The 57,671-nt window shown below is 28.5% G+C and carries 56 protein-coding genes (2 of these 56 cut by a window edge); 50 read left to right on the top strand and 6 right to left on the bottom strand.

All coding sequences use genetic code 11. The annotated features are described in order from the left end of the window. From FYJ27_RS05140 to FYJ27_RS12725, 6 genes are all read left to right on the top strand, one after another. Positions 1-122, top strand: partial view of a DegV family protein gene (locus FYJ27_RS05140; RefSeq protein ID WP_154483783.1) — the 3' end only. It extends 712 nt beyond the left edge of the window; only the last 122 of its 834 coding nucleotides appear in the window; the start codon falls outside the window, past its left edge; its stop codon occupies positions 120-122. A 236-nt stretch (positions 123-358) separates the two neighbouring features. After that, a complete protein-coding gene (locus tag FYJ27_RS05135) occupies positions 359-2,683 on the top strand; it encodes an anaerobic ribonucleoside triphosphate reductase (RefSeq protein WP_154483782.1) in 2,325 nt (774 codons plus the stop codon). Positions 2,684-2,695: 12 nt separating this feature from the next. Next, complete coding sequence (gene nrdG / locus FYJ27_RS05130; RefSeq protein WP_154483781.1) at positions 2,696-3,202, top strand: anaerobic ribonucleoside-triphosphate reductase activating protein; 507 nt, start codon at positions 2,696-2,698, stop codon at positions 3,200-3,202. Between the two features lie 67 nt (positions 3,203-3,269). Beyond that, positions 3,270-3,827: a nitroreductase family protein gene (locus tag FYJ27_RS05125; RefSeq protein WP_154483780.1), complete on the top strand. Its 558-nt coding sequence runs from the start codon at positions 3,270-3,272 to the stop codon at positions 3,825-3,827. Between the two features lie 77 nt (positions 3,828-3,904). Continuing rightward, positions 3,905-4,405: a GAF domain-containing protein gene (locus FYJ27_RS05120; RefSeq protein WP_154483779.1), complete on the top strand. Its 501-nt coding sequence runs from the start codon at positions 3,905-3,907 to the stop codon at positions 4,403-4,405. A gap of 24 nt (positions 4,406-4,429) precedes the next feature. Further along, positions 4,430-4,774, top strand: coding sequence for a DUF3221 domain-containing protein (locus FYJ27_RS12725; RefSeq protein ID WP_326831039.1), 345 nt, complete (start codon positions 4,430-4,432; stop codon positions 4,772-4,774). A gap of 59 nt (positions 4,775-4,833) precedes the next feature. On the opposite strand, the gene FYJ27_RS05110 is transcribed toward FYJ27_RS12725, so the two are convergent. Continuing rightward, the gene (locus FYJ27_RS05110; protein ID WP_154483778.1) at positions 4,834-6,186 is read right to left on the bottom strand and encodes a transglutaminase-like domain-containing protein; all 1,353 of its coding nucleotides are present in this window, start codon (positions 6,184-6,186) and stop codon (positions 4,834-4,836) included. A 126-nt stretch (positions 6,187-6,312) separates the two neighbouring features. Between FYJ27_RS05110 and FYJ27_RS05105 the strand changes: the two genes are divergently transcribed. The 7 genes from FYJ27_RS05105 to FYJ27_RS05075 all read left to right on the top strand — a co-directional run bounded on the left by FYJ27_RS05105 (position 6,313) and on the right by FYJ27_RS05075 (position 13,497). Next, positions 6,313-7,728, top strand: coding sequence for a site-specific DNA-methyltransferase (locus FYJ27_RS05105; RefSeq protein ID WP_154483777.1), 1,416 nt, complete (start codon positions 6,313-6,315; stop codon positions 7,726-7,728). A 24-nt stretch (positions 7,729-7,752) separates the two neighbouring features. Beyond that, the gene (locus FYJ27_RS05100; RefSeq protein WP_154483776.1) at positions 7,753-9,210 is read left to right on the top strand and encodes an aminoacyl-histidine dipeptidase; all 1,458 of its coding nucleotides are present in this window, start codon (positions 7,753-7,755) and stop codon (positions 9,208-9,210) included. A gap of 83 nt (positions 9,211-9,293) precedes the next feature. Then, on the top strand, positions 9,294-9,635 hold the full coding sequence (locus tag FYJ27_RS05095) for a DUF1292 domain-containing protein (RefSeq protein ID WP_154483775.1): 342 nt from the start codon (positions 9,294-9,296) through the stop codon (positions 9,633-9,635). A gap of 81 nt (positions 9,636-9,716) precedes the next feature. Beyond that, positions 9,717-11,018 (top strand): M18 family aminopeptidase, encoded by a 1,302-nt coding sequence (locus FYJ27_RS05090; RefSeq protein ID WP_154483774.1) that lies wholly within the window; start codon positions 9,717-9,719, stop codon positions 11,016-11,018. Between the two features lie 37 nt (positions 11,019-11,055). After that, positions 11,056-11,904, top strand: a complete 849-nt coding sequence (locus FYJ27_RS05085) for a Cof-type HAD-IIB family hydrolase (protein ID WP_154483773.1) — start codon at positions 11,056-11,058, stop codon at positions 11,902-11,904. Positions 11,905-12,030: 126 nt separating this feature from the next. After that, positions 12,031-12,987: a TIGR01212 family radical SAM protein gene (locus tag FYJ27_RS05080; RefSeq protein WP_154483772.1), complete on the top strand. Its 957-nt coding sequence runs from the start codon at positions 12,031-12,033 to the stop codon at positions 12,985-12,987. Positions 12,988-13,071: 84 nt separating this feature from the next. Beyond that, complete coding sequence (locus FYJ27_RS05075) at positions 13,072-13,497, top strand: hypothetical protein (RefSeq protein WP_154483771.1); 426 nt, start codon at positions 13,072-13,074, stop codon at positions 13,495-13,497. A gap of 22 nt (positions 13,498-13,519) precedes the next feature. Here FYJ27_RS05075 and FYJ27_RS05070 read toward each other — a convergent pair whose 3' ends face one another. Further along, positions 13,520-13,696: a DUF1540 domain-containing protein gene (locus FYJ27_RS05070; RefSeq protein WP_154483770.1), complete on the bottom strand. Its 177-nt coding sequence runs from the start codon at positions 13,694-13,696 to the stop codon at positions 13,520-13,522. A gap of 143 nt (positions 13,697-13,839) precedes the next feature. On the opposite strand from FYJ27_RS05070, the gene FYJ27_RS05065 reads away from it, so the two are divergent. Both FYJ27_RS05065 and FYJ27_RS05060 read left to right on the top strand, forming a co-directional pair. Beyond that, complete coding sequence (locus FYJ27_RS05065; protein ID WP_154483769.1) at positions 13,840-14,574, top strand: pseudouridine synthase; 735 nt, start codon at positions 13,840-13,842, stop codon at positions 14,572-14,574. Positions 14,575-14,657: 83 nt separating this feature from the next. Beyond that, the gene (locus tag FYJ27_RS05060) at positions 14,658-15,209 is read left to right on the top strand and encodes a DUF6648 family protein (protein ID WP_154483768.1); all 552 of its coding nucleotides are present in this window, start codon (positions 14,658-14,660) and stop codon (positions 15,207-15,209) included. Between the two features lie 36 nt (positions 15,210-15,245). On the opposite strand, the gene FYJ27_RS05055 is transcribed toward FYJ27_RS05060, so the two are convergent. Continuing rightward, positions 15,246-15,764: an endolytic transglycosylase MltG gene (locus FYJ27_RS05055; RefSeq protein ID WP_154483767.1), complete on the bottom strand. Its 519-nt coding sequence runs from the start codon at positions 15,762-15,764 to the stop codon at positions 15,246-15,248. 123 nt (positions 15,765-15,887) lie between these two features. Between FYJ27_RS05055 and FYJ27_RS05050 the strand changes: the two genes are divergently transcribed. The 14 genes from FYJ27_RS05050 (at position 15,888) to FYJ27_RS04985 (ending at position 34,227) form a co-directional block, all read left to right on the top strand. Further along, entirely contained in the window at positions 15,888-16,856 is a 969-nt protein-coding gene (locus FYJ27_RS05050) for an RluA family pseudouridine synthase (protein WP_154483766.1), read from the top strand. Continuing rightward, a complete protein-coding gene (locus FYJ27_RS05045; RefSeq protein ID WP_154483765.1) occupies positions 16,853-17,323 on the top strand; it encodes a GNAT family N-acetyltransferase in 471 nt (156 codons plus the stop codon). Before FYJ27_RS05050 ends, FYJ27_RS05045 begins: the two co-directional genes overlap by 4 nt. A gap of 59 nt (positions 17,324-17,382) precedes the next feature. Further along, a complete protein-coding gene (locus tag FYJ27_RS05040; protein WP_154483764.1) occupies positions 17,383-17,811 on the top strand; it encodes a CBS domain-containing protein in 429 nt (142 codons plus the stop codon). 116 nt (positions 17,812-17,927) lie between these two features. Continuing rightward, positions 17,928-19,583, top strand: coding sequence for a nucleoside kinase (locus FYJ27_RS05035; RefSeq protein ID WP_154483763.1), 1,656 nt, complete (start codon positions 17,928-17,930; stop codon positions 19,581-19,583). 35 nt (positions 19,584-19,618) lie between these two features. After that, positions 19,619-20,536 carry a glutaminase A gene (gene glsA / locus FYJ27_RS05030; protein ID WP_326831038.1) on the top strand — a complete coding sequence of 306 codons (918 nt, stop codon included), beginning with the start codon at positions 19,619-19,621 and terminating at the stop codon, positions 20,534-20,536. 76 nt (positions 20,537-20,612) lie between these two features. After that, complete coding sequence (locus tag FYJ27_RS05025) at positions 20,613-21,701, top strand: dipeptide epimerase (protein WP_154483762.1); 1,089 nt, start codon at positions 20,613-20,615, stop codon at positions 21,699-21,701. Between the two features lie 12 nt (positions 21,702-21,713). Continuing rightward, positions 21,714-23,573: a sigma-54 interaction domain-containing protein gene (locus FYJ27_RS05020; RefSeq protein WP_154483761.1), complete on the top strand. Its 1,860-nt coding sequence runs from the start codon at positions 21,714-21,716 to the stop codon at positions 23,571-23,573. 47 nt (positions 23,574-23,620) lie between these two features. Further along, the gene (locus FYJ27_RS05015; protein ID WP_154483760.1) at positions 23,621-24,433 is read left to right on the top strand and encodes a C40 family peptidase; all 813 of its coding nucleotides are present in this window, start codon (positions 23,621-23,623) and stop codon (positions 24,431-24,433) included. A 117-nt stretch (positions 24,434-24,550) separates the two neighbouring features. Continuing rightward, complete coding sequence (gene nagZ, locus FYJ27_RS05010) at positions 24,551-25,732, top strand: beta-N-acetylhexosaminidase (protein WP_154483759.1); 1,182 nt, start codon at positions 24,551-24,553, stop codon at positions 25,730-25,732. A 24-nt stretch (positions 25,733-25,756) separates the two neighbouring features. Further along, entirely contained in the window at positions 25,757-26,194 is a 438-nt protein-coding gene (locus FYJ27_RS05005) for a 2-thiouracil desulfurase family protein (RefSeq protein ID WP_154483758.1), read from the top strand. A 13-nt stretch (positions 26,195-26,207) separates the two neighbouring features. Continuing rightward, complete coding sequence (locus tag FYJ27_RS05000) at positions 26,208-26,888, top strand: hypothetical protein (protein ID WP_154483757.1); 681 nt, start codon at positions 26,208-26,210, stop codon at positions 26,886-26,888. Further along, entirely contained in the window at positions 26,866-27,768 is a 903-nt protein-coding gene (locus tag FYJ27_RS04995; RefSeq protein ID WP_154483756.1) for an ROK family protein, read from the top strand. The genes FYJ27_RS05000 and FYJ27_RS04995 overlap by 23 nt, the downstream gene beginning before the upstream one ends. Positions 27,769-27,812: 44 nt before the next feature. Beyond that, positions 27,813-30,932, top strand: a complete 3,120-nt coding sequence (locus FYJ27_RS04990; RefSeq protein WP_154483755.1) for a PD-(D/E)XK nuclease family protein — start codon at positions 27,813-27,815, stop codon at positions 30,930-30,932. Further along, positions 30,919-34,227: a UvrD-helicase domain-containing protein gene (locus tag FYJ27_RS04985; RefSeq protein WP_154483754.1), complete on the top strand. Its 3,309-nt coding sequence runs from the start codon at positions 30,919-30,921 to the stop codon at positions 34,225-34,227. Before FYJ27_RS04990 ends, FYJ27_RS04985 begins: the two co-directional genes overlap by 14 nt. Before the next feature lie 86 nt (positions 34,228-34,313). Here the strand turns inward: FYJ27_RS04985 and FYJ27_RS04980 are convergent, their stop codons facing one another. Beyond that, positions 34,314-35,192, bottom strand: coding sequence for a DMT family transporter (locus FYJ27_RS04980; RefSeq protein WP_154483753.1), 879 nt, complete (start codon positions 35,190-35,192; stop codon positions 34,314-34,316). Between the two features lie 127 nt (positions 35,193-35,319). Between FYJ27_RS04980 and FYJ27_RS04975 the strand changes: the two genes are divergently transcribed. From FYJ27_RS04975 to FYJ27_RS04935, 9 genes are all read left to right on the top strand, one after another. Continuing rightward, complete coding sequence (locus FYJ27_RS04975) at positions 35,320-36,087, top strand: helix-turn-helix domain-containing protein (RefSeq protein ID WP_195839081.1); 768 nt, start codon at positions 35,320-35,322, stop codon at positions 36,085-36,087. An 18-nt stretch (positions 36,088-36,105) separates the two neighbouring features. After that, positions 36,106-36,312 carry a hypothetical protein gene (locus FYJ27_RS04970; RefSeq protein WP_154483751.1) on the top strand — a complete coding sequence of 69 codons (207 nt, stop codon included), beginning with the start codon at positions 36,106-36,108 and terminating at the stop codon, positions 36,310-36,312. Between the two features lie 11 nt (positions 36,313-36,323). Continuing rightward, entirely contained in the window at positions 36,324-38,258 is a 1,935-nt protein-coding gene (locus FYJ27_RS04965; protein ID WP_154483750.1) for a hypothetical protein, read from the top strand. Between the two features lie 148 nt (positions 38,259-38,406). After that, positions 38,407-38,850, top strand: a complete 444-nt coding sequence (locus FYJ27_RS04960; RefSeq protein WP_154483749.1) for a MarR family winged helix-turn-helix transcriptional regulator — start codon at positions 38,407-38,409, stop codon at positions 38,848-38,850. 3 nt (positions 38,851-38,853) lie between these two features. Continuing rightward, the gene (locus tag FYJ27_RS04955; protein ID WP_154483748.1) at positions 38,854-40,572 is read left to right on the top strand and encodes an ABC transporter ATP-binding protein; all 1,719 of its coding nucleotides are present in this window, start codon (positions 38,854-38,856) and stop codon (positions 40,570-40,572) included. A 79-nt stretch (positions 40,573-40,651) separates the two neighbouring features. Beyond that, on the top strand, positions 40,652-40,996 hold the full coding sequence (locus FYJ27_RS04950) for a hypothetical protein (RefSeq protein WP_154483747.1): 345 nt from the start codon (positions 40,652-40,654) through the stop codon (positions 40,994-40,996). A 149-nt stretch (positions 40,997-41,145) separates the two neighbouring features. Further along, a complete protein-coding gene (locus FYJ27_RS04945; protein ID WP_154483746.1) occupies positions 41,146-41,859 on the top strand; it encodes a response regulator transcription factor in 714 nt (237 codons plus the stop codon). Positions 41,860-41,867: 8 nt separating this feature from the next. Continuing rightward, positions 41,868-43,268: a sensor histidine kinase gene (locus FYJ27_RS04940; protein WP_154483745.1), complete on the top strand. Its 1,401-nt coding sequence runs from the start codon at positions 41,868-41,870 to the stop codon at positions 43,266-43,268. After that, positions 43,265-44,767 carry a hypothetical protein gene (locus tag FYJ27_RS04935; protein ID WP_154483744.1) on the top strand — a complete coding sequence of 501 codons (1,503 nt, stop codon included), beginning with the start codon at positions 43,265-43,267 and terminating at the stop codon, positions 44,765-44,767. Before FYJ27_RS04940 ends, FYJ27_RS04935 begins: the two co-directional genes overlap by 4 nt. A gap of 23 nt (positions 44,768-44,790) precedes the next feature. Here the strand turns inward: FYJ27_RS04935 and FYJ27_RS04930 are convergent, their stop codons facing one another. Next, complete coding sequence (locus FYJ27_RS04930; RefSeq protein ID WP_154483743.1) at positions 44,791-45,771, bottom strand: alpha/beta hydrolase family protein; 981 nt, start codon at positions 45,769-45,771, stop codon at positions 44,791-44,793. Positions 45,772-45,780: 9 nt separating this feature from the next. Further along, positions 45,781-46,806: an alpha/beta hydrolase gene (locus tag FYJ27_RS04925; protein ID WP_154483742.1), complete on the bottom strand. Its 1,026-nt coding sequence runs from the start codon at positions 46,804-46,806 to the stop codon at positions 45,781-45,783. Positions 46,807-46,964: 158 nt separating this feature from the next. Between FYJ27_RS04925 and FYJ27_RS04920 the strand changes: the two genes are divergently transcribed. The 12 genes from FYJ27_RS04920 to FYJ27_RS04865 all read left to right on the top strand — a co-directional run. Continuing rightward, positions 46,965-48,125 (top strand): MFS transporter, encoded by a 1,161-nt coding sequence (locus tag FYJ27_RS04920; protein ID WP_195839080.1) that lies wholly within the window; start codon positions 46,965-46,967, stop codon positions 48,123-48,125. A 288-nt stretch (positions 48,126-48,413) separates the two neighbouring features. Further along, positions 48,414-49,337, top strand: coding sequence for an ABC transporter ATP-binding protein (locus FYJ27_RS04915; protein ID WP_154483740.1), 924 nt, complete (start codon positions 48,414-48,416; stop codon positions 49,335-49,337). Continuing rightward, positions 49,338-50,129, top strand: a complete 792-nt coding sequence (locus FYJ27_RS04910) for a hypothetical protein (protein WP_154483739.1) — start codon at positions 49,338-49,340, stop codon at positions 50,127-50,129. It abuts the gene before it with no gap. Continuing rightward, the gene (locus FYJ27_RS13075) at positions 50,114-50,275 is read left to right on the top strand and encodes a histidine kinase (RefSeq protein ID WP_412030653.1); all 162 of its coding nucleotides are present in this window, start codon (positions 50,114-50,116) and stop codon (positions 50,273-50,275) included. Before FYJ27_RS04910 ends, FYJ27_RS13075 begins: the two co-directional genes overlap by 16 nt. Positions 50,276-50,398: 123 nt before the next feature. Beyond that, a complete protein-coding gene (locus tag FYJ27_RS04900; RefSeq protein ID WP_154483738.1) occupies positions 50,399-52,165 on the top strand; it encodes a sigma-54 interaction domain-containing protein in 1,767 nt (588 codons plus the stop codon). Positions 52,166-52,423: 258 nt separating this feature from the next. Then, positions 52,424-53,707: an L-cysteine desulfidase family protein gene (locus tag FYJ27_RS04895; RefSeq protein WP_154483737.1), complete on the top strand. Its 1,284-nt coding sequence runs from the start codon at positions 52,424-52,426 to the stop codon at positions 53,705-53,707. A gap of 199 nt (positions 53,708-53,906) precedes the next feature. Further along, on the top strand, positions 53,907-54,515 hold the full coding sequence (locus FYJ27_RS04890) for a histidine phosphatase family protein (RefSeq protein ID WP_326831037.1): 609 nt from the start codon (positions 53,907-53,909) through the stop codon (positions 54,513-54,515). 259 nt (positions 54,516-54,774) lie between these two features. Then, on the top strand, positions 54,775-54,975 hold the full coding sequence (locus tag FYJ27_RS04885) for a cold-shock protein (protein ID WP_154483735.1): 201 nt from the start codon (positions 54,775-54,777) through the stop codon (positions 54,973-54,975). Between the two features lie 98 nt (positions 54,976-55,073). After that, positions 55,074-55,421: a hypothetical protein gene (locus tag FYJ27_RS04880; RefSeq protein WP_154483734.1), complete on the top strand. Its 348-nt coding sequence runs from the start codon at positions 55,074-55,076 to the stop codon at positions 55,419-55,421. Positions 55,422-55,439: 18 nt separating this feature from the next. After that, complete coding sequence (locus FYJ27_RS04875) at positions 55,440-56,171, top strand: HAD family hydrolase (protein ID WP_154483733.1); 732 nt, start codon at positions 55,440-55,442, stop codon at positions 56,169-56,171. Positions 56,172-56,201: 30 nt separating this feature from the next. After that, positions 56,202-56,933, top strand: coding sequence for a DUF5714 domain-containing protein (locus FYJ27_RS04870; protein ID WP_154483732.1), 732 nt, complete (start codon positions 56,202-56,204; stop codon positions 56,931-56,933). Between the two features lie 119 nt (positions 56,934-57,052). Continuing rightward, positions 57,053-57,671, top strand: partial view of an MATE family efflux transporter gene (locus FYJ27_RS04865; RefSeq protein ID WP_154483731.1) — the 5' portion only. Its footprint extends 731 nt past the window's final position; the window shows 619 of its 1,350 coding nt (coding positions 1-619); it begins with the start codon at positions 57,053-57,055; its stop codon lies beyond the right edge, outside the window.

Genomic DNA, 57,671 nt, shown 5'->3' with positions numbered 1-57,671 from the left:
GAGCAAATAAACTTAAGGATGAAATAAGCAAAAGGTATAACTTTAAGGATATTATAGTTGTAGAAATGGCCGGATTAAGTTCTGTTTATGCAAACGATGGCGGAATAGTTATAGCTTTTTAATATAAAACTTAAAATTTTAAAAAGAGAACCTAGTAGGTTCTCTTTTTAAATGATATATAATCTTATGATTTTAAAATAGAAAGGCTTTTTAAAACTATTGACACAATATATAGTTGTTTGTTATCATATAGTAACAATATGTAGTAATTACTAATGGAAATTAAAATATATAACTAATATAGTTTATCACAAAAAATAAAAAATAAAAGTGCTAAATTTTTAAGGAGGCCAATTATATGATTACAAAGATTAAAAAAAGAGATGGCAGAGAGGTACCTTTTAATATAGAAAAAATTGCAAATGCTATCTTTAAAGCAGCTGAAGCTGTTGGAGGACAAGATTATAATACTGCATTAAAATTAGCTGAAGAAGTAACACTGTATTTAGAGGATAATTTTAAAGGGGAGATTCCAGAGGTTGAAGACATTCAAGATGGAGTTGAAAAAATACTTATAGAAAGTGGCCATGCTAGAACAGCGAAAGAATATATTCTTTACAGGTCGGAGAGAAACAAAGCTAGAGAAATGAATACTAGACTTATGAAGGTCTATGAAGATTTAACTTTTAAAGAAGCTAAAGATAATGATTTAAAGAGAGAAAATGCTAATATAGATGGAGATACTGCCATGGGGACTATGCTTAAATATGGTTCTGAAGGTGCAAAGCAATTTTATGATTTATTTATACTAAATCCTGATCATTCTCATGCCCATAAAAATGGGGACATACATATACATGATTTAGATTTTTTAACATTGACTACTACTTGTTGTCAAATTGATTTATTGAATTTATTTAAAGGTGGTTTTTGTACAGGTCATGGATACCTAAGGGAACCTAATGATATACAAAGCTATGCAGCATTAGCATGTATTGCAATACAATCAAACCAAAATGATCAGCATGGTGGTCAAAGTGTGCCTAATTTTGACTATTCAATGGCTCCTGGAGTAAGAAAAACTTATAAAAAAGTTTATAGACATAATTTAATTAAAGCTATAAACTTAATGGTTGGAGAAGAATTAGAAGAAAAGGTTAATAATATATTTGTAAAAACAGAAGAAGAACAGGGATTGATTCCTACTTTAGCTGAAAGTGAAGAGTATAAAAAAGCAGAGAAAGAGTATCTATTAGAGTTATTAGAAGACGAATCTTCGGTTGATAAAATACAAGATTTTGTTGAAAAGAACTCAATTAAAGAAACAAATAGGAAGACCTATCAGGCTATGGAGGCTCTTATTCATAATTTAAATACAATGCATAGTAGAGCAGGAGCTCAAATACCTTTTAGTTCTATTAACTATGGAACTGATACATCTGAAGAAGCTAGAATGGTAATAAAGAATCTTCTTCTTGCTACAGAAGCTGGACTTGGAAATGGTGAAACACCAATATTCCCTATTCAGATATTTAAAGTGAAAGAGGGAGTAAACTATAATCCGGGAGACCCAAACTATGACTTATTTAAACTATCTTGTAGAGTAAGTGCGAAAAGACTATTTCCTAATTTCTCTTTTATAGATGCCCCTTATAATTTGCAATACTATAAACCAGGCCATCCTGAAACAGAAATAGCTTATATGGGATGTAGGACTAGAGTGGCAGCAAATGTATATGATCCATCAAAGGAAATTATATATGGAAGAGGGAACCTAAGCTTTACTACTGTAAACCTTCCAAGACTTGCTTTAAAAAGTGAAAAGAATATTGATCTATTTTTTGAAGAACTAGATAGAACTGTAGACTTAGTTATAGAACAATTAGTTGAGAGATTTGAAATTCAAGCTCGCAAAAAGGTAAAGAACTATCCATTTTTAATGGGCCAAGGCGTATGGATAGATTCTGATAAATTAGATAAAGAAGATGAAGTAAGAGATGTTTTAAAACATGGTACTCTTACTGCAGGATTTATAGGACTTGCAGAGTGTTTAAAAGCATTGACTGGAAAACATCATGGAGAATCGGAAGAATCTCAAAAGTTAGGATTAGAGATAATAGGTTTTATGCGTGAAAAGATGGATAAAGCAAGTAAAAAGCATAATATGAATTTTTCTCTTATAGCAACTCCAGCAGAAGGAACTGCAGGAAGATTTGTAGGGATGGATAGGGAAATCTTTGGAGAAATCGAAGGGGTAACAGATAGGGAATACTATACAAATAGTTTCCATGTACCAGTATATTATGAAACCAATGCTTTCCACAAAATAAAAACAGAAGCTCCTTATCATGAATTAACTAATGGAGGCCATATTACTTATATAGAATTAGATGGAGATCCAACTCAAAACTTAGAAGCTTTTGAAAAAATAGTAAGGGCTATGAAGGAATCAGGAGTAGGATATGGCTCTATAAATCATCCTGTAGATAGGGATCCAGTTTGTGGATATACAGGCATTATAGGGGATACATGTCCTAAGTGTGGAAGAGAAGAAGGGGATATTAAATTCCAAAGAATTCGCCGCATAACTGGATACCTTGTAGGAACATTGGATAGATTTAATAATGCAAAAAGAGCTGAAGAAAGTGATAGAGTTAAGCATTTTTCTTGCTCTCATAAATAAGAGGTGTCTTATATGAGTCAATATATAAAGGTAGCAGGAATTGTTAAAGAGTCTATAGTAGATGGACCAGGTATAAGGCTAGTTGTCTTTGGTCAAGGATGTAAACATCATTGTCCAGGTTGTCATAATCCAGAAAGCCATTCTTTTGAAGGTGGAGAACTTATGGAGATAGACAGCATTATGGAATTAGTAAAGGAAAATCCACTATTAGATGGAGTAACATTAAGTGGTGGAGATCCTTTTGAACAGTCAGAAAGCTTTGCTATATTAGCTAAAAAGGTTAAGGAATTAGGACTGAATATAATAACCTATACAGGCTATACTTATGAGGAAATATTAGATAATATAGATTTGATACCTGGATGGAAAAAACTACTTTATAGTACAGATATATTAGTAGATGGGAAATTTGAAATAGATAAAAAGAGTTTAATGTTAAAGTTTAAGGGGTCATCTAACCAAAGAATAATAGATGTAAATAAATCTCTCAAAACTGAAAAAATAATTGTTATAGGTTAATATATGATTATTTGTTGTTATTTAAGGGAATATATTAAATGACAATATATTTTGAAAGGTTGATATTATGGGAAAGAGAGATTTTAATGTTGAAATTTTAAAAGAAATAAAAGAAAGATGGTCACCAAGAGCTTTTAGTACAGAAAAGATAGATGATAAAGATATAATGGGACTTTTAGAAGCAGCAAGGTATGCTCCATCTTGTTTTAATGAACAGCCTTGGCGATTTATTGTGGCTAAATCTGATGAAGAGTTGGATAAGATGAGAAGTATAATTGTGGATTCTAACAGAGTTTGGGCAGATAATGCGCCAGTACTTATAATGCTTTTGTCTAAAAAAAGTTTTGAACATAATGACAAAGAAAACTATTGGCATATGTTTGATGCGGGAACGGCTTGGGGCTATATGTCTATTGAAGGAGAAAGAAGAGGCCTTATTACCCATGCGATGGGAGGATTTAAAAGGAAGAAATCTAGAGAAATATATGATATACCAGAAGATTATTCAATACTAACAGTTGTTGCAGTAGGTAAATATGGTGAAAAAGATAAATTACCTGAAGAACTTAAAAAAATGGAACAACCAGGAACTAGAAAAAATATTCAAAGTTTAACATTTAAGTAAAACAAAAAGCATCTAGTAAAAATCTAGATGCTTTTTATTTTTCTTGTGATAGAATTATTATATAAGGAGGCGGATTTATGTTTAAATTAGAACCTATAAAGAATATGACTGAGGAAGAAAGATATAGATATATGCAAATTCTTTTAAAAGGACAAGTTAGCTCTGAATCAGATGAAATTGCCAATATATCTAATGCTTCTGCTATTATAATGGCCTGTGTAGATAAATTAAATTGGGCAGGATTTTATATTTTAAAAAATGGAGAATTAGTTCTTGGACCATTCCAAGGGCTTCCAGCGTGCAATAGAATAAAGGTCGGAACTGGTGTATGTGGAACAAGTGTATTGGAAAGAAAGGTTTTAAGAGTTGAAGACGTTCATAAATTTCCTGGACATATAGCTTGTGATTCTGCTTCTAGATCTGAATTGGTTATACCTATTATAAAAAATGAAAAAGTCTATGGAGTATTAGACTTAGATAGTCCCTATGAAGGAAGATTTACTGAACTAGAAGAAAGGTATATGATTAAATTTGTTGAAACATTAAATGATTATATTGACTGGGAAAAGTTAATATAGGCTTGATTTTTAGGAGGGGGTAAAGTGAAGAGAAATGTGGTAATATTATTACTATTAATAATTATTTTTTCACTTGTTGGATGTGGGAAGAAGGAAGAGAAAATTGGAATCAGGGGAGAAATAACAGAAATAAATATTATGGAAGAAGAAATAATAAGTATACTTGTTGAAGGGGATATAGAGGAAGACATTATGTATGATAAAGCGAATGTAGAGATTAAAAACAGTACCAAAATATACAAAGATGAAGAAAAAGTAAGGGTAGAAGATTTAAAAGAAGGTCAGACTGTAGAAGTTATATTTGATGGAGCAGTGGCTGAATCTCACCCAGTACAAGGTTTAGCAAAATCTATACAAATAGTGGAATAAATCAATTTTAAATTTAAGAGGAGTTATCTCAAATTGGGATAACTCCTCTAGCTTGTTTTTTATAGTTCCTTTATCTCTATTGGTTCTAATATAGTTTCATATTCATGTTCACTTAAAAATCTATCTTCGTATTCTATTTCCCCTACTTGATTGTCAAAAGGATCATATCTATAATGATTTTTCATAGGTGTAAAATCATAGTTTACTTCAGAGTTTGCAACCATTCTAAAAGGATCCAGATTTCCAAAGAAGAAATTCCATCTTTTTTTATCTCTATTTCTTAGGGCTCCTCCACCATGAGAAGGGTCTGCAAATAGCCAACCATAAGGTTCAATATAGAATTCTGCCCAATCATGACATCCTACATAATAAGGACTTGAATAAAGGCCAGATTGCCATCTAGCTGGAATATTTACAATTCTACAAAGGGTTATAAATAGCAGTGCTTGAACTCCGCAATCCCCTTTTAAATTGGAAGCACAATACTCAGGAATATTTGTTATAGTGGCATATTGAGGCATAAATGAGTATTGTATATTCTTAGTTATATAGTCATATATTTTTCTTGCTTTTATGAGAGGATTAGTTTCTTGTCCAATTATTTCTTTAGCCAATTCCTTTAAAATCGGAGTAAATCTTATATGAGGTAACCATTCTTCAGTATAGAAAGTAGGTTGGATATTTGAAACCTTTTTTGGATCAAGAACATTATATTTAATATGATTTTCATAGGAATATTCTACAGTAAAAATTTCCTCTCCTTGTACTTTTTCTTCAAAATATATGGTTCTTTGAGGATGATTTTCTGGTGAAATAAATTTTGGCTTATGGGAAGTACTATGTATTTTAATATTTTTTATTTGTTGAGCATTTCTAGGAATAGGAATATGTACTCTAACTTTTTCTCCAACCCTTGCCTGTTCTTTTTTTAACCTAATTCCAGTTTTTAAATGTATAAAGTATTTTTTCTCTCCATTTTCTATTATTTCATCTATGGTTTTTCCAACTAGTTGAGAGTCTTTATTATCATCATCACTATTGACTACTCTATTTTTTAAATCTGTATTTACTTTTATAATATTTTTAAGAAATGAATGAATAAATTTAACTTCACCATCTATATATATCCAATCTGCATATTTTTCATCTTTCATTTTTTCTAATTCATCTTTTGTAAATCCTTTAATTTTCTTTGAAGCTAATTCAAAGGCTTTATCAAAAGTATAGATATAGTCCTCTTTCAACCTTCTTATTCTATCTTTTTCATACTGTATCCTATTTTTAAGTATGTGAGGAATATTTCTATCCATATAGATATCCATAAGCTCTAATGCTTTTTCATAGTCACCAAAATACATAGCTTTTTTAATATCTTCAGGAAGTTCCACTATTAAAGAATTATATATATTCATAAATCTCTCCCCCTATCAACTATTTAACAAAATTATATCTTAATATTTTAATAATATAAAGGTAAATGAAGGTATTTCAAAAAATTTATAGAATAAAAAGTATATAAGGGTTTAAAGGAGGATAAAATGAGCAATAAATTAATAATAGATGAACTTTCTAATATAGTAATAGATGGGAAGAAAGAAGTAGAAAAGCTTCTAAATAAAGACCAGTCAATTATAACAGAAAGCATAATAGTTCCTTCTAAAGAGGAAGGTGGATTTTTTAAAGGTGTAGTTGGAGATTTTCAAAAAAAAGAGGTTATTAATAGGTTTATTTATGGAGATAATCTAAATATAATGAAAGAATTAATAAAAGGGGAAAGCTGTCCTTCTTTGAAGGGAAAAATAGATCTTATATATATCGATCCCCCATTTTTATCAAAAGCAGATTATAATACGAAGATAAGCCTACCTTTAAAAGATAAAAAGGTAACTATAGAAAAATTTGCTTATTCAGATATATGGAAAGAAGGAATTGTTTCTTATCTAAAAATGTTATATCCTAGACTTTTACTTATGAAAGAATTATTAAGTGATGAAGGGAGTATATATGTACATCTGGATTGGCATATAGTTCACTATGTGAAGATTCTTATGGATGAAATATTTGGTGAAGATATGTTTTTAAATGAGATAATTTGGAGCTATAAATCTGGAGGAGTAAGCAAAAAATATTTTTCAAGGAAACATGATACTATACTATTATATTCTAAAACTGGGAAATATATATTTAATCCACAAAAGGAGAAATCTTATAATAGAGGGCTTAAACCTTATAGATTTAAGGGAGTAGAAGAATTTGTTGATGATATAGGATGGTATACACTAGTAAATATGAAGGATGTTTGGAATATAGATATGGTAGGAAGGACTTCTAAAGAAAGGGTAGGCTATGCAACTCAAAAACCTGAAAAACTCCTTGAAAGAATCATTTTATCTTCAACTAATGAAAACTCTATAGTAGCAGATTTTTTTGCTGGAAGTGGTACTACAGCAGCAGTTGCAGAAAGACTTAATAGAAGATGGATACTATCAGATATGGGCCTTACTTCGGCCTTAACTGTTCAAAAGAGAATTATAGATATAAAAGGACATCAGTTCCTATTCCAAAGGTTAGAAGGGGAAGAACTGACTTCTAATGGGGAATTAAAGATTAAAGGAATAGATAAACAAAATTTGAAAGATAAAGAAGAGTTAATTAGTATTGAATTGGAAGGGTATGAAATAGATATAGATAATATTCCAATTGAAAAAAAGTACAAAAAGTTAGTTGAAGAAGTACTAGAAGAAGATTCTTTAAATTTAATAGATTTTATAAGTATTGACCCAGATTATAATGGGGAAGTATTTATTAGTAGATGGCAAAATTTTAGGGAAAATGATATATATAAAGTTGAAGAATTTATTGAATTAAAATTACCTAAGAAACAGAAAAGGAATATAGCTGTAAAGGTAGTAGATGTATTTGGATATGAAAATAAATACATATTTGAAGTATAATTTTAAATGAAGGGATGGTTTTTTATGACAAGAGTATTAGAAAATTTAACTCCAGAAAAAGTATTTTATTATTTTGAAGATTTAACTAGAATACCTCGTTGTTCGGGAGAAGAAAAAAAGGTAAGTGATTATCTAGTAAACTTTGCAAAAGAACGTGGTTTAGAGGTAATTCAAGATGAAGCTTTAAATATTATAATAAAGAAACCTGGTACTAAAGGATATGAAAACTCACCAACAGTAGTTTTACAAGGACATATGGACATGGTATGTGAAAAAGAAGCAGACGTAGATCATGATTTTTCAAAAGATCCTATAAAACTTCAAATTGATGGGGATTATATAAAAGGAACGGGAACTACATTAGGGGCAGATAATGGAATTGCTGTGGCTATGTGTTTAGCAATACTCGATTCTAATGATATATCTCATCCACCACTAGAAGTACTTGTAACAACATCAGAAGAAACTGGTATGAATGGAGCAATTGCATTGGATCCAAAACATATTAATGGCAAAATCTTAATAAATATAGATTCAGAAGAAGAGGGGAAACTATTAGTAAGTTGTGCTGGTGGAGAAAGGGATAAAGTAGAAATACCTATAGTATGGGAAAAAGCAAAAGAAGATAAAATACCTTATCTTCTAGAAATTGCAGGTCTTAAAGGTGGCCATTCAGGTATGGAAATAGATCGAGGTAGAGGAAATGGCAATAAATTAATGGGTAGATTGCTTTATAAACTGAAAAAAGAAATAGACTATAGTATTGGAAAAATTGAAGGTGGAGCTAAGACCAATGCTATTCCAAGAAGTGGAGAAGCGCTAGTTTTAATAGATGAAAAAGATGAATTGAATTTAAAAAAGGTAGTTAAAAAAGTAGAAGAAGAGTTTAAAAATGAACTAAAATCAACAGATGAAAATGTAAGAATAGAAGTAAATAAAAAAGAAATAAATATAGATAAGGTATTTAGCAATGAAACCACTAGAAAAGTAATTACTACTTTAATGTTAATTCCTAATGGTGTTCAAACTATGAGTAAGGAAATAGAAGGATTAGTTGAAAGTTCAAATAATCTAGGCATAGTAAAAACTTTAGAAGATGTAGTTAGTTTTGAAAGCTCTATAAGAAGTTCTGTAAGAAGCTTAAAAGAAGACATAGCAAATAAAATGGCTATTATAGCAGAAATGTTAGGTGGAAATTGGGAAAGATATGCTTCTTATCCAGAATGGCAGTATGAAAAAGATTCTTATATAAGGGGAGTATTCCAAAAGGTTTATAAAGAAAAATTTGGAGAAGAAATAGAAATATCTGCAATTCATGCAGGCCTTGAATGTGGACTTTTCACAGAAAAGTTTAAAGAAATGGACATGGTTTCTTTTGGACCAAATATGTACAATGTTCATACTCCAGGAGAAAAACTTAGCATATCCTCTACTAAAAATATGTGGGAACTATTAGTTGAAGTTCTTAAAGAAATTAAATAAAATTTTATTTTCTATATACTTATAGTATATAATAGGATATTATAAGCATATATAATAAATAAACTCAAAAAAGGAGAATGATGATGACAAATAAATATGAAGAAAATCATGAATGTTGTAACCATTCAGATGAAGATTGTGGATGTGGCTGTAGTTGTGACCATGATCATGAAGAACCTGGTATAATATATCTTACATTAGAAGATGGTAGCGAAATGGAGTGCAGTGTATTAGGAATATTTGAAGTAGAGGATAAAGCATATATTGCATTGGTTCCTATGGGAGAAGAAGAGGTACTTTTATATGAATATATAGAAGTTGAAGATGGTATAGAATTAGGCCAGATAGAAAGTGATGAAGATTTTGAATTAGTTTCAGAAGCTTTCTACACATTGTTTGTAGAAGAGGAAGATATGAAGATTTAGATGAAGAATAAAAATTTTAATAAAAAGTACTTCAACTATTAGTTGGAGTACTTTTTAAATAAAATAGGAAGGATGATTTTTTTGACTAGAAAATTAGAATTTGCTCAGGAATTAATAGATTTTATTGACAATAGTCCAAGTGCTTTTCATGTAGTAGAAAATGTTAAAAAGGAACTTATTGAAAATGGATTTGTTGAATTAGAGCCTAGTGAAAATTGGAAGATTGAAAAGAGTGGAAAATATTTTGTAACTAAAAATGGTTCTGCTCTTATTGCTTTTGTAGTAGGAAAAGGTGATATTGAAAGTGAAGGGTTTAAACTTATAGGAGCCCACACAGATTCCCCAACTTTTAAAATAAAACCTAATCCAGAAATGGTAGAAGAAAATGCCTTTTTAAGGCTTAATACAGAAGTTTATGGAGGACCTATACTTAATACTTGGCTTGATAGACCTCTATCATTGGCAGGAAGGGTTACACTAAAAGGAGAGGATATATTCAATCCTAAATCTTATCTTATAGATATGGACAAGCCACTCATGGTTATACCAAATCTAGCTATACATATGAATAGAAAGGTAAATGAAGGTATTAAGCTAAATACTCAAAATGAAACTTTGCCTCTTGTTTCTATGATCAATGAAGAGTTTGAAAAAGATGATTTTCTAATTGGAGAAATAGCAAAAGAGCTTGATGTAAATGTAGAAGATATTTTAGATTTTGATCTATTCTTATATGAATATGAAAAAGGGAAGATAGTAGGATTAAATAATGAATTTATTTCTTGTGGGAAATTAGATGATTTGGCTATGGTCCATGCAGGGATTAAAGGACTTTTAGATTCTAAAGTGAATAATAAAACCAATGTAATGGTTTTATTCGATAATGAAGAAGTAGGAAGCACTACTAAACAGGGAGCAGCAAGTCCTATGCTACGAACTGTTTTAGAAAGAATTTGTTTATCCTTAGGAAAAAATAGAGAGGATTTTTATAGAAGTCTTTCTAATTCTTTTTTAATATCTTCTGACATGGCTCATGGAGTACATCCAAACTATAAACAAAAACAAGACCCAACTAGTAGACCAGTTATAAATGGTGGACCTGCTATAAAGTTAAGTGCAAATCAAGCTTATACTACGGATAGTATATCTTCAGCCATATATGAAAGCATATGTAAATTGGCAGAAGTACCTGTTCAAAAGTTTGTAAATAGATCTGATGAAAGAGGTGGTTCAACTATTGGACCTATATCCTCTACACAATTAGATATTCCATCTGTAGATATAGGAAATCCAATACTTAGTATGCACTCAGTAAGAGAATTAGGAGGAGTAGATGACCACTACTATGTTTACAAATCTTTTGTCCAATACTATAATTATTAAAATAGTTAAATATAAAAAGGTATATAGGGTGATGTGAATGTATAAATTAATTGCTATTGATTTAGATGGAACATTGCTTAATGATGAGAAAAAAATATCACAAGAGAATCTAGAAACTTTGAAGGAACTAATGGACAAAGGTTATGAAGTAGTTATTGCTACAGGAAGAAGGTACTGGTCTGCTAAAGAAAAAGTTAAAGATATAGATAATGAATTGGTGATACTAGCTAACAATGGAAATATAGTTAGGAGAATGAAAGATGATAAAATATTGATTAAAAAATATTTAGATATAGATGATTTTCATATCCTAGTGGCGGAAGGAAAAAAGAAGGGATTACATCCTATTGTCCATGTAGATAGATATGAGGATGGCTATGATACTATTATTGAATTGGATAAAGATGATTCTAAATATCACAATTATTTAGATGACAATCCAGATAGATTTAAAAAGGTAGAAGATTTTTTAAAAATTTCAGAACCTAAAGTTTTAGCAGTAGTATATATGGGGAGCAAGGAAGAGCTAGAAGGATTTCACTTATATTTATCGGATAAATACTTTAAAAAGTATAATTCTCATGTAATGTATAATTTAGATGGTTCTCATATGAATCAAGGGGTTGGACTTTTAGAAGTTATGAATCCCTTTGGTACAAAGTGGCTAAGCTTAGAAGAGTATGGAATAAAAAAAGGGATTTCGCCTGAAGAGATTATTGCTATAGGAGATGATAATAATGATATAGCAATGATTAAAAATGCTGGACTTGGAATAGCCATGAAAAATGCTACTGAAAAGATAAAAAAAGTTTCAGATATTATAACAGACAAAAATAATAATGAAAATGGTGTTGCTCATATTCTAAAAAGGATATTAAATCTGTAAATTATGCGTGAGTAAGAATACTATTCTTACTCACGCATAATTTTTCAGTTAGTATCTTCCTTGACTCATTATATAAGCTATAATATTATTTAGGATAGTATTTCAATATTTAAAGGATGTGGTATTTTGAGTAATATAACTGTATACAATGCTTATTCTGATTATTTAAAGGATAGATTTGGAGAAAAGGTTTATAAACTTCCTATAAAATTGCCCCTAACTTGTCCCAATAGGGATGGATGTGTTGGAGTTGGTGGATGTATATTTTGCGGAGAAGAAGGAGGTTCTTTTGAAAATTTATCTAGTGAGATTTCTGTAAAAAAACAGGTTATGAAAAACAAGGAATATATAAGTAAAAGATACAAGGCTAATAAATTTATAAGTTATTTTCAAAACTTTACTAATACTTATATGCCTATAGAAGAGTTTAAAAAGGTAGTAGAGGAATCTATAGTAGAAGATATAGTAGGCATATCTATATCTACCCGTCCAGATTCAGTTAGTGAAGAATATCTACAGTATTTATCAGAAGTTAAAGAAAGATATGATTTAGATATAACAATGGAAATAGGCCTTCAAACTGTAAACTATCATACCCTTTACAAGATAAATAGAGGACATACTTTGGCTGAATTTATAGATAGTATTTTATTATGCAAGAAGTATGGAATTAGAACTTGTGCTCATTTAATATTGAATCTACCCTGGGATGATGAAAAAGATGTAATAGAATGTGCCAAGGTTATTTCTGCTCTTAGAGTAGATGAAGTAAAACTCCATGCCCTTTATATTTTAGAAGGAACTACTTTAGGAAAAATGTATAATGAGGGAGAAATATCTATAATATCGAAAGATGAATATATAGAAAGGGTTATTCTATTTTTAGAATATCTTAATGACAATATAATTGTTCAAAGAATTATAGGTAGAGCACCAGAAGAAAATTCTTTATTTGTAAACTGGAATGAAAGCTGGTGGAAGATTAGGGACAGTATTGTAGAGGAAATGGAAAGAAGGGAAAGTTATCAGGGAAAAAATTGTGACTATTTAAATGGAAAAGCTTTAAGAAAATTTAAAAAATAATAAAAAAAATGAAGGAAAAATGATTTCTTTGTAGAAAGTATAATATACAAGTTTTTTAAATATAAGGTTGGAGGAGTGGTAGAAATGATAAAATTTATTTGTGGCACTAAAGGTACTGGTAAAACTAAACGTTTAATTGAAATGGCAAATGAGGATATGAAAACTGGGAACGGAAATATTGCATTTATTGATGTAGATGACAACCATATATTTACTCTTGATTATTCAGTGAGGTTAATAAACGCCATGGAGTTCAATATTAAAAGTATTGAATCTTTCTATGGCTTTTTATGTGGGACTATAGGCATGGATTATGATTTAGAGAAGATTTATGTAGATGGAATATATAAAATTATAGATATAGATTCAGACCAATTAAAAAGATTGGCTGAAGATTTAGAAGAGATAAGTGAAAAATTCAATACAGATTTTTATATTGGATTAGATTATACTTTGGATCAAATTCCTGAAGAATTGAAAGGAAAAGCTGAAGTATTAGAGGCAAAATAAGGCAGGTATTACCTGCCTTATTTTATCCCCTAGTAGTTGGTGAAAATGTAGCACAATCTGTTTCTTCTGTAGAAGTAGCATTTCTAGGTTGAATTTCTATAGCTTCTGCAGTACAATAATCTCCTTGTTCATGATATTGACAAGTATTAACAACACATTTAACTCCATCTAATGGAGCATCAGTTTTATCTACTCTCATAATATTCTCCTTTCTTTCTATATTAGTAAAAAAGGTATATGATTATTTTATCTTTTTTCATATAAATTATTCTTAACTAATATTTAGGGATAAATAATAAAATAGTGTATAATATTAATATAGTATATATTAAGGAGGCTTATATGGTAAAAAAAGAACGATTAGATAAAATACTTTCTAATATGGGATATGGAAGTAGAAAGGAAATAAAGCAATACATAAAAGAAGGTAGAGTGGTAGTTAATGATGAAGTTATAAAAAACAATTCAATTAAAGTTGATCCATACGAAGATGAAATAAGTATAAATGGAGAAGTAGTAGAATATAAAAAATATATTTATCTAATAATGAATAAACCTAAAGGAGTGATTTCTTCTACAAGGGCTCCTTTTTCTAGTACGGTACTAGATTTATTAGATGAAGAATATTTGTCATTTGAACCTCATCCTGTAGGAAGATTGGATAAAGATACAGAAGGACTTTTGTTATTTACTAATGATGGAAAACTTACCCATAGGTTATTGTCTCCGAAGAAAGGGGTAAATAAAAAATATTATGTAGAGATAGATGGCTATGTAGATAATAGATATATTGATTCATTTAAAGAGGGGATAGTTTTAGACGATGGATATAAGACTATGCCTTCTAAACTTGAAATAATTGAGTCAAATTATATATCTAAAGTACATTTAACTATAATGGAAGGAAAGTTCCATCAAGTAAAAAGAATGTTTCAATCCATAGGTATGGAAGTTTTATATTTAAAAAGGATTTCTATGGGAACTATAAAATTAGATGAAAATCTTCTTCCAGGAGAGTATAGAGAATTAACTACAGAAGAAGTTGAAGAATTAAAAAACAATAGTAAAAAATATTAATATATAAATTAACAAAATTTTAAAATTAATGATATAATATAATTAATAATTGAGAAATATGATATTAGATAGGGTGTTTTAAATTGGCTTATTGTGAAAAAGAAAGTCTATTCAATACCTTTTTTAGCCATAGGAATTCTCTTATTATCCAATATAAGAATGGTGATATAAGTAAAAGAGAGTTTTTAGAAGGTAATTTTGATTTTGTTGAACAAATGAATGTAAAGCCCTTCTCTCGAATAGATAGTTATGAAAAAGGTATGTATAATTATCAGTATTATAATGTATTGGCTAAATATTATACTATGCTTGCTAAAGATATGAAAAGACAAGGACAGCATGACAAATATTATATATACTATTTAAATGAAGGCAATTATTATTATGGAGAAAAAGATAGAGCTACTTTACAACTATTAAAGTTTTTAAATTTCAAAAATATAGAGGCTTATTTTATAAAAGTTGAATCTAAATTTTTAAAGAATAAGCTTTATGAAATAGTTTTAAAAGATTATGAATATGCTATTTTCCATTCTAAAAGCCTATGGTTATTGAAGATTTTAAGAGAAGAAGGAGTATTTATTGAGAAAAAAAGGGTTTCATTAATAGATGAATACATAAATGAAACTTATTAAAAGAGAAAAAAATAGTAGCCCCAGGCTACTATTTTTTTATTTGCTTAATTTTTTAATAATATCTTCCATAGAACTAGGTTTGGCTATTTCATACTCTCCGTACTTTAATTCTGTTTCTAAATTCATTTCTTTGACTTTTGCCATAAATTCAGATTCGTCTTTTATAAGGCCATCTTTTTTCAAAATCTCAGCAACATTTTCAGAAACAGAACCTTTAGGAATACTAACTTTCACTATTTCTTCCTTTTTAGATTTATCGTTATTCTTATCATTTTCTTTTTTATTGTCTTTCTTTGCTGCAGCATCTGAGTTGTTATTATCTTTTTTTGTTTCAGCAGTTGACTTGTTGCTGCTTGTATTATTTCTACTAGCTATTTTCTTATCTTTAGAAGACTCTATTTCTTTACCTACAGGAGCGTCTTTTATGCTATCGTCAAATAGCACATCTAGTCGCCAACCTATGATGCCTACAACTGCTAATATAATGACTCCCATTAGTATGTAGTCAATAGCATCGTAAAAGAAATCTTTTAGCTTCTCGCTAAATTTTTCCACTTTTCTTCACCTCTTTTTTCTATAAACATAATAGATAAATAGAGTAGAGTTTTTACTAAGGTTTTGTGTATAATGTTATTATAACATAATAAAAAAAAATAGAAAGAAAAAAGGTGAAAAAATTTGAGGGAATTAATTGTAAATGAAAATGATAGTGATCAAAGAATTGATAAATTCTTAAAAAAATACCTATCTAAGGCGCCACATAGCTTTATACATAAAATGCTTAGAAAAAAAAGAATAAAGCTTAATAATAAAAAAGCAAAGCCTGAGGATACTATTTTAGAAGGAGATAAGATTCAATTTTATATTGCTGATGAAACTTTAGATAAATTTATTGAAGAGAAAGAAGCTGTTAATATATATTTGCCACTTCCTGAAATTATATATGAAGATAAAAATATTATACTAATGAATAAACCTAAAGGAGTATTGTCCCATTCGGCCAATAAAAACAATAGTAATAATATAGTTGATAGTATGATAAGTTATCTATATAGAAATGGGGAATATGATCCAGCTGAAGAGAAAACCTTTAAGCCTTCTATTTGTAATAGATTAGATAGAAATACTAGTGGTATTATAATAGGGGCTAAAAATTATGAAGCTTTAAAAGATATAAATGAAGCTATAAAAAATAGGAATATAAAGAAATATTACAAAACTATGGTAAAGGGTAAAATAAATAAAGATATTTTATTAAAAGGCTATTTAGAAAAAGATGAAGAAACTAATAAGGTAAAAATAATTAATCAAAAGACTAAATCAGGGAAGGAAGTATATACTAAAATAAAAGTATTAAATAAAAATGAAGACTATTCTCTATTGGAGATTGACTTAATTACTGGCAGATCCCATCAAATTAGAGCACATTTATTATCTATTGGTCATCCAGTTATAGGGGATATAAAGTATGGGGATAAAAGAATTAATAGGAAATTTAAAGAAAAATATGGTTTAGAGAGTCAGTTTTTACATGCTTATAAGATAGGATTTAATGGATTAGTATCTTTAAAGTATTTGAATGGAAAAGAGTTTATTGCCAATGCTCCTTCAATTTTAGAACAAATCGAAAAGGATGAGTTTAAATGATAATAAAAAAAGCTAATATTAAAGATATAGATTGTCTAGTTGAAATGTGGGGAAAGTTATCAGATTATCATATAGGATTTAAAGACTATTTGTCTCCATCAGAACATTGGAGACAAATAATGATTAATATGTTTATAGATGATTTAAATAGGGATGATAAAATAATTTTTATAGCTAAAAAATCCGATGAAACAGTTGGTTTTATAAGATGTGAGTTGAGGGTAAGCTCGGAAATATTTTCTACAAAGATTTTAGGCTATATAAGTGATTTATATGTAGAGGAAAAATATAGAGGAACAGATGTAGCAGAAAGCTTATTTAAAGAAGGCACAGATTGGTTTAGATTAAAGGGAATCTATGATATAAGACTAAATGTAAATTCAGAAAATACAAGAGCAGTAGGTTTTTATGAAAAAATTGGTTTTGAAGAATTAAATAAAACTTTAGGATTAAAGTTAAAGTATTAAAAAAAGCAAACTACATATCCTAATATTGAATTATTATAATTAAAAAAGGAGATGGTAGTTTGAAAGTCAGAGATGCAATGACTAAAGAAGTAAAAGTTGCAAGGGAAGATAGTACAATAGAATATGTAGCTAATGAAATGAAGAATTTAAATATTGGAAGCATACCTGTTTGTGACATTAATAATAAGCTTTTAGGCATTGTGACAGATAGAGATATTGTAGTGAGAGGTTTGTCCCAAGGAAAGGGAGGAAATTACACAATAAAAGATGTAATGACTACAAATCCAGTTTCAGTTTCACCGGAGACTAGTATTCACGAAGCTACAGATATTATGTCACAAAATCAAATACGACGTTTGCCAGTAGTAGATAATGGAACTTTAGTAGGAATACTTGCCATAGGAGATGTGGCAGTAAGAGATAATTTTATAGATCAAGCAGGAGATGCTTTATCTAGTATATCAGAACCAAGTAAGCCCAGTATGTAAGAAAATAGCGGAGAAGTCTCCGCTATTTTTTATACTTTTTCCATGCTAAGTAGTTTATTATTGCATATTAATATATAATAGAAGTAGTAAAAAGCAAAGTATTGGGGGGAACAAGCATGGAAAAGATAAAATTACTTATAGAAGGAAAAGGAGAAGTATCAGTTGACAAAGGCTCAACTTTGGAAAAAGTGGCAAAGCTGGTATATGGAGAAGAATATAAAAAATATTTAGGGGCTAGGATAGATAATGAAATTTTTCTTTTGACAGATAAAATAGAAGATGGGAAGAAAATAAAATTTTTAGATATTAGTGATAGAGATGGACATAAAATATATATAAGAACTTTAAGTGTTATATATATAAAGGCATGTGAAGAATTATTTCCAGGTTGCAATGTAAACATTGAACATTCTTTGGGTGAGGGTCTTTATACAGAAATAAAAAAAGGTAAAGCTATAAATTTTAAGGAAATAAATAAGATAAAAGAAAAAATGGAAGAGATAATAAAAGAGGACAAACCTATTCTAAGGGAAAAAATAAAAAGAGAAGAGGCAATTAAATTATTTGAAGAAAAAGGATATATAGATAAGGTAAATCTTTATAAACATGTAGATAAAGAAGAGATTCATATATATAGAATAGATGATCATATTGATAGTTTCTATGGATATCTTGCTCCATCTACTGGATATGTTCAAGTTTTTGATTTGAAATATTATTATCCTGGAGCCATATTACTTCCACCATCTGAAAACAATGGTTTTACAGTTCCGGAGTTTGTAGAACAAAGGCAATTGGCTAAGGTTTTTAAAGAGACAGAAGATTGGGTGGATATTTTAGACTTAGGATATTTGGGAACTTTAAATGATACAATAGTAGACGGTTCTGTAGATGAGGTTATAAGGGTATCAGAAGCTTTACATGAGAAGAAAATTGCTAATATAGCAGATGAAATCTGTGAAGATGACAATATAAATCTTATATTGATAGCTGGACCTTCTTCTTCAGGAAAGACTACTTTTGCTCATAGATTAGCAGTACAACTTAAAGTAAATGGAAAGAGGCCAATATCCATATCTGTAGATGACTATTTTGTAAATAGAGAAGATACGCCTAGAAATGAATTTGGAGAATATGATTTTGAAGCTTTAGAAGCTATTGATATAAAACTTTTTAATGAAGATTTAATTAAATTATTAGAAGGAGAAGAGGTAGAATTACCAAAATTCAATTTTGTAAAAGGAGTCAGAGAACCTTCAGGGAAAATTGTAAAGGTTGATGAAGAACATCCTATAATAGTTGAAGGTATTCACTGTTTAAATTCTAAGCTTACTAGAGACATACCAGAGAAAAACAAATTTAAGATATATGTAAGCGCTTTAACCCAATTAAATGTAGATGCCCATAATAGAATACCTACTACTGATACTAGGCTTATTAGGAGAATAGTAAGGGATAACAAGTATAGAGGAAATGACGTAAAGAGAACTTTTAAATTGTGGGAACTAGTTAGAAAAGGGGAGGAAGAAAACATATTTCCTTATCAAGAAGAAGCAGATATAATGTTTAATTCTTCACTGGTTTATGAATTATCTGTTTTAAAAAAATATATAGAACCTCAATTAAAGACTATAGATAAAAATAGTGAGTACTATTCTGAATCCAAAAGACTTCTAAAGTTCTTAGAGTACTTTAAAGATATAGAAGATGAATCTATTATACCTCCTACATCAATTCTTCGAGAATTTATTGGAGGAAGTTGTTTTAAATAAAACTTATTTTATAATCCTATGAGGGGTGTGGTTTTGTGAAAAGGTTATTAGATGAATTGGTTGAAAAAAATAGACATCTGGCTAATAAGGGAAGGGTTGCAGACTATATTCCAGCACTAAAAAAAGCGAACCCAGAAGATTTAGGAATTTGTATTATAGACATGAAGGGAAAAACATATACTTCAGGAGATTACAAAACTAAATTTACAATTCAAAGTATATCTAAAACTATATCACTTATGTTGGCGATTATGGACAATGGAGCTGAAGAAGTATTCAAAAAAGTAGGAATGGAGCCTACTGGAGATGCTTTTAATTCTATGTATAAATTAGAAACTGAAGGAGTATCTAAGCCTTTAAATCCAATGATAAATGCTGGAGCTATAGCTATTGCTTCTCTTATTAAAGGGGAGAATTCTGAAGAAAAATTTGTAAGACTTTTAAATCTTTTTAGGAAAATAACTTGTAATGAAAAATTAGACTTAAATGAAGAAGTATATATATCTGAAAAAAGAACAGGACATAAAAATAGAGCGATGGCTTATCTACTAAAAGACATGGGAGTATTAAAAGGAGATGTAGAAGAAGTACTAGATGTTTATTTTAAACAGTGTTCTATTGAAGTAGATTGTATAGATATAGCAAATATAGGACTTTTTTTAGCAAATAGAGGAAAAATTTTAACAACAGGTGAAGTGGTTACTACAGATCATATTGCTAGAATTGTTAAAACCTTTATGGTGACTTGTGGAATGTATAACTCTAGTGGAGAGTTTGCTATACGTGTAGGTATACCGGCTAAAAGTGGAGTTGCAGGTGGGATAATGGCCTCTGTACCTCATAGAATGGGTGTTGGAATATATGGTCCAGCCTTAGACGAAAAAGGGAATTCAGTTGCAGGCTATGGTTTAATAGAGGATTTATCTAGGAAGTTAAATTTGAGTATATTTTGAAAAAATTAACTTTGGTTGTTGTACAATAAATTTAAGATGGTATAATTTATTTAATAATATATAGAGGAGGATTTTAATGAAGATCTGTAATATCCAAGTAGGGGAAATTAAAATACCTTTGAAAAAACCTTTTAAAACGGCTTTAAGAGAAGTATATACTTTGGAAAATGTAGTAGTTAAAATCGAGACTGACACTGGAAATGTAGGATATGGAGAAGCAGCTATAACTCCAGTAATAACAGGAGATACTATGGGCTCTATTAAGTGGGCGATTATGGAACATATAAGGCCAGTGATTATAGGAATGGATGTAGAAAATATTGAAGAGATAATGAATAGAATAGACAGTTCTCTAGTAGGCAACTCAAGTCCTAAGGCAGCAGTAGATATGGCTATATATGATTTATATGGACAACTATATAATGCACCTGTGTATAAATTGTTAGGAGGATATAGAAAGAAAATAACTACAGATATAACTGTAAGTGTAAATGATCCGGATGAAATGGCTGAAGATAGTATAGAGGCCATTGAAAAAGGATATGAAACTATTAAGGTAAAAGTAGGCAAAGATTGGAAGGTAGATCTTTTAAGACTTGAAACCATAAGAGAAGCAGTGGGAAATGGAATAGATATAAGAATAGATGCAAATCAAGGCTGGACTCCAAAAGAAGCGGTGAAGGTTTTAAAGATTATGGAAGATAGAGGCCTTAATATAGAACTAGTAGAACAACCTGTAAAAGCTCATGATATTGAAGGTCTTAAATATGTAACGGACAATATAGAAACTCCAGTTATGGCCGATGAAAGTGTATTTTCACCAAAGGATGCATTAAATATAATTACAAATAGAGCAGTTGATTTAATAAATATTAAGCTAATGAAAACTGGTGGAATTCACAATGCATTAAAAATATGTGATATGGCTGAAATCTATGGTGTAGAATGTATGCTTGGATGTATGATGGAAAGTAAAATAGGACTTACAGCAGCTAGTCATTTAGCAGGAGCAAAAAGCATTATAACTAAATTTGATTTAGATGCTCCTAATCTATGTGCAGAGGATCCAGTAAATGGAGGGGCGGTTTATGAAGAGTCATTAATAAGATTAGATAATAGTCCAGGATTTGGTTTTAAAGATATAGGCAATCTTATTTATGATTAAAGGGTGATATAGATGCTTAATGAAAATGGTTATGTAGAAATGTTTACTAATATGATGTCTGAAGGATTTATAGTTATAGATAGCCAGGGAACTATACAAGTCTATAATAATAAGGCTAAAGATATATTTGGTATTTCTCATAATCAACAAATAAGTCATGAAGCCGGCCAAATAAAAAATGGGGACATAGTTATAATTGGAGATAATGCCATAGGAAAAGATGACGGAAATCTTAACTCTTCTTCCCTAAAGTATATAGGAATAGACGATGAAAACATAAAAAAAGGTGATGCAATAATTGCCATAGGAGTATATAATGTTGAAGGAATAAAACCAGTATATTTATATCAAAAAAGCAAAGATATGACAGATACTCTTAAAATGGAGACAAGCTTTTTAGGCATAGATATAGGGGTAGTAATAGATTTTATAAATAAGATAATAACCATTGAAGTAGATAAACAAAAATATACAATGGCCTATATAAACTATATAGGCCATATGGTTGTATTGGATGCAAAAACCAGTAAAATAAAATTTTACCAATCCCAAGGTTATACAGCAAAAGGTGAAAGTATAAATGAAATATTGAAAGGAAAAGAGTATAGAGCAAAAGGTGAAAATTCGGAATTATTAAATGTTATAGGGAAGAATATATTTGAAATTCATAAATCTGGTTCTACAATTAAAGAATTCTATGAAGTTGCAAAAGGAAAAAATATAAGTTATGTAGATGAGTTCAAGGAAATAAATGGATTTCCTACTATGTGTACATTACTCCCTGTAAATAGTCAAAAAAGAAGGATAGGAGCGGCATTAAAAGTAGAGGATATATCTGAAATAAAAAGGGTTTTAAGAGAAAGGGACGAGGCCTTATCAAACCTTGAAAAAATAGAAAAAAGATTGGATGAAGAAAGAGAGATCATAGAAGCTTTTCCAAATATAATCGGGGAAAGCAAGGAAATGAATTATGTAAAAAAGCTAGCTTTAAAAGCGGCTAAAACTAATTCTACTGTCCTTATACAAGGAGAAAGTGGTACAGGTAAAAACCTTTTAGCAAAAGCTATACATGAAAATGGTCCCAAAAAGGATAACCCTTTTATTCATGTTAATTGTGGAGCAATTCCAGAAAGTCTTCTTGAATCAGAGTTATTTGGATATGAAAAAGGTGCTTTTACAGGTGCTAGTAGTTCTGGTAAAAAAGGTTTTTTCGAATTAGCCAATGGTGGAACGATCTTTCTTGATGAAATAGGAGAAATATCATCTAATTTGCAAGTAAAACTTTTACAAGTCCTTCAAGATAAAAGTTTTTATAAAGTAGGGGGACAGAAGAAGATTGAAGTAGATTTAAGGATTATAGCAGCTACTAATAAAAATTTAGAAGAAGAGATGATAGAAGGAAGATTTAGAGAAGATCTATATTATAGAATAAATGTTTTTCCTATTTGGATACCTTCTCTAAGAGAGAGGAAGGAAGATATATATCCATTAGTAGAGAATATATTGCCTAAAGTATGTGAAAAAGTAGGTTGTGAAAATAAGAGGATATCAGCAGAGGCTTTAAACCTCTTGTTAAGATATGATTGGCCAGGAAATGTAAGAGAACTTGAAAATATATTGGAAAGGGCTGCAAATCTGTCAGAAGGGAATACAATTTTATCAAAAAATCTAACTATAAAAGTAGCAGATGAGAACAAGTATTTAGATGAAGAAATATTGCCTTTGAGAGAAGCTACCCGAAATTTTGAGAAAAAAATAATTAAAAAGGTTTTAGAGTATTACAAAGGAGATAAGAAAAAATCAATGAAAGCTTTAGATATAAGTAAAACTACATTTTATGAAAAAATAAAGAGATATAACATAAATATTTAGTATAAAAATATAAGTAAAACTATTTGAACATTGGGAGGCTATAAATCATGTTTAAATATGGAATTGCAAAATATGGAGTAGTACCTATAAAAAGTAAGCCAGATATGAAATCAGAGTTAGCTGATGAGATTTTATTTGGAATGACAGTAAAACTTTTGGAAGAAAAGGACAATGGTTGGTACTATATTGAAACTAGCTATAATTACAATGGTTATATAAATGAAAGTGATCTATATTTATATGGGAAAGAAGGATTAGAATGGGATGGACAGGCAGATCAAGTTATTAATTGGAAAGTAGTAGATGTACTTAAAGAACCAAAGTATCAAAGCTATTCTATAAAACAGTTGACAAAAGGCTCTATAGTCAAACTTTCTGGAAAAGAAACAGAAGACTGGCAGGAAATAATATTTCCTGATGGAGAAAAAGGTTGGATTAGGAAGGAATGGATAACCTATAGAATAAGGAATGGTAAAAATATAGACGAAGAAACTTTTAGGAAAAATGTGGTACATACTGCTCTATCCTATTTAGGGACCCAATATAGATGGGGAGGTAAAAGTCCATTGGGCATAGATTGTTCTGGACTTTGTTCTATTTCTTATTTTATAAATGGCATTATTATATATAGGGATGCTGAGATAAAAGAAGGATATAATGTAAGAAGAATCAGTATAGAAGATATTAAACCTGGTGATTTAATATATTATCCAGGACATATAACTATGTATATAGGGGAAGGAAAATATGTACACTCAACAGGTTCTTCTGGAGGGGTTGTTATAAATAGTTTAAATCCAGAAGATGAAGATTATAGAGAAGACTTAGCAGATATTAAGGAAGTAGGAAGTATATTTTAAATAAAAGGGTGAGCTGGAAGTATTGCTCATCCTTTTATTTATTACTTATAAAATAGGGAGAAATGACAATACTTTGTAATAGGTTCTAAGTGGATTTAAAAGGAAGGGTTGATAACAATGAAAAAAAAGACTAGATTTTTTATAGGCATATTGCTATGCATATTATTTCTCTCTAGTTGTGTAGATAAAAATAAAGAAAAAGTGAAAGTAGATCCTGAAGTAGATTCTATAGAGGAGAAGGTTAAGGGTATGAGTCTTGAGGAAAAGATAGGGCAATTATTTATTGTAGGATTTAGTGGGGAAGAAATAGATAAAGATATAGAATATATGATTAAAAATTATTATGTAGGAGGATTTATATTATTTCAAGAGAATATAAAAAGTATAGATCAAACTTTAAATTTAATTAATTCACTAAAGAAGGCCAATGAGAACAATAATATCCCATTATTTATATCTACCGATGAAGAAGGAGGCAAGGTTACAAGGGTATCTAATTTATTTGGAAGTATACCAGGTAGTAGAGAAATTGGTGAGATAGACAATGAAGAATATTCTTTTAAAATAGGAGATATTATTGGATATAGGCTTAAATCTATTGGATTTAATTTGGATTTTGCTCCTGTATTAGATATTAATTCAAATCCTAAAAATACAGTTATTGGAGCTAGATCTTATGGAAGGACTAAAGATATAGTATCGAAACATGGGATTCAAGTTATGAAGGGAATAAAATCGAATAATGTTATTCCTACAATAAAACATTTTCCAGGTCATGGAGATACTTTTATAGATTCTCATTTAGATCTTCCAGTAGTTAATAAAGACTTAGAAGAACTTAAAAAGATGGAACTAATGCCTTTTAAAGAAGCTATAGATATGGGAGCAGATATGGTAATGGTAGGACATATGTTATTTCCTAAAATAGATAGTGAAAATCCTGCTACTTTTTCTAAAGAGATAATTACAAATCTATTAAGAAAAGATTTAAATTATGATAAAGTAATAATAACAGATGATATGACTATGGGGGCCATTACAAAAAACTATGATATAGAAAAAGCAGCTATTAAATCTTTAAAAGCAGGAACAGATATAATACTTATTTGTCACAACTATGAAGATCAAGTAAAAGTTATTGAGTCTATAAAGGAAGCTGTTAAATCAGGAGAGATTTTAGAAAAAGAAATAGATGAAAAAGTCTATAGAATAGTTAAGTTAAAAGAAGAATATGGCTTAAAGGATGAGATTATTGAGTCTATTAATATAGAAGAAATAGAGAAAAAAATGAATAATTAAAAAACATTAGAAAAAGGTGATAGTATGTATATTGTAAGTGCTTGTCTTGCAGGAATTAAATGTAGGTATGATGGGAAAGACAATGAAAATAATGATATAATAAAACTTGTAAAAGAAGGAAAAGCTATTCCAGTTTGTCCTGAAGTTTTAGGAGGACTTCCAATTCCAAGGGTTCCCTGTGAAATAATAGAAGATAAAAGTGGGAAATTAAAGGTTATAAATAAAGAAGGGAAAGATTGTACTTTAGAATTTTTACAAGGAGCTCAGAAAGCTTTGGCTATAGCAGAAGTAGTAGGAGCAGATACAGCTATATTAAAATCAAAAAGTCCATCTTGTGGATGTGGAAAAATATATGATGGAAAATTCAATGGAAACCTTGTTGATGGTGATGGAATTACAACAAGACTTTTTAAGGAAAATGGAATAAAGGTATATACGGAAAACAATTTTACTTTAGATTAGGAGAGTGTTTCTATTGGAGATACAGAAAATAGAAAAGTTGGCAACTGATGAAATTATGTCTTTTGCTGAATTAAAAGAGGATATTTATTTTAATAAAATAGCTGCTAATAAAATTAAATATTATATTGAGGAGTCTATTAAAATAGGAGAAGATATAGCAGAAGATACTTTGTCTAAATACAAAGGCAAGAATATTAAAGAAATTTATGAAGAAAAAAATATTGAAATTCAGCTGACAAAGGAAGAGCTTAAAAATCAAATAGTAAAATTAAGAGCAAAATATGATGTAGTTGATGAGAATATGCTTATATATTACTGGTCTGTAAAGGATATGGAAAAAAAGTTTAATAAATTAAAATTGGACAAGATGTTTAACTATGAAAAAATTATAGAAATACAATTGGCCCATGAACTATTTCACTATCTAGAAACTGAAGAAATAGGTAATACCCATGAGAAATTAGAAGAAGTACCAGTATTTAAAATAGGTCCTATTAAAAAGACTAATCCTATTAAAAAAACTAGTGATATAGCGGCCCATATATTTTGTAAGAAGATATTGGACTTGCCTTACCATCCTAAAATAATGGATTACTACTATTTAGTAGGTAGGGATTATATAGATATTAAATTTTTAGAAGATTATTTTATAGAATTGAAGGAGGATTTAAATGTCGAAGGTTATAGGGATTGATTTAGGAGGAACCAAGATAAACGGAGGCATTGTAGATGAAGAAGGAAATATTTTAAAGAAAATAAGAATAGATACTGAATCTAAAAGTGGTAGAGAAGTTGTATTAAATAATATTAAGTATGTAATAAGAGAACTAATGAAAGATGAAAAAATAGAAGGTATAGGATTAGGTTCTCCAGGTTTTATAGATACAGACAATGGGAGAGTTGTTTATAATGGAGGAAATATAGATAATTGGGCAGGAGTTCATATAAAGGAAGAGCTTACTAAAGAGTTTGGAGACATACCTATTTCTATAGAAAATGATGCTAATGTAGCCCTTATATGTGAAGAATGGGTTGGTGCAGGTAGAAACTTAGATACTATTGTTATGATTACATTGGGAACAGGGGTAGGAGGAGGAATTTGGTCTAAAAAGCAAGGGATTTGGCATGGAAATAACTATCAAGGAGCTGAACTAGGCCATTCTATTCTATATCCAATGGGAAGAAAATGTAATTGTGGTCAGAATGGTTGCGCAGAACAATATATTTCTGGAACAGGAATAGAAAAAAACTATTTTGAGAAAACAGGAGAACAATTAAAAGGAGAAGAAATTTTTAGAAATAGGAAAGATAATAAGATATGTAATGAAGTAGTAGAGAGATTTGTTAGAGAGTTATCTACATTTTTAATTTCCATAAAAAATATATTTGATCCAGAAGGATTGATAGTAGGTGGAGGAGTAATAAACTCTAAAGAATATTGGTGGAAAGACATGATAGATTGTTATAATTCAATCTGTAACAATCCTATAGGAATGAAGATTTTACCAGCAGAATATTTAAATGATGCTGGGGTAATAGGTGCAGGAAAATTAGCCTTTGATAATATTTTATAACCTACAGTTGAACTGTAGGTTATACATTTAAAGGGAGTGTACATATGGCAGATAGAATAGTATTTTATGGACCTATGAACAACGATAAAAGAATGGAATTACTTAAAATGCCTATAGAATATTTAAAAAGTGATAAAGGTAATAGATTTTACTATGTTTTACCTAATGGAGAATTACTGAGTAAATATAGAAAGATACTTCTTAAAGATGGAAAAGGAGCCTTTGATTTAAATCTATTTACTTTTGATGATATAGTTAAAGGAATATTAGAAAAAGAAACATATATTAATATAAATTTAGAGATTAAAGAAAGTATTATAAGTAAAATATTGAAGGAACTATATGAAGAAGAACATATAGAATACTATAAAAATATGATATCTATGGAAGGATTTATAAAGGATATTTCCTATATTATTGGTCAAATAAAAAGGTCATTATTGACTCCAGAAGAATTTAATAAAAACATACCTAATATTCCATTCTATAAAGAAATAGGGCTTATTTATGAAAGATATGAAAAGTTTCTAAAGGAAAATAGGTTGTTGGATGCTGAGGGAAGTTTTTTTAGAAGCTTAGACTTACTTAAAGATAGTGAAAATTATTTTAAAAATTTAGATTTTATAATAATAGATGAATTCTTTGACTTTAAACCTCAAGAATTAGAACTACTAAAAGAAATCAGTAAATATCCTATAGATATATATGTAAATATACCTTATAAAAGGGATGAGGAATTTAAAGCTGTAAAAAATACTTTAAAGTTTTTTGAAAGTATAGGTTTTAAAATAGTTGAAGTAATGAAGGAAGATAAAAATTTATTTGAGACTATTGGAGATAATTTATTTTCAGAAGAGAATTGTATATTACCTGAAACAGATAGGGTTAAACTTATAAAGGCTCCTAATAAGTATTTAGAATTAAAAAGGATTTGTCAAGAAATAAAGAGCTTATATAATAAAGGGGTTCCTCTTAATGAAATAGGACTAGCAATTACTGATTCAATAGAATACTTGGAGACTGTTTTCCATGTTTTTAAGGAAGAAGGTATTCCTTTTTCAATAAATGAAGATATAAGACTTATAGATATGCCTTTAGTTAAAGAATTTTTAAATATAATTGAACTTAGAATAAATAATTTTAACAAATCAAGTATTATAAAAAGGGTTAAAAATAGTTATTTTAATATTTATTCTGGAAAAGAAAAAGATAGGATTGAATATATTTTATACAAGCTAAATTACAATAGTATTGAAGAGTTAAAAAATATATTAGATGAAGAAAGAAATAGATATTTAGAATTAGATGAATCTGAAAAAGTAGAAGAGAAATGTGAACAGTTAAATCAAATGGAAAGCTCATTGGAAATATTGATTAATGAAGGAAAGCTAATTCCTAATAAGGGAACTGTTGAAGAAATTGTAGATGTACTAATAGATATAATTGATAGTTACGATATATTGGAAAAGGTAAATGATATATATGATGAAATTGAAGACTATGATATTTTTTATAGGGATATTTCTTCACTGTCTAAACTAAAGGATGTTTTAGAAAAGATTAAAATAGAAATTCCTTTAGTTTACAGACAGATAGAATTGGAAGATTTTTATAATATACTTTTAAGATACTTAGAGGAAGAAGTTATTGTAGGAACTTTAGGAAACTATGAAGGTGTAAATATACTAAGTTTATCTACTTTACGAGGATTGAAATTTGAAAGACTATTTATCACTGGTTTAATAGAAGGAAGATATCCTAAGTTAAAAGAAGAAAATTTTTTCTTTAAAGAAGACAACTATTCAACTTTGAAGAATATAGGAATAGATATAAAAAGCTTTTATGAGAAATTAGATAAGGAAAGTTTAAACTTTGCCATTGCTGTAACCAGATGTACTGAATGTCTTTATTTAAGTTATCCAGAGAGCTCATTAAAAGAAGAGGTTAATATTCCTTCTATATTTTTAGATGAATTTTTAAGCTTATTTCCAGAAGGAAAAATAGATACTATCCAATTAGATATGGATTATTTAATAAAAAATGACTTTAAAGAAATAACTACAAAAAAAGAATTATTAAATCATTTATTATATAAGCATTTCGAGGGAGAAGAAGTTATTAAACATTTGCAGATGTTTAATAGTTTAGATAATAAATTATTACATGAAATAAATGAGAAGATAAAATGTGAAGTATATAGAAATAAAGAAGGTTTCAATGAATATAGTGGATTTATAGAAGATGATAATATAAAAGAAGATTTAAAACTAAGCCAAAAAGATTCAGTTTTTTCCATAACTTATTTTGAGACCTATGGGAAATGTCCTTATAAATTCCTTATGGAACGTGTTTTAAAATTAGAAGGTATGGAACGGTTTATTGAAGATTTTACTCCTTTAGATAGGGGAAATATATTCCATCAGGTCCTTAAGGAATATTACTCCTTTCATAATCAAGATATAAAACTCCATATAAATGGTGATAAAGTATTTGAAGTGAAGAATACTTTAGATGAGATAAATAAGAGGATTGAAAAGATACTTATAGATAATGGAGTAAAAACATTGGACAAACTATGGAATATTAGGATAGAAAATATGGCTAATACTGTTTTAAAATTTGTAGAGAAGGATTTAGAAAGATTGGCTACTTCCAAATATAAAACAATTCCTTATGATTTTGAAGTAGAGTTTGGATATATGAAAGACTTTTCTTTTGATTCAGGTAAAGAGAAAGTAAAAATACTAGGAAAAATAGATAGGATGGATAGATTTTTAGAGCAAGATAAGTATATACTATATGATTATAAAACTTCTTCCTATGGGGTTAAAAAAATTAAAGATATAGAAGAAGGGACTTCTTTTCAACTTCCTGTCTATATAATGTCTCAAAAACATAGAAACATAGTGGCTGGTGGCTATATAGATATTTCTAAAGCTAAGGTATATATGGAATTGGTACAAAAAGAAGATAAAGAACTGGTAAATAAAAAGAGAGGTAAAGGAATTTTAGATGAAACTCATTGGAAAGCTTTGATGGAAGAAGTAGAAAACAACATGAAAGAATATATAGATTGTATATATAGAGGAGATTTTTCTATAAACCCTAAAATATGTGACACATACTGTCCTTATAAGGAAGTATGTAGATATGAATTTAGATAGTGGGACTGGAGGTGAAGAGATGGTAGAGCTTAACAAAAATCAGAAAAAGGCTGTTGAAACTATAGATAAAAATGTATCGGTAAATGCTGGAGCGGGATCAGGGAAAACCAAAGTGTTAGTAGAAAGATATTTATATATATTAGAAAATGGGAAGATAGGTGAAGGAAAAGAAGTAGATTCTATTGTAGCTATAACCTTTACTAAAAAAGCTAGCCAGGAGATGAAAGAGAGAATAAGAGATGAATTAAGAAATAAGTTTTCATTGGATAAAAAATGGAGAAGAATTTATAGAGATTTAGAAAGAGGAAACATTTCAACTATACATAGTTTTTGTTCGAAAATCCTAAGAGAAAATCCTGTGGAAGCCAATATAGATCCTCAATTTAAAGTTTTAGAAGATTATAAGTCAGATGAAATATTATATGAAGTAATAAAAAGCTATCTTTTAAAGGGTATAGAGACAAATAATAATATATATGATTTTGTGAAAAGTTTTAATGTATATAGTTTGGACAATCTTATCTATACTATAATGGGAATTTATAAAAAAATAAGAAGTACTGGCACAAGCTTTAGTGAAGTAGGAGAGATAACATTAAATAATATAGAGAATGCTAAATTTCAAGAAGATAATATATTTTGGATTAAAGATGAATTTGAATATTTAATGGGCAAAGGAAGAAAAAATTCAAAGGTAGTTAAATTAAAAGAAGATCCAGTATGGGTTGAATTTAGTGAAAAGGAATCCTATGATGAAAAAGTTTTAGATATACTACCATATTTAAAAGATAATATAGGCAGTATGAAAGGGGAAGAAGAGAGGATATCAGTCCTTGTAGAGGCTATAGATAGTGCATTGAAGGCAAAAGAGCATGAAAAGAAAAAGTTATATGAAATTCTAATACAAGTATTAATAGATATAGATATTTTATTTACTAAAGATAAAAAAGAATTAGGATATTTAGACTATGAAGATCTTCAGCTTATGGTATTGAAGCTTTTAGACAATAATAGTATAAGGAGAAAGTATCAAGACAGGTTTAAATATATAATGGTAGATGAATTCCAAGATACTAATGAATTGCAAAGAAGTATTATATATAAATTAAGTAGTGTAGATTCAAAATTAGATAGGGAAAATCTATTTATTGTAGGGGATCCAAAACAGTCCATATATGGTTTTAGGGGAGCAGATGTAGATGTATTCTATGATGTAATGGAGGACATTGAAGAGGTTTCAAATATTAAACCAATAAAACTTGAAGAAAACTATAGAACGGTTCATACAGTTTTAGATTTTGTAAATATATTGTTTGAAAAGATAATGGGGAGTAAGTATGTAGCACTAAAACCTGTTAAAAAATCTTTAAATGATTTAGATGTGGAGATATTAGGAAATGAAAATTTAGAGGTTCCAGAAGGAGAAAGTTCCGGAGACTATAATAAATATTATGAAAGTAGATTAATAGCAAAGAGAATAAAAGCACTAGTAGATGAAAGAAGATATGAGTATAAGGATTTTGCACTTCTATTCAGATCTAGTACAGAAGACTATATATATGAAGAAGCATTTAAAGAATATGGTATACCCTATTATAACTTAGGAGGCAAAGGATTTTACAAACAAGAGGAAATAGTGGATTTGATGAATGGATTAAAAGGTATATGCAATGTATATGATACTATTTCTATAGTAGGGGCACTGAGAAGCCCAATGTTTGGACTTTCTGACAAGACAATTTATTGGTTATTGAGACAGGAAGAAGATTGTATCCTAGATGCCTTAAAAAAAGAGATTCCATATATTGAAGAAAAAGAAAGAAAAAAAATGAAAAGTGCCTATACTATATTAAATAAGTTGATTTTAAAAAGAAATATGCTAAGTAGCTATGAACTAATTAAAGAACTAGTAGAGTCAACCTATTATAATCAGGTTCTCATGTTGAAATATGGAGGGAAACAAAGGGTATCCAATATATATAAATTTCTAGAAATGGCCAGAGAGTACACAGAAGAAGAAAATGGTACTATTGAAGATTTCATTGGATATGTAGAAGAAATGAAAAGGAAAGGCATAGATGAATCTCAAGCAAAAATACAATCTGAAGATGGAAATAGTGTAAAGCTTATGACTATACATAAATCTAAAGGTCTTCAATTTAAAGTTGTAATCATTCCTCAAATGGCTAAAAAATTCAATATAGATACTTCTTCTATACTGTTTGAAAAAGGTTTAGGACTAGGTATTAAACATGAAGATATTTCTCCAGTATATGATGAAATATATAGTCATATACAAGAAAAAGAAGAAAGGGAAAATAAAAGGATACTATATGTAGCTATGACTAGAGCTGAAGAAAGATTGATACTAGGGAATCAAGGAAGAACAGCTGGGTTTAAGAAATTTATAAATGAATTTTTAGAGTTTGTTGAATATGAACTAATTGAAGAATTAGAAATAGAAAAGGATTTAACAGATGAAGTAAAAGACTTAGGCAGTAGTTTTAAAGAGATTGAACCTGTTAAAACAAAATCATTTCCTATACTTGGAGAGATTCCAGGAGTTAACCAGAAGAAATTTAAAAATTTCTCTATAACCCAATATATAACTTTTAAAGATTGTAAGAGAAGGTTCTTTATGAAATATTATAAAAATCTGCCTATAGATGGCCATGAAGAAATAGAAAAAGAAGGCAAATATGTATTAAAACCAACAGTTAGAGGGAATATAGTACACAAGTTTTGTGAATTGTATAGAATTGGGAAAAATAAAAATGATCTACTTAATGACATAATAATTTCCTTTGGACTAAAGCCTACATATAGGGTTTTAAATGAAGTAAAACCTTATATTATAAACTATATAGATAATTATAGTGAAGATTATGATAAAATGTACAATGAAAAAGAATTTTATTATAAAGTAGGCAATGATTTTGTTTTTGGAATAATCGACAGAATGTATATTAAAGATGGTTCTATAGAAATAATAGATTTTAAAACTAACAAAGCAGACAATAAAGAAGAACTTATTGATAGATATTCACCACAACTACAGTTATATACAAAGGCATGTAAGGATATATATGGATTAGAAGTTAAGAAAGCTTCCCTATTATTATTGGAAACTGGTGAGTTATTAGATGTAGATATTGGGAAAGAGGCTTTAGATAAAAATTTAAAAAATATTGATAAGTTTATAAAATATGTTTCAAACAATAATAGTATTGAAGATTATGAAAGAAAAGAAATATGTAGCTCATATTGCAATTTTAATATAATATGCAATGATTAACTTTCTTTATCTTTATATGAAGGACTTCATCGTAGTAGTTCACAATTGATGAAGTCCTATAAGATACAAAAATATATTGAATAAGATTAGATTTTTTTCAAAATGGCTATAATTAATGCTATTGTAATAAATCCACTGCCAATGAGACCTTTTAGAAGAATAGTTTCGTTTAGTATTACATAAGCAAGAAACAATGTAGTTAAGGGTTCACCTAAAAAGATGATGCCGACACTTTCTGGACTAGCTACTTTTTGAGCTTTTGTTTGTAAGAAAGTGGTTAGCCCTGTTCCTAGTATTCCAACTAATAATAATACAGAACTGCTATTTCTTATAACTTGAAGATTTAAATCTTCAAAACATAATACCATAATAAAGCTCAATATAAATATTGTAAACATCTGTAAAAAAGAAAGTCTATAGTCGTCTATTTCTTTTCCTAATTTACTTAAAAGAAGAATATAAGCAGTGGAACAAAGGGCGCATAGTATAATGAGTATATCCCCTTTATTTAAACTAGTTCCATTTATTCCGGATATTAGATATAAGCCTAGTAGTGAAAGAAAAATACTAATTATAGTCCATTTTGAAGGTTTGATTTTATTGATTATACTTTGTACAATAGGGACAAACAATACAGATAATGAAGCTAAAAAGCCTGTTTTTGAAGCACTTGTATAGTTTAATCCTAGTACTATAAGTGCGTAGGTAACAAAATTCAAAGTGCCAAGAATTGTTCCAACCTTTAAATCTTTTTTATCGATAGTAAATATCTTTTTTGGGGCTAGCAAAAATACTACCAGTGCACCTACTAAGAAACGACTAGCAAGAAGATGAAATGTAGGGATTTCATCTATATGCTTTTTCATAAGAACAGTAGCAAGTCCCCAGAAAAATGCTGTAATTATTAATTCCATATAAGCCAGAGCTAGTTTTTGATCTGTTTTATTTTGTTCAAGTCTTTCCATTTTTTCCTCCTATATAAGTAATAATAGTTATTATGCCTTCTATATTATAACATAGTATTTTTAAGTATCGACAAAAAGGGTAAATTATTTTATACTTAAATGTATGCAGGATCAGGGGGTGAACAGATTGGAAGAAATAGAAATCTTAACACCAGGACAAAGATTAAGAGAAATAAGGAGAAAATTAGGTCTAAGGCAGGAAGATTTAGCTGGAAAAAATTTATCTAAAAATTATATTTCCATGTTTGAGAATGATAAAAGAAGGATAAGCATTATAAATGCTACATATCTTTCTCAAAAGATAAATGAAATAGCTAAAGAAAAGGGGTTAGACTTTAGAGTAGCTTCCAATTACTTTATTAAAAGTGAAATTGATATAGTTAAAGACAAATGTTTAGAATGGTTAGAGCAATGTAAAAAGTCAGAAGTCAATGATAACTATAGGGTTTATTCCAATATGTATGGAGCTATATTTTTAGCTAAAAAATATGAGCTTTTAGATATCTTAGCAGATTCTTATTTTTTAAAAGGCTGTTATCTTTATAACAATAAGCTTTATTCTTGTGCAATTATTCATTTTTCGCAAAGTCTTTTTTATTATACGAAAAGTGGAGAAATAGAAAGGGAAGGTAATTGTTATTTTAATATGGCAAAGGTCTATTATAAAATGGAGTACTATGATCTTGCAATTAGTTATTTTAATTTAGCAGGTGCAACGAAGAAAATAGACAAAGAAGAAATAAGCTATTATAAGGCATTATCTTTTTATAAGCTTAAAGAATATAGACTAGCTAAAAGCACTTTAGATAATATCTTATTAAGAGATGGCAAAACTCTAGAATTAGAGAATAGTATTAGTAAGAAACTAACTAAGGATGAGAAAAAGACAATGTAGAAAAAGAGGTGTTTTTTATTGCTTATTAAAGGAATAATATTTATCCTATTAGGTATATATGTTATAATTAGTGATAAATATAATTTAAAATCAAATGAAAGTGGAAGAGAAATAGTTAAAAATGAAGATATTAAGAAAGATAGGTTTTATAAATATAAATTTGTTATAGGGATATTTTCTGTTGTTTTAGGCGTATTTAGTGTACTTAACTATATTTTATACTAAAGGGTGTTTTTATGAAAAAAAATAAAATTTTAACTCTTCTTCTAATCGTAATAATTATATCTATAAGTAGTTTAAGCTATGGTGCTAAAGATGAAAAGACATTATTTATTTTGGTAGATGAAATGGATTTTGAACTGATGGAAGAGATAAATAATAGGAATTTTTCCACAGGAATGATGAATTCAAAATCAAGAGGTTCTTATGATGAATTAAGCTATGTTACAACCATTGCTACTGGTAGAAAAGTAAAAATAAAAGAGGGAGACTTTGAGGGTTTAAAAAAAGAAAAAAATGGAAGCATCAAAGTTGTTGGATACCAATCTATTATTAAAGATTTAAATAAAAATTATCCTGATTTCAGTAAGAAAATTGTTTTTTTTGGGGAGAAATTAAAAGGCGAAGGCATTGCATATATAGGCGAAGATTCTTCATCCATAATAGCCTGTGATAAGAATGGAATTATTAAAAATGGAGAAATAGAAACGATATATGAAGAAAAGTGGTTAAAAGAGAGGACAGAATCTTTTTTAAAAGATTCAAATATATTAGTTTTATCCTATGATATAGAAGGAAGAGAAGAGAGAATATCTTTATTAAATAAATATTTAGAAGATATGGATGATCATAATATTGTTATTATTCCTAAAAAATTATCTGATAATATGAAAAAAGTAGTGAATAGTTCTTTAGTTCCAATAATGTACAAGGCTCCTCATATAAAACCTGGGATTTTAACTAGTGATTCTACAAAGAGAAAAGGAATAGTTACCAATTTAGATATATTTCCACAGATAATGTCTATTTATGATGTAAATAATAGTGTTAACATAGGAAAAAGTTTCAAAATCTATTCTAGCAATGATCCTATGAAGGATATAAAAACAATATATAAAGAAGTTATAAATATGACTTATATAACCTATATTTTTCATGGCATAGTCTATTTTATTCAAGTCTATTTTACTTATTTTTTTATTAAAAATAGAAGAGATAAATATAGGGATATAACATTCTACTATAACTTTTTAATCATAACAATTTTTATTTCTTTTATATTAGGTTTTTTCAATCTCCATAGGAGTATTCTAGCCTATTTAGCTATATGTCTAATGATAAGTTATAGTATTTCTACTTGGATTACAGATAAAAAATTAAATGGTGTTGGAATATTTTCAACTTTGACCTATATAACAATGATAATTGGAATAGTATTTTATCCAGAGTCTATATACAATTCTTATATGGGATATAATAATCTAATTGCAGGTGCTAGATATTATGGATTTAATAATGGAGCCATGGGTATTCTTTTAGCAAGTTCTATAATAAGTTATTTTACAGTTAAAAAATATCTACCTAACAAAGCATTAGAAAAGACATTTTCAATTGTATATGGTATCTTAAATATTGTAATACTATCATCTAGATTTGGAGTAAATACAGGTGGATTTTTTACATCAATTGTATTGTTTTTAATAATGATATACACAGTATTTTTTGAAGGAAAATTCACATTTAAAAATGCAGTGATCCTTGGGTTATTAGGGTTTTTGATACTTTATGCAAACTTATATATAGATTTAAATAGTTTAGATAGAGGCCATGCTGGGAGTTTAATATATAGGGCAAAGATATTAGGAAGGAAAGAAGTTTATGAAATAATAGTATTTAAACTGAAAGAGCTTTTTAAATTCACTATATCACCGCCATGGATAATAGTTTTAATCAGTCAAATATTTTTCATTAAAAGTTTTTGGAATAAGTTTAAGGAAAGATCATCTTATATATTGGAGTATAGACCAGAAGTTCATAAAGAGTATTTTATATTACTTATAACGGCTATAGTCGCATTTTTTGTAAATGATACAGGAGTTATAGCTTTCATATACATGATTCAATATCTTTTAGTATTGTTTGTAAACATATCTATAGCTAAGGAGTTTTAAATAGCTAAATAAAGATTCCTATTATTAGATTTCTATCTAGTGACAGGAATCTTTTTTTTATACTTGAATTTTTTAAAAATAAATTATATAATGTTCGTGTATCTAAAATATCGTGTAACGATACTTATAAATATATGAGGTGTATAAAATGGATTTACAGAAGAATGCAGAAAGAGTAGCAGACTATATTAGAAGATGTAATAGGATTATTCATAGGAAAAGTCATGAATTAGCTAAAAGCTATAATCTCACAGTGGATCAATACCATATGTTGTTTTATATTGGATACATAGAAGAGTCACCATCTGTTGGAGAACTTGCAAAAAAATATGGTAAAGCACAAAATACTATTTCAGAAAAAATCTCAAGACTTGAAGAAAAAGGACTAGTATATAAAAAGCCAGATTTGTTAGACAGGAGAGTTTGCAGGGTATGTATTACAGATGAAGGGAAAAGTCTTGTTAAAACAATAAGAAAAGAGAAAAGCAATAAAGCTGTATTTTCAGCTTTAAATAGTATGGAAGAAAGAGAAATAGAATATTTGATGATTTCCTTAGAAAAATTATTAAATAGCTTGGAAAAGGGGGAATAGTTCTTGATTAAAAAATTTGCTTCTTATTATAAACCGCATAGAAAGTTATTTTTTATTGATATGATCTTTGCATTTCTAATATCAATTTTCGATTTGATTTTTCCTTTGGTTACAAGAAATTTTGTTAATGATATTATTCCTAATGGAAGAATGGATCTTTTGTATAAATGGACCTTTTATTTATTTTTACTTTTTATACTAAGGTATATAAGCCAATATATTGTTAACTATTGGGGGCATATAGTTGGAGTTAGGATTGAACATGATATGAGAAGGGATATATTTGCTCATTTACAAACCCTATCTTTCACTTATTTTGATAACAATAAGACAGGGCATATTATGTCAACTATAGTCAATGATTTAAGAGATATTACAGAACTTGCCCATCATGGACCGGAAGATATATTTATATCTTCAGTAATGTTAATAGGATCATTTATTATTCTTGTAAGGATAGACTGGAGACTTACAATTATAATATTCTCATTTATTCCATTAATGATTTGGTTTGCAATATCAAAAAGAGGTAAGATGAGTAAAGCTTTTAAGGATGTAAGGGTAAAAATAGCCGATGTAAATGCTCAGTTAGAAAATAGTATTTCTGGTATTAGGGTTGTAAAGTCCTTTACAAATGAAGAACATGAAATGGAAAAATTTAATGATGGGAATGTAAGATTTAAAGTAGCAAGACAAGAATCCTATAAAGCAATGGCAGAATTTATGTCAGGTATTAATTTTATGTCTAATATATTAAATTTAATTGCTCTAAGTCTTGGAGGAATATTTGTCCATAAAGGACAGATAGATTATGGGGATTTAGTAGCTTATCTGCTTTTTGTAAATTTCTTTTTACAACCTATTAGAAGACTTACTGAATTTGCCCAACAATATGAAGAAGGCATGGCAGGATTTTCAAGGTTTATGGATGTTATGAATATAGAACCAGATATTGTAGATAGTGAAGATGCTATAGAACTTAAAGATGTAAACGGAGAGATTAAATTTAATAATGTTTCTTTTAGCTATAAAAATGGAAAGGAAACTATCTTATCGAATGTAGACTTAAATATAGAGCCGGGAAAAACTGTGGCATTAGTTGGACCTAGTGGTGCCGGGAAGACTACCCTTTGCCATCTAATTCCTAGATTTTATGAGATAGATGATGGAGAAATACTTATTGATGGTAAAAATATAAAGGATATAAAATTGGCTTCACTAAGAAGGAATATAGGTCTAGTCCAACAAGATGTATTTTTATTTACAGGAACTGTTAAGGACAATATAATGTATGGAAATCCATATGCAAATGATGAAGAAATAATAGAAGCAGCTAAAAAAGCAAGTATCCATGATTTTATACTTAATCTTCCAGATGGCTACGATACTTATATTGGAGAAAAAGGTGTTATGCTTTCAGGAGGACAAAAGCAAAGGATATCTATTGCTAGGGTATTCCTTAAAAATCCTCCTATATTGATACTTGATGAAGCTACTTCTGCATTAGATAATAGAACAGAAATAGCAATTCAAAGATCATTGGAAGAGCTTTCAGAAGGCAGGACTACATTGGTTATAGCCCATAGATTATCTACTATAAAAAATGCAGATGAAATCATAGTTTTAACCAATGAGGGAATTGCAGAAAAAGGTCCACATAATGAATTATTAAAGAAAGATGGAATATATGCAAAACTTTATAAATCACAATTTAAAATATAATTTTAAATAAATAAGTCACAAAATAACCTCCCCTTTCATAGTATAGTAGTGATGTAATATATTTGGGGGAGGTTATTTTATGGGCTCTAATAATATTCCGTATCCAGAACTTTATTATCGCATATATCCAAAAGTCATAGATACAATAAGCAAAAATATAAAAGAAGTACCTATAGAAGAAGATATACTTGAAGAAGATATAGATAAAATGATTGATGAAGTTTTTGAGGAAATAGTAAAGGAATGCCCAGAAATAGGGGAAGACCCTATGGAAAGAAGACAAAGGCCTTTTAGATATAGGAATAGGCAAAGAATCTATTATGGTAGAGAAAGATTAGTAAAGGATATCATAGGTATTATACTTATATCAGAATTACTTAGAAGGAGATATCCCTATAATCATGGATATGGACTGTGGTACTGAAAAAATAAGCCTTTAAAAAAGGGCTTATTTTTTGTAAATATTTTGTAACTTATAAGTAGCCATATAATAGTAATCTATAGTTAGATTACTATTTAAAATGTTATAATTGTAATATAGTTTTAAATACAATTTATAATGGAGTGGTTAGGTTGTCAAATAATAAAAAATATAAAATATTAATAGTTGAAGATGAAGAATCTATTAGAAAATTTATTAAGATAAATTTAGAAAGAAATGATTTTATTGTATTAGAAGCTGCTACAGGAGAAGAAGGGTTAAAAAAAGCAAGAGAAGGAAAGATAGATATAGTAGTTTTGGATATTATGCTTCCAGGAATAGATGGTTATGAAGTATGCAAAATTTTAAGAAATGAATATCCTACAATGGGGATAATTATGTTGACAGCAAAAAGTCAAGATGTAGATAAGATAATGGGCCTTGAATATGGTACTGATGACTATATGATAAAACCTTTTAATCCTATGGAATTAGTATTAAGAGTCAAATCTTTATTAAGAAGAATGGAGATAGTTAAAGTAGAAGAAAATGAAGATATTATTATATATGGTCCTTATAAAATAGATATTTATTCTAGAAAGTTTTATAAAAATGATAAAGAAATAGAACTTACCCCAACAGAATATGCTATTATGAAAATATTTATAGAAAACCCTGGAAAGGCCTTTAAGAGGGATGAAATACTTAATTGGGTTTGGGGATATGATTTTTTTGGAGATCCAAAGATTGTAGATGTAAATATTCGAAGGTTAAGGTCAAAAATTGAAGATAACCCAAGCAAACCTAAGTATATCCAAACCGTATGGGGAGTTGGATATAGGTGGCAAAGAAGAGAGGATGATTAGAGAAATTTATGAAAAGTATAAAGACTAGATTAGTAGGAAATTTCATGCTCGTAATAATTATTACTGTAGTTATATTAGAATTAGTATTACTAAATGCGGCTAAACAATATTATTATAAAAATTTAGAAGATGTTTTATCAAATCAAATAAGGTTGTCGTCAGAATTCTATTCAAGATACTTTTCCACATCTTCTCTAGAAGATTTAATAGTTGATGATGTAGATCTTTTTTGGAAACAGACCAATGCCCAAGTTCAAATACTAGATCTGAAAGGAAATGTATTGATGGATTCTATAGGTGTAGATTATCCAAAGATTATCCAGACTCCAGATATAATTAAAGCTAAAAAAGGGGAAAAAGGTACGTGGATTGGAAATGTAGAATATGATTCATCTCAAGTAATGGCTGTATCCTACCCTCTTATATCAGATGGAAATATTATAGGGATAATGAGATTTATAGCATCCCTTAGTTCAACGAACAAGATTATAAGAAATATTTCTCTAATACTTCTTTGGATAGGTTTTATAGTTGTATTAATATCTGGATTAGTAAGTATCTTCCTAGCAAATACTATTGTCAAACCTTTAAGAGAAGTAACAGGAGTAGCAGAGAAAATGGCTGATGGACAACTAAAGGTTAGAAGTCAAAAAAAATATGATGATGAGATTGGAAAACTTTCTGATACATTAAACTATATGGCAGAGGAGCTTATTAAAAAAGAGCAACTGAAAAATGATTTTATTTCTTCTATATCCCATGAACTTAGAACCCCTTTGACTTCCATTAAAGGCTGGGCTATAACATTGAGATCTGAAGATTTACCTGACAATCCACTATTGAAAGATGGATTAGATATTATAGAAAAAGAAAGCGATAGATTAACTTACATGGTAGAAGAATTGTTGGATTTTTCTAGATTTGTTTCTGGTAGAATAACTTTGAACAAAGAAGAAATGGATATAACTAAAGTATTGAAGCAAATTACTAAGCAATTAACACCTAGAGCAAATTTAAAAAATATTAAGCTTAATATAGATATTAAAGAGGAATTGCCTATTATTTTAGGAGATGAAAATAGGATTAAACAAGTATTTATTAATTTAATAGATAATTCATTGAAATTTACTCCTAAGGCAGGAAATATTTCACTTTCTGCTAGAATGAAAGGACAGTATATAGTAGTTTCGGTGGAGGATTGTGGATGTGGTATTCCAAGGGAAGACTTACCTTATGTAAAAGAAAAATTTTATAAGGGGAAGAATAGTAAATCTAATAGTGGACTTGGCCTATCCATATCTGATGAAATAGTAAAACTTCATGGAGGTTTCATAAAAATAGAAAGTGAAGTCAATGTAGGTACAAAAATATCTGTATTTTTACCTACTAAGGAGGAATTGGTTAAATGAAAAAATTATGTCTAATATTTATTATAGTTTTATTAACTACACTTTTTTCATCCTGTGAATTTACAAATATAGAAACTACAGAGAGAATTAAACCGCCAGATAATAATACTCCTCCAATACTAGGTGAATGGAAAATAGAAAAATACAAAAAAAGTAGTGAGAATGGATTAACAGACGAGGAAGCTAAGAAATTTTTGGATAAAAAAGTTTTATTTCATGAAAAAGTTGTAGTAATAGGTGATGATGTGTGTTTAAACCCTTCTTATAAGATTAAGAATGTAAGTACATCAGATTATCTTTTATACCAATATAAAGTAAAACCTGAATATTTAGGTATAGAAAGTAAAAATATAAGGATTATTACTTTAACTAGTGAAGAGAAACTTTTTTATGAATTTATAAAGGAAAAAGATGGTGAGATAATTGTTAATATAGACGGAGTATTTTTCTACCTTACAAAGATATCTGATAATCTAAATGAAAAGGAACTAAAAGAATATGTAGAGAATGAAAAAGCAATAAATTATGAATCTTTAGCTAGTGGAAATAGTGAAATCCTTAGAACTGGTATATTATTAGGCCTTAGATATTATGAAGAAAGTGAACAGGAAAATAGACCAGGACAATGGAAATATAGGACTTTATGGATATCAAGCAAGAATAAAACAATAGGCAATATTTATGAAACAGAAGATATATTTCTTCCAAGAAAAACAGGCTTTTGGAAAGTAGGCATGAATAGGGTGAACATTGATAATAAATTAAAGGATGTTTTATATGCTTATCCATTAAGCAAAGAGTTTCCAGAGATGTATAAGTATGAAGATATAGATGAAGCGAAAGAAAGTATTATTAAAACTATAAATTATTTAGGCAATGATTATATATCTTTAGAGTCTTTTGAAAACTTTCCAAAAGGAAAAGTAAGATTAAATATTTTTCCAATAGATAATATAAATAGTGGAAATCCCGTTAAGATCTCTGATATTATAGGAGAAAATGGACAAAAAGCTTTTTATGAAAGTGCAGCAAGAGAATTTTCATCAGATTATAAATCTAAGAATGATTATTTAGATATAAAACCTCAAGAAGATAGTTTTGGACTAACTAGAAGGAATGGTCATTGGATTATGAAAGGAAGGATCAATGTTTTAGAAGAAGATAGGGATTTATATAAAGACTTTAATATTAAAATTATACCTCCTAAAGAGTTGGTTATGTATGATGAATTATCAGTTTCATGGAATGAAGTTAAACATAGGGTTCCAGAAGCATTAGATGTATTTACTTCTCCTAATGAAGATATTGCTTTAATACTAACCCATAACAATATATTGATATATACTATAGATCAAGGAAAATTATCTAAAGAATATATAAGAAAAATAAAACTTAATGATTCTGAAGCTGTTGTTATGGCAGAATGGGCCACAGGAAAATATATCTATACATGGGAAGAAGAATTTCTTAAAAACATGGCATCAGTAGTAGAAGAGTAGAGAAAATATAATAAACTAGTTTATTATATTAAATGTTTTATAAATAATGAGGTTTTTTCTAATATATTTATAGTCTTAGAATCTTTAAGTCTTGTATCAAAAGAATGGCTTCCTTCATCATGTACAAGAAATTCACAATTTATATTATGTTTTTTTAACTCTTGTACAAGCCTTATAGATGAACTAAAAGGCACAGTAGTATCAAGTTTACCATGGACTACAAGACATGGAACCATATCTTTTGAAATCCATCTAAGAGGAGAATAATAATCATATACTTCTTTTTCATCTTCCGGTTTTGCAGATAAGGTTTTTTTAGTAGCAAACTTAGCAAAGAGAGATTTATTTTCAGGAATAAATATATCATTTAAGTCTGAGGGGGAATAATAGGCAACTACGCCTTTTATTCCCTCCATTTCATTTTTGTTGTTCATATAAGAATTGTAAGTAGAATACAGTAAAGAAAGGTGTCCTCCTGCAGATAGACCCATTAAAACTATATTATCTTTATCTATTTTTAATATTTCACTATTCTTTTTAATAAAGTCTAACGCATCGCTATAATCACTTAATATATCTTCCATACTATTTTTCATACCATATCTATAATCAATACTTGATACACAAAAACCTTTTGAAGCCAAATATTTGCACCAAGAAACATTGTTTGCTTGGTTTCTAAATCCAGATATCCATCCGCCCCCATGGCAGAAGAAAACTAGAGGAAAAGATTCCCCTAAATTTTTTGATGGATACCATATATCTACTTTTAAATTTTTATGACTTAATTTTTTATAAGTATATGTTTTAAAAAAGAAATCTTTTTCAGGTTGTAATGGAAGATGAGAATTAAGGGTTTTTCCAATAAGTATAGCTATGGAAAGTATAAAATAATAAAAACCTAAAGTGAAATCTATAAATGCAAGCCCAGCAAAAACAACAAATATATATATTTTATTTACGAAAAAAAATGACTTTTTTAGCTTTTCCTTTAATTTTTCCATAGGCTTCTCCTACTTTCCTATTATAGTATCTTTTTCAAGAGGACTCTCTAGTGTTTCTCCTTGCAATAGTGCTTTTCTTGCTTTTCTATCATTGATATTTAATTTATGGAGTATATATTTAGCCAATATATATTCAAAGGGTAGCCAATTTACATGACTTATTGGAAGAACCCTTCTTTTAGCACCTTCCATTTCCCTATAAAGTATTTTTCTTGAATCAAAGGGAAGGGTAGTATCGAATATTGCATCTATGAAAGTTACCTCTGACATATTAAGTAAATGGGCATAAGCTATAGGATCTATTTTAAATAGGGGATGAATGTCATTATTATTAATAATCTCTGAGAAAGACATTTTTCTTACTTCAGGAAACTGCTCTTTATAGATATCGTATAAATATTGTTTATTGTTTAAATAAAAGCTAGGCTCATGGCCACTATCAAACATTTTTCTTACAAAATTTGCTGTAGGTGATTCATGAAGAATTTTAGGTAGATGTCCACCAGTTGTCATAAATAATTTATGATTGATTCTTTTATCTATAGAACCTACAATTGTTGTTATCATCCCTCCCAGACAGTATCCCATTATTATATTATTATTTTGCCATAATTTTTTTTGTTCTAATAAATCAATAGTAGTCAATGTATCGATGACCCCATGTTCCCAAAATTGATACATTGTATTTATATCAGGATATAAGAAATTTTTTCCACTTGCAGAATTGTTATCAACCCTAGTATAATTGCCAGGAAGTATTAGTATAGTAGTATTCACTCCAGCAGAAGCTAGATGAGGTCCAATCCAAAGTAAAAATTTAATATTTCTACTTCCTAGTCCATGAAGTATTAAGGTTGAAGCCTTAGTTTTGCCTCTAGGATTAAAATTATAAAATTCAACTTTTTCAGTACCTAGGGAAGGATTTCTATATAGTGTGTTGTATCTTACATAGCTACATCTATAGTTCCTACCTTTAAATATATATCCTGATACATAGTCTATCTCTTTCTTTTTATATTTAAAATCGATATTCATAATCATGTCCTTTCAATATATCTTTATAATATTATACCACAAAAAAATAAACTAAATTTATATAATAAAATTAGCTGGATTTTAAATAATAGCTTTAACAAATATATTTCTTTCCTAAAGAACATATATCTATACTATCAATTCTTTAGGAGGAAATGATGGATAGATTATATGATTTAAGAAGATGTTTGTATTATATTTCATTTTCACTGTCTTTTATAGGATTTATGCTTCCTATATATGCTTTAGATGTAGGAGCAAGTGTTATGGAAGTAGGAATGCTTTACTCAGTTTTTTCTCTTATTAGTATAATAATTAGACCAAAAGTAGGTAATTTATTGGACAGAAGAGGAAGAAAGATAGGACTTTTTATAGGGGTAGTTTTATATTGTTTAGTTAATTTCTTGCTTTTAATAGGTAGGGATTTTAAGTATTTATTTTTAACTAGGATTTTTCAAAGTATAGGAGCTTCATTTTTATGGATAAGTGTAGATACAATGGTTTCAGATGTAAGTTATGCTGGAAATAGGAGTGAAAATTTTGGTTCAATTAGCCAAGCAATAGGACGAGGAGATTTTATAGGTTGTATTATAGGCTTAGGAATATTTTTTAGTAAATATTTTAATGAACCATTTAAGGTTGTATTTACACTTTATTTTATATTTAGTCTAATAGCCTTATATATATGTATTTTTAAAATAGAGGAAACTTTGTGTTATAAAAGGGATATTAGGACTAAAAGCTATATAAAAGAAGGGAAAACCACCAAATTTATACTTATAGCGGGATTTATATTCTATATATTTAGTCTAGTTTTTCCATTATATATTATATATTTAAAAGAATATATAACAGACAATTTGTATCTAATAGGATTAGTATTTTTGCCAGGAGAAGCCTTCCAATTGTTTTTACCAAGGAGATTTGGTATATTAGCTGATAAATATGATAGGAGAAAAATAGTGATTTTAGGGCTTTTTTTCCTAGGAGTACTTCAACTTTTTGTTCCTTTTATAAAGGATTATTTTGAATTTTTAATTATATATACCCTAGTATCTTTAATATTTATGTTAATAGATCCAGCAGCAAGTGGGTTGGTTATAGAATATATTGGAGATGGAAAAAGAGGAGAAAGTTATGGGCTTTACAGCTTAGCAGGTGGAGTAGGAGGAACACTAGGACCATTGGCAGGAACCTATTATTATGAACATATAGGAGGAGAAACAATCTTTATAATAGGAGGCATTTTATTAATATTTGTATCTGGAATAATAAATTATTCTTTGAGAAAAAAGCAGAGTGTGAAATATAAATTTTAGGAAAATTTATTATGATTAAAAAACAATTAATATATAAGAGGGGTTTAAATAATTATAAAGTGGGTGAAATAAATGATAAAAGTAATGATAGTATATGATCAAGCTCTCATACGAGAGGGTTTAAATATGATGTTAGAATTATATGATAGAGTTAAAGAGAAATATCCACATATGTTATATATATGACTTTAGCCATATATATAACATTACTTAAATGATGACTTTTTATAGAAGATATTTTATAAATATTATTATATATTAGAACTAAGAGGAAAGAGGAGGTTAGAGATGAAAGCTATAGAAGTTGAAAATTTAACAAAATACTATGGGAAAGTTAAGGCAGTAGATAATATTTCTTTTGAAATTGAAAAGGGAAAAATATGTGGAATACTTGGTCCTAATGGTTCTGGTAAGACTACTACTATTAAAAGCATTTGTAATTTAATAATTCCTGATAAAGGTAATATTAAAATATTTGGCAAGGATAATAAGAAATCTGCAGAACATATATCGGCAGTATTTGAAGGTACTCGAAATCTTTATTGGAGGTTAACACCAAAGGAAAACTTACGCTATTTTGCTGGCATAAGAGGACTAGGAGGAAGAAAGATAGAAAATAATATAGATATATTATTAGATAAGTTTAACTTAACAGACAAGAAAGATGTAATGGTTAATAATTTATCTAGAGGAATGCAGCAAAAAGTGGCTATAGCTACGACTTTAATATGTGATACAGAGATTATATTATTAGATGAACCCACTTTAGGGTTGGATGTTCAAAGTTATATGGATATAAAGGATATATTAACAGATATAGCTTTAAATATGAATAAGACAATATTATTAAGTACTCATAATATGGATTTAGTACAAGCTATTTGTGAGGAGGTAGTTATTTTAAATAAAGGAAAGATAATTTCCCATGATACATTAGAAAATCTTATGGATATGTTTGACAGTAGGACCTATGAGGTTGTATTAGCAGAGAGTTTATCTAAAGAAGCTAAAGAAAATTTGTTGAGTCTTGGTTATGATTTCTATTTTGCTAATAAAGATTTAAAAATAGAGATGGATATTTCTGATTTAAGAGAATTATATGAAATCATAGATAAATTAAAGGAAAAAAATATTTTAATTAAAGAAATAAAACAGAAAGACAATAATTTTGAAAGAATCTATCTGAATATAACTAATGGGGAGGCAAATTAGATGAAGAAGTTTTATTATCTTTTTAAAGTGTCTTTAGAGAAGACCTTTAAAGAATTAAAAAGATATAAATTTAATACAATCTCTAATGTTTTATTTTTTTACGTATTATTTATGGGTATGTTTCTAGGCATGCAAGGTTTTGGAGCTTCTTTAGGAGTATCTTCCGCAGACATGGCAGATAGTTTAGAAGGATTTATAATTGGATACTTTTTATGGACTATTATAATAATGTCTTTTGCAGATATTGCTTATAATGTAATAGATGATGCTAATAAGGGAGTTTTAGAACAATTAAATATGTCAAATATAAATCTTTCTCAGATCTTGGTTGTAAGAAGTATGGCAAATTTATTAGTGAATTTATTAATATCTATTGCCCTTCTCTTTATTATTATGTACACAACTAATAATTGGATAGAATTGAAAATATTCTCGACTATAATTCCAATATGTATTGGAATATTTAGTATATTTGGTATAGGTCTAATATGTGGAGGATTGGCCCTAATATTTAAAAAGATCCAAACCTTATTAAATTTAGCACAGTTTTTTTTAATAGGATTGGTTACTGTATTTCCTGAAAATAAATTTACATCAGGTTTAATTCCATTTAATTATGTTGCAGGAAAAATTTTTTTTATTGTAATAGGAGAAAATTCTTTTGTTGATCTTTCTGTACTTGATTATGGAATAATGATTGGAAATTCTATATTTTATTTTGCAATTGGACTACTAGTCTTTAACCAATGTGTTAAGATAGCTAAAAAGAAAGGACTATTGGGTCAATATTAAAAAAAGTAGAAAAACTAAATGAAAAACTAGAACAACAATTTAAAGAGATAGAAAAACTGACTATAACAAAAGAAAGAAATAGAGTGGCTCAAGAAATTCATGATTATTTAGGACATAATTTAGTTATATTTTATAAGCTTATATAATATTGGGATGATATAATACAGTTATAGATATATTGTCTATTTCCTAAAAAATAAAGTATTTTTAGTAGCGATTTATATAGATTAATATTTGTTCATTTATTAATATTAAAAGGAGGAAAAACCTTGTCTCTTTATAAAATTCAAAGTTCTGTTCAAGAAGTAGCAGAAGCTATTTCAGCTGTATTAAATGTAGATGTAACAATAATAGATGAAAACCTATGTAGGGTGGCTGCAACTGGGAAATATAGAACTTTTATAGGAGAAAAAATACCTATAAATTGTTCTTATGAGCTTATATTTAAAAAGAAGAGTCCAGAATTCATACAAGCTCCTAAAGACAATAAGGTTTGTAAAACTTGTGCAAGAAAAGAGACATGTATTGAATTGGCAACCCTTGGCTATCCTATTATAAAAAATAAGGAATGTATAGGGGTTATAGGATTAAACGCCTTCAATGAAGAACAGAAAAATAATTTAATGGAAAAATATAACTCATTGTTGGTTTTTTTAAAAAAGTTAAGTGACTTATTGATAGGAAACTTGAATTATTATGAAACTATAAAAGAGCTTATTATCCAAGGGGAAGAAACAGGTAAGATAATTGATGGATTAGAAAATGGAATAATAGGTATAGACAATAATGGAAAAATTAAATTTGTAAATTCAAAGATAGAAGACCTTTTTAAAATAAAGAAAGACAATATTATAGATAAACAGATAGATGATATTTTACCGGAATTGAATGTAGATTTAGATAATCACAGTTTTCAAGAAAAGAAAATAAAAATATCTAATAAAAAATTAAGTTTTATAATAAAAAATATTCCTGTAGTTGTAGAAAATAAAAAAGTAAGCAATATAATAGAAGTTCATAAAACTACAGATATGGTACGCAATGCCTATAAAATAGTAGGAGTTCAGAATAATATAGGATTTGAGGACATCATAGGAAATAGTGAAGAGATTGTTAAAGTAAAAGAAATCGCAAGTAGAGTAGCCCAAAGTGATTCAACAGTACTTTTAAGAGGTGAAAGTGGTACTGGGAAGGAACTATTTGCTAGGGCCATTCATTATGCCAGTCCAAGAAAACATGCACCTATAATTCCAATAAACTGTGCCTCTATACCAGATAATTTATTGGAGTCGGAGCTATTTGGATATGAAGGGGGAGCATTTACAGGAGCTAAACGGGAAGGACAAATGGGAAAGTTTGAACTAGCTAATGGAGGAACCCTATTTTTAGATGAGATAGGGGATTTGCCAATACATCTTCAACCTAAACTTTTAAGAGTATTGCAAGAACAATCTTTTATGAGGATAGGTGGGAAAGAATTGATTTCTATTAACTTTAGATTAATAGCTGCTACTAATAAAAATCTAGAAGAAATGGTTAAGGAAGGGAAGTTTAGAGAAGATTTATACTATAGATTAAATATTATACCAATCTATATCCCGCCCCTTAGGAATAGGAAAAAGGACATATTAATCTTAAGTGAAGCTATGCTAAAAAAATATTGTATTAAATTAGAAAAAGACATTGAAGGATTTTCTTCTGAAGTAAAAGAAGCCTTTATAAAATACAATTGGCCAGGAAATATAAGGGAGCTTGAAAACATAATAGAGTACTTAGTCAATATATCAAATAAAGACACTATAACAATAGATGATCTTCCAGATAGTATAAAAGGCTCTTCAAATAAAGGTTTAGAGCATATAGACTCTAATAAATTAACACTTAAACAACAGATGGAAAACTATGAAAAACATATAATTACTTCTATGTTGAAAGAATACGGAACTAGTACTAAGGCTAAAAAGCAAATTTCTAATATTTTGGATATAAATTTAGCTACCTTTTATAGGAAATTAACTAAATATGATTTGCAATAATGCAAAACCATTTGCAAATATGCAAATGATTTTTAAACCATCCAAAACAAGGATGATAAGTGTATCTATTATAATATATTGTTTTTATACAAAAGTTATTTGCAGAAATGCGAATAACTTTTGTTTTTTATATGAATTTTTTAAAAAACAGAATGCAGTATTTAACTTGCTTACAGACTTTAACAGATGTGATAGTATTTTGGCATAATTATTGCAACAAATATAGTTAACAACTATATTTGAAAGGTAGTTGATATAATGATGGATAAAAAAGATTTTGAAGATACTTTATTAAAAATGGTAAAAAAAGAAACTATACCAGCTATAGGTTGTACAGAGCCAGTGGCAGTAGCTTATGCATCTGCTGTTGCTAAAAAATATTTAAATGGAAAAGTAAATAAGATTAGGGTTAACGTAAGTTTAAATATATTTAAAAATGGTAAGTTCGTTATAATTCCAAAGACAAGTGAAAGTGGATTGGAGTTAGCAGCTGCTTTAGGTGCAGTTTGTGGAGTGGTAGAAGAAGGACTTTGTGTACTAAAAAATGTAAATGAAGAATATATAAAAATTGCTAAAAACATGGTTAAAGAAGAAAAAATCATATTATTAATGGAAAATAATACACCACATGTTTATGTAAAAGTAGTTATGGAAAATGAAAAGAACAATGTAGAAGTAATATTAAAAGATAGCCATGCTCATATTGAAAAAGTCAAATTAAATGGGAAAGTAGTTTATGAAGATGTCCTGGATGAAGAAAAGAATTCATCAGACTTTTTAAAACAATTTACATTAAAAGAGTTTAGAGAAATATGCGAAAGTATATCTATAGAAAAGTTGGATTTTATTGAAGATGGTATAGAGATGAACAAGGCTGCAGCTGAAAAGGGGATTGAACATAAAAGTGGACTAGGTTTAGGATGTGGACTGTCAAAATTTCAGCAAGAAGGAAAAGTAGGGAACAATCCATTTATGAAAGCTAGAATATTGACTGCAGCAGGAGCAGATTTTAGAATGGGCGGTGGAGATTGCCCAATAATGACTAGTGGAGGTAGTGGCAATCAAGGCCTTGGGGTTATTCTACCTATTGTAGCAGTTTATGAATATGGAGATATTGAAAGAGAAAAACTTATTAGAGCAATATTTTATGGTCATATAATAAATAAGTTTGTAAAATCCTATGTTGGAAAATTGTCAGCTCTTTGTGGTTGTGCCATATCAGCAGGAGTAGGAGCTAGTGCAGCTATTACTTGGATGTTAGGTGGAAATGATGAACAAATATCTGGTTCTGTACAAAATATGTTAGCAAATCTTACTGGCATGGTATGTGACGGAGCTAAGGAAACCTGTACATTAAAACTTTCCACATCAGCAGGAGAAGCAGTACTATCTTCATATCTTGCATTAGATAATATAATAGTGAAGCCTGACAATGGTATTTTAGGCACCACAGCAGAAGAAACTATAGAAAATATAGGTATTTTAAGTAGCAAAGGAATGTCAAATACAGATAAAGTAATAGTAGATATAATGAATTCTTAGCCTTTCAGCCTTTTGGCATGAAAGGCTTTAATTTTTATGTAGGATTATGATAATATAATAAAAATTTCAAAATAATATACAAGAGTTTTTTTCTATGATAAAATTATATTAATTGATTTCTATAAATTAGATATTTTCATATTATCTGATAAAGAAAAACTAATAGTAATTGGGGAAATTATCTGAAAGGAGAATATCAGTGAAAATATATCTAACAAGACATGGACAAACTGAATGGAATTTAGAAAAAAGATTGCAGGGTTGGAAGAATTCAAACCTTACTTCAAAAGGTAGAGAAGGAGCAGCATTATTGGGAGAAAGACTAAAAACTGTTGATTTAGATATGATTTTTTCTAGTTCAAGTATGAGAGCTATAGAGACATCAAAGATTATTACTAGAGGAAGAAATATAGAGATAAAACCAGAGGATGATCTTAGAGAAATACACACAGGAAAATGGGAAGGAAATACTTTGCAAGATGTTGAAAAGTTATATCCTGAAGAATATTATGCATATCAAAACACACCTCATCTATATAAACCTAATGCTAATGGTGGAGAAACTTTTTTTCAGCTTCAAGAAAGAGCAATTTCTATAATAAACAAAATAATTGATGATGGTAAATATCAAAATGTTTTAATTGTAACTCATGGTGTAACTGCAAGGGTTATTATGGCATATTTTGAAAATCGCCCCATAGAAAAGCTATGGGAAACACCACATATTAGAAATACTAGTTTAAGTTTAATAGAAATAGATGGAGAAGATATAAAGATACCAATATATGCCGATACTTCACATTTATAAAGTAGGTAAAGTATAAATACATTAGAGATTAAAAATAAAAAAATATATTTTAAAAATGTGGTTGCAAAGTTTTAAATATAATGGTATAATAAGTTAGCTTTAATTCACAAGGGATATTTTGTTTTAAAAATTCATGATGAAATTATTTTTTTAACATCTTTGACATCTATACTTTACTGAATATGATAATTTCGGAGATTTTTATACATAAATTGCTTCATGGGGAATTAAAGGAATAAAATTTTTGGAGGTTTTTTACATGACTAAAGGTACAGTTAAATGGTTTAATGCAGAAAAAGGATTTGGATTTATCACAGCAGAAGATGGAAATGATGTTTTTGTTCACTTCTCTCAAATCAACAAAGAAGGTTTCAAAACATTAGAAGAAGACCAAGAAGTTGAATTTGAAATCGTTGAAGGACAAAAAGGACCACAAGCAGCGAACGTAACTATTATTTAATATAGACGAATCTAAATGAAAACCATAAAAGACCTGGAGAGTATACTCTTCAGGTCTTTTTATAAAATTCAATAAAGTTAAATAAGAGGTGCAATGACATGAAATATGAAAATGGAAATCTTCTATTGATAAGTGATTTTGAGATAAGAGTATTGAGAGAAGAAAATGATGATATAGATTTGTTTATCCCTATTGATATGAGAATTTTAAATTTGTATATTGAAGGACTTCCAAATTATATTAAAAAAAGATTCCAATTTTCTCAAGTTAGGAGTGCTATAATACGTTTTTCAAAGAAAGAAGGAGATGAAGTTTGTACTATTCATCTGTTGAATAATATAGATCTCCAATCATCTATAGTTAATTTTGAAATGGACTATAGTGATTATTATATAGAATTTAGGGAAAAAGAATATTGTAATGAAATGTATTTTAAAAAGAAATAAAATTGTTGAGGTGATTTTATGGGAAATATAGCTGCTTTTTTTGATATAGATGGCACACTTTATAGAAATTCTCTAATGATACAACATTTTAAAAAGTTGATTAAATATGAAGTTATAGATCCAGCAATATGGCACAATCATGTAAAACATACTTATTCTGAATGGGAAAAAAGATATGGAGACTTTGAGGATTATTTAGAAGAACTTGCTGATTATTATGTTAGAGAACTTAAGGGAATAAATAAGGATTATATAAGTTTTATAGCTAACCAAGTAATAAAATTAAATGGAGATAAGGTCTATAAGTATACAAGATCTAGAATAGAATGGCACAAAAAAATGGGGCATAAGGTATTTTTTATATCTGGTAGTCCTGATTTCTTAGTAGAAAAAATGGCTGAAAAATATGGAGTAACTGAGTATAGAGGAAGTGAATATGTAGTAGATGAAAAGAATAATTTTACTGGTGAAATCATAAGGATGTGGGATTCTTATAATAAACAGAGAACTATAGATGAGTTTGTCAATAAATATGATGTAAATTTGGATTTAAGTTATTCTTATGGAGACACTGTAGGAGATTTATCTATGCTTAGAATGGTAGGAAATCCTGTAGCAATAAATCCTAATAAGGACCTATTAAAAGTTATAAAAGTAGACGAAGAATTATATGAAAAAGTTTTAATAATAGTAGAAAGGAAAGATTTAATATATAAATTAAATCCAGATGTAGATATAATAGATATTTAATATTTTTAAGGTAGAGAGGATGATTTACTGATGCAGAAAAAAGGCTTAGTCAATGAACATAGGCAAAATTGCATGCTATGTGGGAGTGAGTTATTATATAGCCAAAATTATAAAGAGCAAGAATGTGTTTATTGTCATAATAAGTTTAGAACAAATGTAGTATGCAAAAATGGACATTATATTTGTGATAAGTGCCATAGTGCAAGTGCAATAGATGTTATTGAAGAATATTGTAAGTCTACAGATAAAACAAATCCTATAGAAATGGCAAATGAAATTATGAAACATCATAGAATAAATATGCATGGACCAGAACATCATTACTTAGTACCTGCAGTATTAATAAGTTCCTTTTATAATCTAAAGGGAGAAAGGGATATTAAAAATGAGAAATTGAAAATTGCTAGAGAAAGAGCAAAAAAAGTTCCTGGAGGATTTTGTGGTTTTTATGGAAGTTGTGGTGCAGCAGTAGGTACAGGTATATTTATAAGTATTATTACAGAATCAACCCCTCTATCTAAAAAGGGCTGGGGATTAGCCAATGAAATGACTGGTAGGGCTTTGATATCTATTGGGAAATTAGGAGGACCACGTTGTTGCAAGAGAGATAGCTTTATAGCTATTAAAGAAGCAGTGATTTTTGTAGAAGAACATTTTAATCTAAATATGTACGACTATAAAAATTATGATATAATTTGCACATTTTCCAATATGAATAAACAATGTTTAGGAAAAGATTGTTTATTCAATACTGCCAATTAAATCAGTATTTATTATAAAAAATATCTTTCAGATGTCTTGAAGGATATTTTTTTATAGTATAGAATTGTTTAGTGAAGCGAAATAATATTATTAAAACATAATAGAATAGGGGGAAGAATATGGAGAGAGATATTAAGCTTACACAAGGAAATATAACTAAAACATTAGTAAAATTAGCAATACCTATTATGGCTACTTCTTTTGTACAAATGGCTTATAATATGATGGATATGATATGGCTAGGTAGAGTAAGTACAAATGCAGTTGCAGCAGCAGGAACTGCTGGTTTTTTTACTTGGTTTGGCTCAGCCCTATTTTTGATACCTAAAATAGGAGCAGAGGTAGGAGTTGCTCAATCTTATGGTAGGGATGATATGGATAGTGCTAGAAATTATGTTTTCCATACTATACAGCTGGATATAATTATTGGATTAATATACTCTTTATTTCTTATATTATTTAGGCATAAACTTATAAGTTTTTTTGATTTGGGAGATAGCCAAGTAGTAAAAATGGCTACAGATTATTTGTTTATAGTATCTTTTGGAATGGTATTTTATTTTTTAAATCCAGTTTTTTCAGGGATTTTTAATGGTTCAGGAAATAGTACTACTCCATTTCTAATAAATGCAATTGGTTTAGGTTTAAATGTAGTTCTTGATCCCATGATGATTTTAGGACTTGGTCCTTTTCCTAAAATGGGTATAAAAGGGGCGGCATTAGCTACAATAATCTCTC

It is taken from the genome of Anaerosalibacter bizertensis, assembly GCF_009696605.1.
GTDB lineage: Bacteria > Bacillota > Clostridia > Tissierellales > Sporanaerobacteraceae > Anaerosalibacter > Anaerosalibacter bizertensis.
The sequence above is the reverse complement of the archived record's forward strand: the minus strand, read 5'-3'. Positions and strand labels throughout refer to the sequence as shown.

Coding starts and splice junctions, on each gene's coding strand:
- FYJ27_RS05135 (WP_154483782.1), top strand. CDS start 359: ATGATTACAAAGATTAAAAAAAGAGATGGCAGAGAGGTACCTTTTAAT.
- nrdG (WP_154483781.1), top strand. CDS start 2,696: ATGAGTCAATATATAAAGGTAGCAGGAATTGTTAAAGAGTCTATAGTA.
- FYJ27_RS05125 (WP_154483780.1), top strand. CDS start 3,270: ATGGGAAAGAGAGATTTTAATGTTGAAATTTTAAAAGAAATAAAAGAA.
- FYJ27_RS05120 (WP_154483779.1), top strand. CDS start 3,905: ATGTTTAAATTAGAACCTATAAAGAATATGACTGAGGAAGAAAGATAT.
- FYJ27_RS05110 (WP_154483778.1), bottom strand. CDS start 6,186: ATGAATATATATAATTCTTTAATAGTGGAACTTCCTGAAGATATTAAA.
- FYJ27_RS05105 (WP_154483777.1), top strand. CDS start 6,313: ATGAGCAATAAATTAATAATAGATGAACTTTCTAATATAGTAATAGAT.
- FYJ27_RS05100 (WP_154483776.1), top strand. CDS start 7,753: ATGACAAGAGTATTAGAAAATTTAACTCCAGAAAAAGTATTTTATTAT.
- FYJ27_RS05095 (WP_154483775.1), top strand. CDS start 9,294: ATGACAAATAAATATGAAGAAAATCATGAATGTTGTAACCATTCAGAT.
- FYJ27_RS05085 (WP_154483773.1), top strand. CDS start 11,056: ATGTATAAATTAATTGCTATTGATTTAGATGGAACATTGCTTAATGAT.
- FYJ27_RS05075 (WP_154483771.1), top strand. CDS start 13,072: ATGATAAAATTTATTTGTGGCACTAAAGGTACTGGTAAAACTAAACGT.
- FYJ27_RS05070 (WP_154483770.1), bottom strand. CDS start 13,696: ATGAGAGTAGATAAAACTGATGCTCCATTAGATGGAGTTAAATGTGTT.
- FYJ27_RS05065 (WP_154483769.1), top strand. CDS start 13,840: ATGGTAAAAAAAGAACGATTAGATAAAATACTTTCTAATATGGGATAT.
- FYJ27_RS05045 (WP_154483765.1), top strand. CDS start 16,853: ATGATAATAAAAAAAGCTAATATTAAAGATATAGATTGTCTAGTTGAA.
- FYJ27_RS05035 (WP_154483763.1), top strand. CDS start 17,928: ATGGAAAAGATAAAATTACTTATAGAAGGAAAAGGAGAAGTATCAGTT.
- FYJ27_RS05025 (WP_154483762.1), top strand. CDS start 20,613: ATGAAGATCTGTAATATCCAAGTAGGGGAAATTAAAATACCTTTGAAA.
- FYJ27_RS05020 (WP_154483761.1), top strand. CDS start 21,714: ATGCTTAATGAAAATGGTTATGTAGAAATGTTTACTAATATGATGTCT.
- FYJ27_RS05015 (WP_154483760.1), top strand. CDS start 23,621: ATGTTTAAATATGGAATTGCAAAATATGGAGTAGTACCTATAAAAAGT.
- nagZ (WP_154483759.1), top strand. CDS start 24,551: ATGAAAAAAAAGACTAGATTTTTTATAGGCATATTGCTATGCATATTA.
- FYJ27_RS05005 (WP_154483758.1), top strand. CDS start 25,757: ATGTATATTGTAAGTGCTTGTCTTGCAGGAATTAAATGTAGGTATGAT.
- FYJ27_RS04995 (WP_154483756.1), top strand. CDS start 26,866: ATGTCGAAGGTTATAGGGATTGATTTAGGAGGAACCAAGATAAACGGA.
- FYJ27_RS04990 (WP_154483755.1), top strand. CDS start 27,813: ATGGCAGATAGAATAGTATTTTATGGACCTATGAACAACGATAAAAGA.
- FYJ27_RS04985 (WP_154483754.1), top strand. CDS start 30,919: ATGAATTTAGATAGTGGGACTGGAGGTGAAGAGATGGTAGAGCTTAAC.
- FYJ27_RS04980 (WP_154483753.1), bottom strand. CDS start 35,192: ATGGAAAGACTTGAACAAAATAAAACAGATCAAAAACTAGCTCTGGCT.
- FYJ27_RS04965 (WP_154483750.1), top strand. CDS start 36,324: ATGAAAAAAAATAAAATTTTAACTCTTCTTCTAATCGTAATAATTATA.
- FYJ27_RS04960 (WP_154483749.1), top strand. CDS start 38,407: ATGGATTTACAGAAGAATGCAGAAAGAGTAGCAGACTATATTAGAAGA.
- FYJ27_RS04950 (WP_154483747.1), top strand. CDS start 40,652: ATGGGCTCTAATAATATTCCGTATCCAGAACTTTATTATCGCATATAT.
- FYJ27_RS04940 (WP_154483745.1), top strand. CDS start 41,868: ATGAAAAGTATAAAGACTAGATTAGTAGGAAATTTCATGCTCGTAATA.
- FYJ27_RS04935 (WP_154483744.1), top strand. CDS start 43,265: ATGAAAAAATTATGTCTAATATTTATTATAGTTTTATTAACTACACTT.
- FYJ27_RS04930 (WP_154483743.1), bottom strand. CDS start 45,771: ATGGAAAAATTAAAGGAAAAGCTAAAAAAGTCATTTTTTTTCGTAAAT.
- FYJ27_RS04925 (WP_154483742.1), bottom strand. CDS start 46,806: ATGAATATCGATTTTAAATATAAAAAGAAAGAGATAGACTATGTATCA.
- FYJ27_RS04920 (WP_195839080.1), top strand. CDS start 46,965: ATGGATAGATTATATGATTTAAGAAGATGTTTGTATTATATTTCATTT.
- FYJ27_RS04915 (WP_154483740.1), top strand. CDS start 48,414: ATGAAAGCTATAGAAGTTGAAAATTTAACAAAATACTATGGGAAAGTT.
- FYJ27_RS04910 (WP_154483739.1), top strand. CDS start 49,338: ATGAAGAAGTTTTATTATCTTTTTAAAGTGTCTTTAGAGAAGACCTTT.
- FYJ27_RS04895 (WP_154483737.1), top strand. CDS start 52,424: ATGATGGATAAAAAAGATTTTGAAGATACTTTATTAAAAATGGTAAAA.
- FYJ27_RS04885 (WP_154483735.1), top strand. CDS start 54,775: ATGACTAAAGGTACAGTTAAATGGTTTAATGCAGAAAAAGGATTTGGA.
- FYJ27_RS04880 (WP_154483734.1), top strand. CDS start 55,074: ATGAAATATGAAAATGGAAATCTTCTATTGATAAGTGATTTTGAGATA.
- FYJ27_RS04875 (WP_154483733.1), top strand. CDS start 55,440: ATGGGAAATATAGCTGCTTTTTTTGATATAGATGGCACACTTTATAGA.
- FYJ27_RS04870 (WP_154483732.1), top strand. CDS start 56,202: ATGCAGAAAAAAGGCTTAGTCAATGAACATAGGCAAAATTGCATGCTA.